The sequence below is a fragment of the Pseudomonas yangonensis genome (assembly GCF_009932725.1).
Classification (GTDB): domain Bacteria; phylum Pseudomonadota; class Gammaproteobacteria; order Pseudomonadales; family Pseudomonadaceae; genus Aquipseudomonas; species Aquipseudomonas yangonensis.
Genome location: NZ_BLJU01000016.1, coordinates 115,343 through 157,072, shown reverse-complemented (window position 1 = coordinate 157,072; position 41,730 = coordinate 115,343). Strand labels below are relative to the sequence as shown.

The following is a 41,730-nucleotide window of genomic DNA, read 5'->3' as shown; positions in this document are numbered from 1 at the left end:
TCTCCTGGGCACCAAATTTCAAAAAACCGAGTCAGATGACTCGGTTTTTTATTGCCCGCAAAAAAACGTTGGAGCGAGCTCTGCTCGCGAACTCTTGCCAGACCGTAGGGCGGACCCAGGAGCGCCAGCGAACAGTCCGCCAGCGCTCCGCCAGGCAACTAAAATCTCAGAATCGGCGTACTGCCTTCGGCGAGTACGCCCTACGATCCTCTTGCAAAAGCTACGCGAGCAGAGCTCGCTCCTACACAGCCCTCTCAGACCTTGAACTGCCCCAGACTGGCCTTGAGCTGCGCCGCCAGCTCATCCAGCGCCCGCGCATTGCCGGCAATCGCCGCCACGGCCTCGGCTGCATGCTGCGCCTCGGCGTGAATGATCTCCACACGCCCGCGCACCGCTCCAGCACCCTCGGCCTGATGGGCTGCGGCCTGAGTCGCCGCATTGATGGCGCCATGCACCTCATCCACTGACTGCTGCACCGACTGCTGCAGGCGCGCACTGTCACGCAGAACCTGCAGACCCTCGCTTCCTTGCGCTCCAGCCTGAGCGATTGCCGCCACAGCCTCCTGCGCGCCACGCTGCAGGGCCGCGATATGGGTCTGGATATCGCCAGTGGACTGCTGCGTTTTGCTTGCCAACGCCCGCACCTCGTCGGCCACCACGGCGAAGCCCCGCCCGCTCTCGCCAGCGCGCGCCGCCTCGATGGCGGCATTGAGCGCCAGCAGGTTGGTCTGCTCGGCAATCGACTGGATCACCGTCAGCACCACCTCGATCTGTTCACTCTGCTTGGCCAACCGCTCGATCACCGCCGAACCGTCCGCGACACGCGCGACCAGCCCCTCGATGAGGGCGGACAGGCGCTGCGCGATAGCGGCATTCTCGTGCGCCGCCTGACGAATGGTATCGACGCGCTGCAGCGCGTCCTGCATGGACTGACTTTCCGCCTGCGCCTCGTCAGCCATCTGCTCCAGCGCCTGCAGGCTTCCAGCCACCTCGTCGCGCTGACGTCCGGCCGCCGCTTCGGCCGCCACCCCGCGCTGAGTCAGGCTGCGGATCTGCTCACCGGTACGCAGCGCCACTTCGCCCGACTCGCGCACGATGGGTTGCAGCTTGGCGATGAAGCGGTTGACTGCATCGGCCATCTCGCCCACTTCATCCTGACTGTCGATACTCACGCGCCGCGTCAGATCCCCCTCGCCGGCTGCCAGATCATTGAGCGCCGCGCTGAGCAGACGCACCCGGCTCAATACCCGCCAGCCCAGCACCAGCGCCACCACCAGCATCGCCAGCGCACCGACCAGCAGCAACCCAAGGGCAATGTTCCAGCGCAGCGAGTCTGCCGCCGCGCGCACCGACTCGCCGCCGTTGCGCGCCATCTCCTGGGTATAGCGCTCGGCCGACTGCAAACGCGCACGCAACGCCGCGGTCGCCTCCTCGGAAGCACCCGCCAGGCTGCTGTCGACCAACTCGCCGGCGCCATTGACCAACGCCGCGAAACGCCCGTCCAGGGCAGCAACCTCGCGCTCGACCACATCCAGCGAAAGCCCCATCTGTACCTTGCCGATCGGCGCGCCCATCGGGCTGATGTCTGCCTCGACCACATACACACGCGGGTCACGGGAAGCGGCATCCACCAGCTTGTCCAGCGGCGAATCGCCCTGCCCCGCCGCAACCAGGTCGCGCACCTGTGCGTTGCTGCGATTGAAATTGCGCGTCAGGCGCTTGCCTTCGGCGTCATAGATGATGGCGAAAAGCACCGCCGGATCCTGCTGGGCAATGCGCGTCAGCGCGGTGAGCGCCGGAATGTCCAGATCCCAGATGGACTTGGGCGCCACGCCGGCGAGCAACTGTGCTAGGGCCTGGCCGGACTGCTTGAGATTGCCCTCCAGCACCACGCGCAGTTGCGCCTGCTCATCCTTCAGTTGGCCGGAAAGGCCTTCACCCAGGCGCGTACGCGTACTGCTCGCGAGCGCCGCAAGCCCCTGGCTCATCTCGCGCTCGGCCATGCCCAACTCTTCGCCCAGGCGGCGACTTTCACCGCCCAGGCGCTGAGCCAGGTCCTCGACCATGCCATCGACCGATGCACGCATCAGCCACACCGCCAGCCCCACCTGCACCAACATGGCCAGGCCAAGCGCGACGAACACCGGGCGCAGCAAGCGGCTGCGCAACATGGAAACGATGGCAAACACTGGGAACACTCCTCAACGACCGTAACAGCTATAACGGCGACTTCCGGGATTTATTGAGTGCAAGCAAGGCGCATGCCCAAGCTCGAACCAAAACAGCGATCAACCAACGAACGATCCGGCATTATGGCTGCAATTGCAGTCAATAGCGCCTGGCGTGAGCAAGAAAGCCAAGCCACAAAAAAGCCGCCCGAAGGCGGCTCATCTGCGGCTCGAGAGCATCTCGATCAGGCAAACGGATGACGCAGCACGATGGTCTCGTTGCGGTCCGGGCCGGTGGAGATGATGTCGATCGGCGCACCGACCAGCTCTTCCACGCGCTTGATGTAGGCGCGAGCGGCGGCTGGCAGATCTTCCAGGGTCTTGGCACCCAGGGTGGATTCGCTCCAGCCCGGCATCTCCTCGTAAACCGGCTGCAGGCCGATGTAACTGTCGGCATCGGTCGGCGCATCGACCAGTACCTGGCCGTTGGCGTCCTTGTAACCGGTGCAGATGCGAATGGTTTCCAGGCCGTCGAGCACGTCCAGCTTGGTCAGGCACAGGCCGGAGATGCTGTTGATCTCGATGGCGCGACGCAGGATCACGGCATCGAACCAGCCGCAACGACGGGCACGACCGGTGGTGGCACCGAACTCGTGACCACGCTTGGCCAGGAAGGCACCGACATCATCGAACAGCTCGGTCGGGAACGGGCCGGAACCGACGCGAGTGGTGTAGGCCTTGGTGATGCCGAGGATGTAGTCCAGATACAGCGGACCGAAGCCGGAGCCGGTGGCAATGCCGCCAGCGGTGGTGTTGGAGCTGGTGACGTAGGGGTAGGTACCGTGGTCGATGTCCAGCAGCGAACCTTGGGCGCCTTCGAACATGATGTCCTTGCCCGCCTTGCGCAGGTCGTGCAGTACGGCAGTGACGTCAGCCATCATCGGCTTGAGCAGCTCGGCGTACTCCATGCACTCGTCCAGAGTCTTCTGGAAGTCGATGGCCGGCTCTTTATAGAAGTTGACCAGCTGGAAGTTGTGGTAATCCAGCAGCTCACCCAGCTTGGCGGCGAAACGCTCGCGGTGGAACAGGTCACCGACGCGCAGGCCGCGACGCGCGACCTTGTCTTCGTAGGCCGGGCCGATACCACGACCGGTGGTTCCGATCTTGGCGTCGCCGCGGGCCTTCTCGCGCGCCTGGTCCAGCGCCACGTGGTAGGACAGGATCAACGGGCAGGCCGGGCTGATGCGCAGGCGTTCGCGCACCGGCACACCCTTCTCTTCCAGCTTGGTGATTTCGCGCATCAGGGCATCGGGCGCGACGACCACGCCGTTGCCGATCAGGCAGTCGACGCCTTCACGCAGGATGCCGGACGGAATCAGGTGCAGGACGGTTTTTTCACCGTCGATCACCAGAGTATGGCCGGCGTTGTGGCCACCCTGATAACGCACGACTGCAGCGGCCTGCTCGGTGAGCAGGTCGACGATCTTGCCCTTGCCCTCATCACCCCACTGGGTGCCCAGGACGACGACATTCTTACCCATGATACTTGTCCTCTTCGCGCAAGCTTGGATGCCGGCCGCGGGCCGGCGAAAGTGAATTCAGGGCGCCAGGGGCGCCACCTGCCAACGTCCATCGCGCAGCGTCAGCAGGCGGTCACAGCCTGCTTCGCGCGCATCCGCCTCGCTCTGCCCGGGCAGCGCCTGCACCACGCGCTCACCCTCACCACGCAGACGACGAACGGCCTGCCACAGATAGAGGTCATGATTATCCGGCGCCCAAACGCCGCTGACGGACTCATCCAGACGCATATCCCCCAGGGTCACCAGGGTCTTCAGGTCAGTGGAGAAGCCGGTCGCCGGACGAGCCCGACCGAACACCGCGCCGGTATCGTCGTAACGGCCGCCCTGAGCGATGGCACCGCCTTCGCCCGGCACGAACGCCGCGAACACCACGCCGGTGTGATAGTTGTAGCCGCGCAGCTCGCCCAGGTCGAAATACAGCGGCAACTCGGGATAACGCAGCTCCAGCGCATCGGCGATGGCCACCAGCTCATCGAGCGCAGCATGCACCGCATCCGGCGCCTCGACCAAGGCCGCCTGGGCCAGGTCCAGCACTTCACGCCCGCCGCACAGCTCGGCCAGCGAACGCAGCATGTTGCCCAGACCTGCCGGCAAGGCCGCGGTCAGGGTCTCGATTTCGTCCATGGCCTTGCGCTGCAGCGCATCGAACAGCTGCTGCTCGGCCTCGCCGGACAGCCCGGCGGCACGCGCCAGGCCGCGATAGATACCGACGTGACCGAGATCCATGTGCACATCCGGCACCGCAGCGAGTTCGAGGGTCTCGACCAGCAGGCTGATCACCTCGATATCGCTGGCCGGGCTGGCATCACCATAGAGTTCGGCGCCCAGCTGGATGGGGCTGCGCGAGGTGGTCAGCGCGCGCGGCTTGGCGTGCAGCACGCTGCCGGCGTAGCACAGACGGCTCGGACCTTCACGGCGCAGGGTGTGGGCATCGATACGCGCCACCTGCGGGGTGATGTCGGCACGAAAGCCCATCTGCCGACCGGACAGCGGATCGGTGACCTTGAAGGTGCGCAGGTCGAGATCCTGGCCGGCGCCAGTCAACAGGGATTCCAGGTACTCGATATGCGGGGTGACGACGAATTCGTAACCCCAACGCTGGAACAGATCCAGCACCTGGCGGCGTGCCGCCTCGATGCGCGCCGCTTCCGGCGGCAGTACTTCTTCGATGCCATCTGGCAGCAGCCAGCGGTCTACCGTTGCCATTTCGCCATTCCCCTCTCGATCCGGGCGGCACAAGCCTTCAGTGAAGCAGATATAGAAGAGCAGTCCCCAGCAGCATGCTGGCCAGCCCCATAAGACGCAGTCGACGGTCGGGCAGACGCGCAGCCTGCAATACCGCCCCGCGCCAATGGCGCGGATAGAGGAAGGGCAGGATGCCTTCCAGCACCAATACCAGACACAATGCGATGCCGAGTTCCTGCCACATGATTCCCACAGACGCAAAAAAGCCGGGATTTTCCCGGCTGCCGCATCATACCACGTTTTCCCCTGAGGTCACCCTGGCGACGCATCGCGCCGCCAGGGTTGCCGATCAAGGCTTGGCTTTTTCCAGGTAGCGGAAGAAATCGCTACTCGGGTCCAGCACCAGCACATCACGCTTGTCAGCGAAGCTTTCACGATACGCCTGCAGGCTGCGGTAGAAGGAGTAGAACTCCTGATCCTGGCCGTAGGCACGGGCGTAGATGGCGGCTGCCTGGGCGTCACCGTCACCGCGCAGCTCTTCCGCTTCACGGTAGGCTTCGGCCAGCAGCACACGGCGCTGACGGTCGGCATCGGCGCGAATACCCTCGGCCAGCTCCCGACCCTTGGCGCGGTGCTCACGGGCCTCACGCTCACGCTCGGTGCTCATCCGCTCGAACACGCTGCGGTTCACTTCACGCGGCAGATCGATAGCCTTGACCCGCACATCGACCACTTCGATGCCCAGCTCACGCTCGGCAGCGCGATTGAGCGTCGCGGTCACGTCGGCCATCAGCGCATCACGCTCACCGGATACGGATTCATGCAGGGTGCGCTTACCGAACTGGTCACGCAGCGACGCCTCCAGACGACGCGCCAGACGCTCGTCGGCAACCTGCTTCATGCCGGAGGTAGCCTGATAGAAACGCTCGGCATCCTTCACCCGCCATTTGGCGTAGGCGTCGACCATCAGCGCCTTCTTCTCCAGGGTCAGGAAGCGCGAGGAGGTCGAATCCAGGGTCAGCAGGCGACCATCGAAGATGCGCACCTGGTTGACGTAGGGAATCTTCACATGCAGGCCGGGCTGCACATCAGGCTCAACCACTCGCCCGAACTGCAACAGCACCGCACGCTCGGTTTGCGCCACGATATAGAAGCTATTCCATGCCACCAGGGCCAGAACCACGGCCACGATCAGGCCGATCAGGGACTTGTTGCTCATCAACGGCCCTCCCGGGTACGCAGGTTACGCTGCGACAGATCGCTGCTCAGCGGCACGGCCGGATCACGCGTCGTCGAATTGCTGCTATTGGCCGAACTTGAGGAAGAGGAACCACCACGGCTGTCGATCATCTTGTCCAGCGGCAGATAGAGCAGGTTGTTCTGCCCCTTGTCGCCAGTGACCAGAACCTTGCTGGTGTTGCTCATCATTTCCTGCATGGTGTCCAGATACAGACGTTCGCGAGTGACTTCCGGTGCCTTGCGGTACTCGGCAACCAGCTTGGTGAAGCGGTCGGCCTCACCCTGAGCGCGGGCGATGACTTCGTCACGGTAACCGTTGGCCTCTTCCAGCAGACGCTGGGCCTGACCACGGGCCTCCGGAATCACGCCGTTGGCGTAGGACTCGGCCTGGTTCTTCTCGCGCTGCTCGTCTTCACGGGCACGGATCACGTCATCGAAGGCTTCCTGAACTTCACGCGGCGCCGCAGCGCTCTGGATGTTCACCTGAGTGATGGTGATACCGGTGCGGTAGTTGTCGAGGAAACGCTGCAGACGCTCACGCACTTCGCTGGCCATCAGCTCACGACCTTCGGTCAGCACCTGATCCATCTCGGTGGAGCCCACGACATGGCGCACGGCACTGTCGGTGGCGTGCTGCAGGCTGACTTCCGGCTGGTCGACGTTGAGCACGAAGTCCTGCAGATTGCTCACGCGGTACTGCACGGTCAACGGCACTTCGATGATGTTCTCGTCTTCGGTCAGCATGGCGCCCTGCTTGCTGTAGGCGCGCTCACGGGTGACGTTTTCCTGGAACTTGCGATCGATCGGCGGGAAGTAGATGTTCAGACCCGGCCCGACGGTCTCGTGGTATTTACCGAAGCGCAGCACCACGGCCTGCTCCTGTTCATCGACCACGTAGATCGCGCTGTAGAGCCAGATCACCGCCAGCAGGCCGAGGCCTACGAACAGCAGACCGAAGCCACCGCCGCCACCGCTGCGCCCGGAATCGTCGTCACCACGTTTCTTGCCGCCACCGAAAAGCCCGTTCAGGCTTTCTTGCAACTTGCGGAACGCTTCGTCGAGATCCGGCGGGCCCTGCCGGCCACCGCCTTTGCGGCCGCCCCAAGGGTCTTGATTGTTCGAGTTGCCACCCGGCTCATTCCAAGCCATAGCGTTCTCCGTACTGATAAAGCGAAGGCGCGCCCGCGGCGCGCCGGCCAATGCTACCCAAAGCCCCAGGGTGACGGCAAAGCCGCCACTGCAGGCTTTATTGCAAAGTATGTTGCTCGATGAAAGCTTGAGGCTCCAACCCCTCTCGACTCACCAGGCGATTGAGCTCGACTCTTGGCAAACGCACCGAAAGCAAACTGTGCCCCTGCTCGTCATGCTCTTCGCTCTGCACTGCCCCCAAGGCGAAAAACTGCGCACGCAGCCTGCCCAGTCGTTGCGGCAACTGCAGCGTGGCGACGAACAAGTCCTCGCCCAACAGCTCTGCCACGGCCTGCCGCAACAGCTCCAGACCACGCCCCTCGCGCGCCGACAACCAGACACGAACCGGTTTGCCATCACCGTCGCGCTGGATCTGCGGCTCGACACCATCCAACAAATCCAGCTTGTTGTATACCTCGAGCATCGGCAACTCGTTCGCGCCGATCTCCTTGAGCACTTCCTGAACCTGCTCGATCTGCGCCATGCGCTCGGGCTCATGGGCATCGATCACGTGCAGCAGCAAGTCGGAGTTGCTCGACTCTTCCAGCGTAGCGCGGAAGGCCTCGACCAGCTTGTGCGGCAAGTGGCGAATGAACCCCACGGTATCGGCCAGAACGATCGGACCGAGGTCATCGAGCTCGAGGCGGCGCAAGGTCGGGTCGAGCGTGGCGAACAGTTGATCGGCCGCGTAAACCTCGGAGGTGGTCAGGGCGTTGAACAGGGTGGACTTGCCGGCGTTGGTGTAGCCCACCAGGGAGACCGACGGAATGTCCGCACGCTTGCGCCCGCGACGCGCCTGCTCACGCTGGCTGCGCACCTTCTCCAGCTTCTGCTTGATCTGTCGGATACGCACGCGCAACAGACGGCGGTCGGTTTCCAGCTGGGTTTCACCCGGCCCGCGCAGGCCGATACCGCCCTTCTGCCGCTCGAGGTGGGTCCAGCCTCGCACCAGACGCGTACTCATGTGATCGAGCTGAGCCAGCTCGACCTGTAGCTTGCCTTCATGGGTACGCGCGCGCTGGGCGAAGATATCGAGAATCAGCCCGGTGCGATCGAGCACGCGGCACTCGAAGGCGCGCTCGAGGTTGCGCTCCTGACTGGGTGTCAGGGTGTGATTGAAGATAACCAGATCGGCCTCGACGGCCTTGACCTGATCGCGCAACTCCTCGACCTTGCCGCTGCCGATCAGAAACTTGGCAGTCAGGCGGCTGCTGGGCACGCTAAAGAAAGCGGCCATGTCGGCACCCGCCGACATGGCCAGTTCCTGGAACTCCTGGGGATCTTCGCTCGCCTCGGAGTCTTGGCCTTCCAGATGAACCAGGATGGCCCGCTCACCGCCCTCATGACGCTCGAAGAACAATGAAACCCCCTATCAGGCGTTACCCGGCTCGCTATCACCCTGCTCGGAGTCGCCAGCGCTCGGCAGGCGCACCGGACGGCTGGGTACGACGGTGGAAATGGCGTGTTTGTAGACCATCTGGCTGACAGTGTTCTTCAGCAGGATGACGAACTGGTCGAAGGATTCGATCTGGCCCTGCAGTTTGATGCCGTTGACCAGATAGATGGAAACAGGGACGCGTTCCTTACGCAGGGTATTCAGGTAAGGGTCTTGTAGCGAATGCCCTTTTGACATGTGCCGCACTCCTTTCGAGGATCAATTTTCAATAATTTTAGTAAGTAAACAATGGCTTCAGACCGCCCCACCCCAAGGATAGACGGCCAGCGGCAAGGTCTCATTTCAATATGGAGACGCTTTCCAGGTATTTCAAGGCGCGAGACAGATTGTCGCAGGCCAGACTATCCAGCCAGTGTAAACCGTCCCAGCCACGTAGCCAGGTAAATTGCCGCTTGGCCAACTGCCGAGTAGCGACGATGCCACGCTCGACCATCTCGTCTCGCGACAGCTCGCCTTCGAGGTATTCCCAGACCTGGCGATAACCTACCGCTCGTATAGACGGCAATCCCGCGTGCAAGTCACTTCGGCAACGCAGGGCTTCGACCTCTTCCACGAACCCCTGTTCCAGCATCGCCCGAAATCGTTGAGCGATGCGGTCATGCAAAACCTGACGCTGCGCTGGTGCGATAGCAAGCTGAGCGACAGTATAGGGTAATTGCCCACCGCCCGATGTGCCCGCCTCGGGATTTCCTGCAGCCTGGCGCCGCCGATGCTCGGTCATGCTCAGGCCACTCACGCGATAGACCTCCAGCGCCCGGGTCAGACGCTGCGGGTCGTTGGGATGAATGCGCGCTGCGGATTCCGGATCGACCGCTGCCAGTTCGCGGTGCAGCACCTCCCAACCTTCGGCCAGCGCGCGCGCCTCCAGTTCGGCGCGTATCGCGGGATCGGCGCTGGGCATATCGGCCAACCCTTCCAGCAGCGCCTTGTAATAGAGCATGGTGCCGCCCACCAGCAGCGGAATACGGCCACGTGCCGCGCTCTCGGCCATGGCCGCCAGCGCATCGGCGCGAAACTCCGCCGCCGAATAGCTCTCGGCCGGGTCATGGATGTCGATCAGGGCGTGGGGAAACTCATCGAGAATGGCCCGCCCGGGCTTGGCCGTGCCGATATCCATGCCGCGATAGATCAACGCCGAATCCACGCTGATCAGGTCGCACGGCAGCAGGCGCGCCAGCTCCAGGGCCAGATCGGTCTTGCCGGCGGCGGTCGGGCCCATCAGGAAGATTGCAGGAGGAAGCGAAGACATCGATATGGCTCGAACACGGAAACGGGGAGCCCCAGCCTCGGGGCCTCACTCAATTACTGGCCGCGCATGAACAGCTTGTCGAGCTGATCCATGCTCAGTTGCGTCCAGGTGGGCCGACCATGGTTGCACTGACCGCTGCGTTCGGTCTGCTCCATGTCACGCAGCAGGCCGTTCATCTCGGGAATGGTCAGACGCCGGTTGGCTCGCACTGCACCGTGACAGGCCATGGTCGCCAGCAGCTCGTTGAGGTGCGCCTGGATGCGGTCACTGGTGCCGTACTCGAGCAGATCGGCCAGCACGTCACGCACCAGCTGGGTGGCTTCGGCCTGTTTCAGCAAAGCCGGAATCTGACGGATTGCCACGATTTCCTCGCCCAGGCGCTGCAACTCGAAGCCCAGGCGCTGAAACCATTCGCCATGTTCCTCGGCGCAATCCGCCTCGCGCTGGCTCAGAGCGATGGACTCCGGCACCAGCAATGGCTGACCGCGCAGCCCCTCGCTGGCCATGGCCTGCTTGAGACGCTCATAGGTGATGCGCTCATGGGCCGCGTGCATGTCCACCACCACCATACCCTGAGCATTCTCTGCGAGGATGTAGACCCCCTTGAGCTGCGCCACGGCGTAACCAAGCGGCGGAATGTCGCCCTGCCCCTGCGGCATGGGTTGAATCTGAGCAGCCGGCAGCGGCGAGAAATACTCGCGATATGCGGCCTGCGCTTCGGCGGCCGGCACGCCGGGATTGCTGACCGGTTGCTGATAGCCAGCCCCGGCGCCACGCCAGGCTGGCTGCGGGTTGGCCACGGGGGTTTCGAGCACGCTGGCGGCCAGGCCCATTTCCGCCTGCGGGCCGAACTCGCCGGCGGCCAGGCCCGTCGGGCGGATCACGGGCGAAACGGAAGCCGGCGCGGCGACCTGATCTTCCGGGCGCACATCAGCCAGCGCTCGATGCAGCGTGCCATAGAGGAAGTCATGGACCATACGCCCATCACGGAAGCGGACTTCGTGCTTGGTCGGATGGACATTGACGTCCACCGTTGCCGGATCGATCTCCAGAAACAGCACGAAGGTCGGATGGCGACCATTGAACAGCACGTCGCGATAGGCCTGACGCACCGCGTGGGCGACCAGCTTGTCGCGCACCATGCGGCCGTTGACATAGAAGTACTGCAGGTCCGCCTGACTGCGCGAGAAGGTAGGCAAGCCGACCCAGCCCCACAACCGCAGGCCGCCGCGCTCGATCTCGATCGGCAGCGCCTGCTCCAGAAACGCCGGGCCGCAAACCGAGGCGACGCGGCGTGCGCGACTGATGTCGTCACCTGCCTCGTGCAGGCTGAGCACAGTCTTGCCGTTGTGACGCAAGTGGAAGCCGACATCGAAACGCGCCAGCGCCAGGCGCTTGATCACCTCCTGCAGGTGATCGAACTCGGTTTTCTCGGCCCGCAGAAACTTGCGCCGCGCCGGAGTATTGAAAAACAGGTCACGCACTTCCACCGAGGTGCCCACCGGATGCGCGGCAGGTTGCACGCGCGGCTCCATGTCCCGCCCTTCGGTTTCCACCTGCCAGGCCTGGTCGGCATCGGCCGTGCGTGAGGTGAGCGTCAGGCGCGATACCGAGCTGATCGACGCCAGCGCCTCGCCACGAAAGCCCATGCTGAGCACGGCTTCCAGATCTTCCAGTTCACGAATCTTGCTGGTGGCATGACGCGCCAGAGCCAGCGGCAGGTCATCGGCGGCAATGCCACCGCCATCATCACGCACCTTGAGGAGTTTGATGCCGCCCTGCTCGACTTCGACATCGATGCGCCGGGCACCGGAGTCCAGGCTGTTTTCCAGCAGCTCCTTGGCTACCGAAGCCGGGCGCTCGACCACCTCGCCCGCAGCGATCTGGTTGGCCAGGCGCGGGCTGAGCAAATGAATACGGGACATGACACTCACTACTGGGCAGCCAGGGACGTGGCGGGTATCTGCAATGTCTGGCCGACCTTGATCACGTCGCCATTGAGCTTGTTGGCGCTGCGCAGGGCAGCCAGGCTGATCTGATAGCGCTGCGCGATCAGCGCCAGGCTTTCGCCACGGGCAACCACGTGTTCACGCGGGCCGGCGGCGATCTTGCCTTCGTCACGCAGCCAGGCGACGTAGGTGCCGGGCGGCGGGTTTTCGTGGAAAAACTGCTTGACCCCCGAAGTGATCGAGCGCGCCAGCGCCTGCTGATGGCTGGCTGTGTGCAGCTTCTTCGCCTCGTTGGGATTGGAGATGAAGCCGGTTTCCACCAGGATCGACGGGATATCCGGAGACTTGAGCACCATAAAGCCTGCCTGCTCAACGCGGCGCTTGTGCAGCGGAGTGATGCTGCCCATGTTCGACAGTACCTTCTGTCCCACATTGAGGCTGGAGGACAGCGAGGCGGTCATCGACAGGTCCAGCAACACGCCGGCGAGCATCTTGTCCTTGTCGTCGAGGCTGACGTTGCCGGCACCACCAATCAGGTCCGACTGGTTCTCGGCATCGGCCAACCAGCGGGCGGTCTCGGAAGTCGCACCGCGTTCGGACAAGGCATAGACCGAGGCACCGAACGCCGAGGAGCGCGGTGCAGCGTCGGCATGAATGGACACGAACAGATCGGCGCCCTTCTTGCGCGCGATCTCGGTCCGCTTGCGCAACGGAATGAAGTAATCGCCGGTACGCACCAGCTCGCCACGAAAGCCTTTCTCGGCGTTGATCTGCCGCTGCAGTTCCTTGGCGATGGCCAGGGTCACGTGTTTTTCGTATTGCCCCTTGACCGGCGAAAGCGCCCCCGGATCCTCACCACCATGACCGGCATCGATGGCCACGACGATGTCACGCTTGCCATTAGGCACGGGCGTCAGCTTGGGCGGAGCCTGGGTTGGCGTGACCGGGACGGGCGGCGCGCTGGCGGCAACGCTCGGCGCCTGGGTGGCAGGCGGCGCACTGCCCTGATCGAACAGATCGACCACCAGACGATGGCCATACTGCTGGTTCGGCGCCAGGGTGAAGCTCTTCGGCGAAACCGGTGCCGACAGATCGATGACCACGCGCAGCTCTTCTGCGCTGCGCTGCGCCGAGCGCACGCCGGTAATCGGCGTATTGGCGAGTGAAAGCTGATCGAGACTGGTGGCCAGTTTGGCCCCCGTGACGTCGATGACGATGCGATCAGGTGCAGCCAGGGTGAACACACTGTGCTGCACCGGGCCGGACAGGTCGAAGACCAGGCGGGTATTATCCGGGGCACGCCACAGGCGCACGCTGCGCACATCGGAAGCGGCCAGCGCCTCGGCAGCCAGGGACGCCAACAATACCCCCACAGCGGTAACCAGCGCGCCTATGCGCATAACCAACCCCATCACGTCTTATTCATTGCTTGCCGCTCAGAGCCTTGCACCAGGCCTCCCCTCGAGCCCCATGCCCCTGCAGCAACAGCGAGCGGCCGCTCGCTTGGGGGGTAATGGTAATGTCAAGGTCGGGCTTTGGCAAAATGCCTGCGCCGCGCTGCGGCCATTCGATCAGGCACAGAGCGTTCCCCTCGAAGTAGTCGCGGATGCCGAGAAACTCCAGCTCCTCCGGGTCGACCAGGCGGTAGAGGTCGAAATGGAAGGCGCGTACCTCGCCTATTTCATAGGGTTCGACCAGAGTAAAGGTCGGACTCTTGACCGCCCCGGCATGGCCCAGGCCGCGCAGAATGCCGCGTGACAGGGTGGTTTTGCCGGCGCCAAGATCGCCGTGCAGATAGATGGTGCCCAGACCGCCACTGACCTCGGCGATTGATGCACCCAATGTCAGCATCGCAGCTTCGTCGGCTGCTTCGAGCTTCACTTCACACACGGACACAACTCCTCCAGTAACTGACGAATGGTACCGGGCAGATCACCGGCAGCCAGTCCGCGCCCCTGCGCGGCCAGCACCTCACCGGCCCGCGCATGCAGCCAGACCGCCAGGCAGGCGGCATCATAAGCGGTCATGCCCTGCGCCAGCAGCGCACCGATCAATCCAGCCAGAACATCACCCAAACCCGCTCCGGCCATTGCCGGGTGCCCGCGATTGCACAACGCCAGGCGTCCGTCCGGCGCAGCGATCAGACTGCCAGCGCCCTTGAGCACGACCACCAGACCAAAACGCTGCGCCAGAGCCCGCGCCGCCGCGGGCCGGTCCGCCTGCAGCGCCGCCGTATCGATACCCAGCAAGCGCGCCGCTTCGCCGGGATGCGGCGTCAACACACCCTGGCGTGGCGCTGCGACCTGACCGGCAGCAAGGAGATTCAGCGCGTCGGCATCCCACACCTGCGGCTGCCCGATGCCCGACACGCCAGACAGCAGGCTGCGCCCCCAGGCGGCCTGGCCCAGCCCCGGTCCCACTACGCAAACGTCGGAGCGCTCGACCAGCGCCAGCAACTGATTGGCCGAAGCCACAGCCGCGCACATGATTTCCGGGCGCCGCACCAGCGCGGCCGCCACGTGCTCGGCACGTGTCGCCACTGATACCAGGCCGGCACCGGCACGCAGGGCGCTGTCGGCGCTGAGCAAGGCGGCGCCGCCCATGCCCAGATCGCCGCCGATTACCAACAGGTGGCCGAACTGCCCCTTGTGCGCCACTGGCGAGCGCACGGCCAGACGCGGCAGATTGGCGGGATCGAGCCGTTGCGCGACACAGGGAGCCGCTGCCAGCAGCTGCGCATCGCCCTGCAGGTCATCGAACTGCAGCTCGCCGCATAACTCTGGGCCCAGGCCCGTGAAAAGACCCAGCTTGAGTGCGATGAAGGTCACGGTCAGATCAGCCTGCACCGCGGCGCCGAGACGCGCGCCATTGTCGGCATGCAAACCGGAGGGTACATCCACAGCCAGCACCGGCAGACCGCTCTGGTTGAGCATGCGAATCGCCTGCGCATAAGGCTCGCGCACCGCACCGGTGAGGCCCGTGCCGAGCAATGCATCGACCACGACGCCTGCCATCGGCGCGCATTCGCTCCAGGGCAGAATGTTCACAGCTGTCGCCCTGGCCTCGGCGCAGGCCAGAGCGGCATCGCCAACCAACGCAGCGGGATCGCCAACAGCCAGCACGCGTACACGCCAACCGGCACGCTGCGCCAGGGCAGCGACCAGATAGCCGTCACCGGCATTATTGCCGCGCCCGGCCAGAACGGTGATTTCGCCCGCCTCCGGCCAGCGACGACGCAAGGCACGCCAAACGGCATGGGCGGCACGCTGCATCAGCTCGAAACCCGGCGTGCCGGCGGCGATCAGTTGCGCGTCGAGTGCGCGCACCTGCTCGGTGTTATGCAGACTCAGAGGCAAAGGGACGGAAAGTGAATGCATGGCTCGCTCGCGACGGATGTCTGGCAGAATTATACCCACCTCCATTGCCCGCGCCCGCCCCATGTCCAACCTAACCCTCGATCTCGATGCCCTGGCCCTGTCCATCAAGGACTGGGGGCGCGAGCTGGGTTTCCAGCAGGTCGGCATCACCGATGTCGAACTGGGCGAGCACGAGGCGCATCTCAAGCGCTGGCTCGCAGCGGGCTATCAGGGCGAAATGGACTACATGGCCGCTCATGGCGACAAGCGCTCGCGTCCGCAGGAGCTGGTACCCGGCACACTGCGTGTGGTGTCGCTGCGCATGGACTATCTGCCTGGCGATACGCAGATGGCCCAACGCCTGAGCGAGCCGGAACAGGCCTATGTGTCGCGCTACGCGCTGGGCCGTGATTACCACAAGCTGATCCGCAAACGCCTGCAACAACTGGCCGAGCGCATCCAGCAGCAGATCGGCCCGTTCGGCTACCGCGCCTTCGTCGACAGCGCGCCGGTGCTGGAAAAGGCCATCGCCGAAAAGGCCGGCCTGGGTTGGATCGGCAAGAACACCCTGGTGCTCAATCGCAAGGCCGGCAGCTATTTCTTTCTCGGCGAGCTGTTCGTCGACTTGCCGCTGCCGGTCGATGCGCCGCATGGCAGCGAACACTGTGGGCGCTGCAGCGCCTGCATGGACATCTGCCCCACCGCCGCTTTCGCCGGCCCTTACGAGCTGGATGCGCGGCGCTGCATCTCCTACCTGACCATCGAACTGAAGGGCTCGATCCCGGTGGAACTGCGCGCGCCTATCGGCAACCGGGTTTTCGGCTGCGACGACTGCCAGATCGTCTGCCCCTGGAATCGCTTCGCCCGCCCCACCGAGCAGGACGACTTCCAGCCACGCCACGGCCTGGACAACAGTGCCCTGGCCGAATTGTTCATGTGGACGGAAGAAGAGTTTCTCAGTCGCACCGAGGGCTCGCCGCTACGCCGCGCCGGCTACGAGCGCTGGCTGCGTAACCTGGCAGTCGGCCTGGGCAATGCACCCTCGACCATTCCGGTGCTGCAGGCTCTGCAGGCGCGCCGCGAACACCCATCAATGCTGGTGCGCGAGCATGTGGCGTGGGCTCTGGAGCGACACGGCGCTCTGTAGCCCGGATTGCATCCGGGCTACGACACGCTCGATGCGCCGAAGCGGCTCATTTACACCTTGAGGAAATGCTCGCGGTAGTGGCGCAGCTCGGCGATGGACTCACGGATGTCGTCCAGCGCCTGGTGCGTGGCGGTTTTCTGGAAGCTGTCCTTGACCTCCGGCGCCCACATGCCGGCGAGGATCTTCAGCGTCGAGACGTCCAGGTAGCGGTAGTGGAAGTAGGCTTCCAGCGCCGGCATGTACTTGTAAAGAAAGCGCCGATCCTGACCGATGCTGTTGCCGCAGATCGGCGACTTGCCCTTCGGTACCCACTGTTCGAGAAAGGCGATGGTCTGCGCCTCGGCTGCCGCCGTGTCGATCTCGCTCTCGCGCACGCGCTGGGTCAGGCCGCTCTGGCCATGGGTGCGGGTATTCCACTCATCCATGCCGGCCAGGGCCTCGTCGCTCTGGTGAATGGCGATCACCGGACCTTCCGCGAGCACGTTCAGCTCGCTGTCGGTGACGATGGTGGCCATCTCGATGATCACGTCGCGTTCCGGCTCCAGGCCGGTCATTTCCAGATCGATCCAGATCAGGTTGTTGGGGTTTTGCATGCTCAGGACTCCTTGGCTCAGGCGCCAATTCTAGCGGATAACCGCGCCCTTCATCTGCCAGAGAAACAGCGAGGTTTGCCGCCCTTCGTTGATCTCGAACAGCCGATCGGCCGGCACGCCGGGAATCTCGAAGGTGTTGCTGATCAGCCAGCTGCCGGCGCGCATCTCGGCTTGCGCCTTGGACCAAAGCCGCGGCATCGGCACCGGCGAGAGAAAGCAGTAGACGACGTCGAACTCACTCAACTCGGCGCGCCACAGACTGCGATAGCGGATACTGCAGTTCTCCTGAAACAGGCAACGCAGCCAGGCAAGCACGAAAAGCAGCGGCGCTGTTTCGACACCAACGAACTGCCCGCGCGGAAACTGCCGGGCCAACTGCAGCAGCGTCCCTGCCGTACCACAACCCAGATCGACGAAACGCAGCGTCGGCTCCCGCTCACTCAGGCACTGCTGCAGGCGTTGCTGCGCCTTGCGCCCACTCAGGTACAGCGGTACCTGTTCGCGCAGGCTGTTCCAGTTGACCAGCAATAGCAGCACGAAGCCCAACAGGAACAGCCAGGCCGGCAAATCGGCACGCTGCGCCAGCAACAGCGCGGGCAGAAACGCCAGATTGATCCACAGCCACCAGCGTGACAGCCCCAGACGCCAGCCTATGGCAGCGGCCAGCACTCCCTGCAGCAGGGCGACGGAAAACAGCGACATGCGCCAGGGCAACAACGCCAGCAGATAAACCAGCACCACCACCAGCGCCACCGCCAGCCCCTGCGCCAGGAGCGCGCGCAGCACAGGCAGCCGCAGCACCGTTCTTTCACCGCCTGTCGTCATTGACGTCCCCCGTTGCTGGCAGCCGAATGACCGCCCCGCGCTCATGCTAAACTCGCCGCGATCAACACTCCACCACCCCCGGATGCTTCATGGCCAAACGCCAACTCAACCGCCGCCAGAGCTGGCGCATCGAAAAGATTCAGGGCGAACGTGCCGCCCGCGCCGCCAAGCGCGAATCGCGAGCCGTGGAAGCACTGGAAGGCGGCGACCTGGGCCCGGAGCAGACCGGCCTGGTGATCGCGCACTTTGGCGTACAGGTGGAAATCGAGGGGTTGCAGGGCGAGCTGGCCGGCCAGGTGTTTCGCTGTCACCTACGCGCCAACCTGCCGGCCCTGGTGACCGGCGACCAGGTGGTCTGGCGCCCCGGTAATCAGGGCGACGGCGTGATCGTCGCGCAGTTGCCGAGAAACAGTGAACTGTGCCGCCCGGACATGCGCGGTCAGCTCAAACCGGTGGCGGCCAACGTCGACCAGATCGTCATCGTCTTCGCCCCCCTGCCCGAACCGCACGCCAACCTGATCGACCGCTATCTGGTGGCAGCCGAGCATGCCGGCATTCGCCCGCTGCTGTTGCTGAACAAGGCCGACCTGATCGACGAGCAGAACCAGGTGGCATTGGACGCCCTGCTCAAGGTCTATCGTCAGCTGGAATATCCGCTTCTGGAAGTCTCGGCCCATCACGGCGATGGCATGGAGCAGTTGAAGAGGCGCCTGGACGGCCACGTCAGCGTATTCGTCGGCCAGTCCGGAGTGGGCAAGTCATCCCTGGTAAACAGCCTGCTGCCCGGCGTCGACACCCGCGTCGGCGCGCTGTCGGAGCTGACCGGCAAGGGCACGCATACCACCACCACAGCGCGGCTGTTTCACTTCCCCGGTGGCGGCCAGTTGATCGACTCCCCCGGCATTCGCGAGTTCGGTCTCGGTCATGTCAGCCGTGACGATGTGGAGGCAGGCTTCATTGAGTTCCACGACCTGCTCGGCCGCTGCCGTTTCCGCGACTGCAAGCACGACCGCGAGCCGGGCTGCGCGTTGCTGCAGGCCCTGGAAGACGGTCGCGTACAGCCACAGCGAATGGCCAGCTACCGACACATCCTCGCCAGCCTGCCGCAGGACGACTACTGATTGTTCAGTTGATCGAGCGGGCTATTGCCACTTTCGAAGATATTCAGGCGTTCACGCAGCTGATCGGCCGGCAACGCCTCGGCAGGCGCCCCTGACGGGGCAGCCGCAGGAGCCTGCCCCTGCGCGGCCGGCTCCACGCCCGCGCCCTGCTCACCCTCGATCGCACGCTGCGCCTTCTTGGTCAGCACGACGATATCGATGCGCCGGTTGACCGGATTGAACGGATCCTCTCGATCGAACAACGCAGAAGACGCGTAACCGACCACCCGCGCCACCTGCTCGTCCGGATACCCGCCGGCCACCAGCGCCCTCCGTGCCGCGTTGGCGCGATTGGATGACAACTCCCAGTTGCCGAAATCGCCGCGCCCGGCGAAAGGCTTGGCATCGGTATGGCCGCTGATGCTGATCTTGTTCGGCACCGCGCGAATGGTGTCGGCCATCGCCAGCAGGATGTCCTCGAAGTAGGGCTGCAGGTTGGCACTGCCGAGGGCGAACATCGGCCGGTTTTCGGCATCCATGATCTGGATGCGCAGGCCATCCTGGGTGATCTCGAACAGAATCTGATCCTTGAAGCGCTGCAGCTCGGGATTTTCCTCGACCTTGTTCTGCAGTTCCTGCAACAGCAGCTCCAGGCGCTCCTGCTCCATCTTCTCGGCCAGGGTTTCGATCTGATCGGTGCTGACGCCCGTCTCGTCCGGCTGGCTCTCCGGCGTTTCGGATATATCCGGGTTGAGCGTGCGCTCAGGCGCCGGCGTCGGCGTGCCACCCAGATCGATGGCGTAGGGACTGGCGCTTTCGGTGAAGCCAATGGGGTCCTGGAAATAACCGGAGATGGCCTTCTTCTGCTCTGGCGTGGCCGATGTCATCAGCCACATCACCAGAAAGAAAGCCATCATCGCGGTAGCGAAGTCGGCGAAGGCGATCTTCCAGGCACCGCCATGGTGCCCGCCTGCGACCTTCTTGACTCGCTTGACGATGATGGGTTGGTTGTTTTCCATGACTTAGCTGCCGCGCATGGCCTGTTCGAGCTCGCTGAAGCTCGGACGATGCGCCGGGTACAGCACCTTGCGCCCGAACTCTACAGCCAGGGTCGGCGGCATGCCCGAGGCGGAAGCGACCAGGGTCGCCTTGATCGCTTCGTAGAGGTTCAGCTCTTCCTTGGCGTCGTGCTCCAGGGCATTGGAAAGCGGGCCGAAGAATCCGTACGACGCGAGAATGCCGAGGAAGGTACCGACCAGCGCGGTCCCTACCTTCTCACCGATCTGGGCGTTGTCCGCCTCGGCCAGAATCGACATGGTGATCACGATACCCAACACCGCCGCAACGATACCCATGGCCGGCATGCCATCGGCGACCTTGGCGACGGCGTGCGCCGGGTGTTCAACTTCTTCCTTGAGGCTGGTCAGCTCCATGTCGAACAGGCCTTCGAGTTCGTGCGGGGCCATGTTGCCGGAGGACATGATACGCAGGTAATCGCAGATGAAGGCGGTCATGCGCGCGTCTTTCAGTACCGCCGGGTACTTGCTGAAGATCGGGCTGGCATTGGGGTCCTCGACATCCGCCTCGATGGCCATCATGCCTTCGCGGCGACTCTTGTTGAGGATCTCGTACAGGAGCTTGAGCACTTCCAGGTAGTACGTGTGGGTGAAGCGGCTGCCGAACATGCTCAGCGACTTCTTGAACACGGTCATGAACATGCTGCCCGGGTTGGCCTGGAGGAATGCCCCCAGCGCCGCACCGCCGATAATCAGAACCTCGAAGGGGTGAACCAATGCCATGAACTTGCCGCCCGAGAGTATGAACCCACCGAGCACGCAGCCGAAAACAACAATGATGCCTATGATTCTTACCATGAAATAAACGCTTACAGAGCCAAGAGGATGGGCTATTAAAAACAGCCCTTCTAATTATCGGAACTTATACGCCAGACTATAGCCAGTTATGGTCAAAAGCCAGTTCGACTCGAGCCAATATGTCGACGCCAAAGTCCCCGCCACGCACACTGGACGCCTGGGTACAGCACCTGGGCAAGTTGCCGCTGCCAATCGAGCAGCAGCAGCACGCGCGCATACGTCGCATCCTCGCTGACAGCCGCCGCACCTGGCGTGAAATCGCCGAGGCGATCGAGTCGAGCCCGTCCTTCGCCCTGCAGGTACTGCGCGAAGCCAACCAGTCCAGCAACAGCCTCAGCGATCCGGCTGAAAGCGTCGAAACCGCACTTTCACGCCTGGGCCTGAGCCGCTGCGAAGCCCTGCTCAGCCAGGCACCTGCATTGCCCGAGAACGAAATCCCTCAGGCGTTTCGCCAGATCCTGCTGATCAGCCAACACGCCAGTCAGCAGGCGCGCGGCCTGTTCGGCGCCCGCCTGGCGCGCCTGTGGAATGAGCTGCATGGCTGCAGCCTGCTGTTTCTCGCGCCGATCTGGCCGTTGCTGTGCGCCCATCCACAACTGCTGGAAGCCTGGGAACAACGCGTGCTGCTCAAGGGCGAACGACCGGCGGCGGTGGAAAAGGACCTGCTGGGGGTCAGCCTGATTCAACTGTGCCTCAGGCTGGCCGAACGCTGGCGCCTGCCGGAATGGATCGTCCGTGGTTATCGCCTGCTGGAGCGAGACCGCCGGCAGTTGGTCAAGGCGCTGCACATTGCCCGCGACAACGAACATCCGCTGCATCAACAACAGATGCTCGACGAGGACACGCCCCTGCGTCACTGGCTCACCCAGCCAAGCAACTGCGTGCTGCTGGCCAACGGCCTGGCGGTATCGGCCCACCACGCCTGGGACACGCCACACAGCCTGCGCTGGCAGCGTCTAACCGGGCTGTATCTGCAGATTCCCTTGGGCGAGCTGCAGCAGGAGGTGCACCAGCACGCTGTCAGCAGCGCCCGCCTGATTGACGACGCAGCGCTCTGGCATCCCGCCCAGGCCTTGATCTGGCCGTGGGACGCCCATCGCCTGAAACCTGCCGTCAGCGCCCCGCCACCGCCAAAACGTGACGACCTCGCGCTCTGGCGCCAGCATTGCGCGCGCCTGCTGGCCGAACCCAGCAGCTTCACCAACGTCCCGCAACTGACCGCGTGCGCTCGCGATGCACTGCAAGCCTGTGGCCTGAAGCGCGTCCTGCTGATGCTCGCCGACCGCCAGCACACCCGCCTGCAGACCCAGCAACAGGCCGGTCTTGATGCCGGCGCGGCGAACCTCAGCCTCGACCCGGCGCAGAGCCAGGTGTTGAAACGCCTGCTCGCCGAGCCAGGCCAGCTGCGTATCACGCCGAGTAACATGGCGCAGTTTTCTGCCCTGCTGCCGGGCAACCTCAAGGCCCTGTTCCCCAGCGAGCACCTGTTACTACGCTCTGTGGCCAACAGTGGCCGAGTGGTGATGCTGGTTGTAGCCGATCAAGGCGGCCAACCACTGAATGACGTCAGCCTGCAGGCCTTCGCCAAGACCGCCCAGTGCATCGAGCGCGCGCTGAGCAGCTTTTCCAGACGCGGGCGCTGAACAGTTCCGTTTCCGCTACAATCGACCTCTTTTTACACGAGGAGGCCGCGATGTCCGCCTTCGACAATCTGCCGCTGGTGATCGAGCCGGCCGAGCTGGCCGGGCGCCTGGACGCAGCCGACCTGATCCTGCTCGACCTGAGCAGCGCAGCGCGCTACACCGCAGGCCACATTCCAGGCGCACGCTGGGTGGATGCCAAGCGCACGCAACTGGGCCAGCCGCCTGCCCCCGGCCTGCTGCCCGAGCGAGCGCAGCTCGAAGCCCTGTTCGCCGATATCGGCCACCATCCGCACGCCACCTATGTGGTCTACGACGATGAAGGCGGTCCCTGGGCGGGCCGTTTCATCTGGCTGCTCGACGTGATAGGCCATCAGCGCTACCACTTCCTCAATGGTGGCCTGCACGCCTGGATCGCTGACGGACTGGCACTGAGCCAGGACGTACCCGCAGTGGCCCGCAGCGCAGTGTCGCTGAACCTGAGCGACGCACCGACCGCTACCCGCGACTACCTGCAATCGCGCCTGGGTGCTGACGATCTGGCCATCTGGGACGTACGCGGCGCGGACGAATTCCGTGGTGAGAAGCTGAGTTCGGCGCGCGGCGGGCATATCCCCGGCGCCACCCATTTCGAATGGACCTCGGGCATGGACCCGCAACGCGGCATGCGCATCCGCACGGATATCGCCGAAGTTCTGCAAAACCTGGGCATCACACCGGACAAGGAAGTGATCACTCACTGCCAAACCCATCGCCGCTCCGGCTTCAGCTACGTGGTGGCCAAGGCGCTCGGTTATCCGCGCGTGAAAGCCTATGCCGGCTCCTGGTCGGAATGGGGCAACCTGCCCGATACGCCCATCGAACGCTGAGCCCGCCGTCAAATGCACCCTGCGCGGTCAAGCAGCAGGCCAAGAACTCTCAAGGACATACGATGAAACAACGCCTCTTCATTCTCAGTCAGTACCTGCTGCCCCATCACCTGCTGTCGCGACTGATCGGTTGCGTCGCCGAATGCCGTATCGGCTGGCTAAAGAATCCGCTGATCTCCTGGTTCGCCAAGCAGTACCAAGTCAACATGGGCGAAGCGCAGAACGAAGACCTGCGCTCCTTCGAACACTTCAATGCCTTCTTCACCCGCGCGCTGAAAGCAGGTGCGCGGCCGCTGGACGAAACCCCGGGTGCCATTCTCAGCCCGGCCGATGGCGCGATCAGCCAGCTCGGCGCCATCGAGCACGGCCGCATCTTTCAGGCCAAGGGCCACAGCTTCAGCGCCGTCGAACTGCTCGGCGGTGATGCCGAGCGCGCAGCGCCCTTCATGGGCGGCCAGTTCGCCACCGTGTACCTCTCGCCGAAGGACTACCACCGCGTCCACATGCCGCTGGGCGGCACGCTGAAAGAGATGGTCTACGTGCCCGGCCGCCTGTTCTCGGTCAACCAGACCACGGCGGAAAACGTGCCGGAACTGTTCGCCCGCAACGAGCGCGTGGTCTGCCTGTTCGACACCGAGCGCGGGCCGATGGCCGTGGTGCTGGTGGGCGCGATGATCGTCGCCAGTATCGAGACGGTATGGGCCGGCCTGGTCACCCCGCCCAAGCGCGAGCTCAAGAGCACCCGTTACGACGCACCAGCGCGCGGCCCGATCGAGCTGGCCAAGGGCGCGGAAATGGGCCGCTTCAAACTGGGCTCCACGGCCATCGTCCTGTTCGGTCCGAACCAGGTGCAATGGGCCGAAGAACTCTGCGCGGGCAGCGCCGTGCGCATGGGCCAGCTGCTGGGCAACGCTCGGGGCTGAGCCAGTGAGCACGGGAACCCGCGCCTCGACCATTCGGTCATACATTCGTACTCTGCCAGGCCGCCCCGTCCGAGCGGACGGGCTGCCAGCGCAGTCAGATGCTGCTAGAGTTCGAAAGATTATTACTAGAGCCGCTTGTCATCGTGTGGCCGGAGTATCCGAGTTCGATGGATAGACAGAGTACCCACCTACAGCTGTTACGCGTCCCCACACCGAGCAAGCAGAGCCTCAGCTTTTGCGACGGCAGCCCCCGTGATCTCAAACGCTGGATTGCGGGTCTGCCCAAGGCGAACATCGGCGAAACCGCGCGGCAGCTGTATCAGAGCCTGGTGGAACTCAACCAATTCCTCACTCCTTCGGAAAACCGCCTGCAACTGCTGGAGCTGCTACGTCCCGAAGTCAGCTTCGTCTGCCAGCACCTGGAACGTCACTTCCTCAACCAGGCCATCGTGCTCGACGAGCGTCCACGCAAGGTCGCCAACCTGTGCCAGGCGCTGCAGAACCACCTGGCGGTTGGTTACAAGCTGATCATTTCCCGTGTCATCGCACGCAGCGGCAAGGACCGCGACCAGCTCCTCGCCGTTGCCCTGCAGCGCGCCAGCCACAGCCTGTGCAGCCCGTTGATCCGCGCCAGCCAACTGTACTGCCCTGTGCCCGAAGGGCTATGGCTGGAACTGCACCAGCTTTACCAGATTGCCTGCGAGCAGCGCCTGCAGCGCCAGGTCATCCGTGACCCACTGGCTCGTCACACGCAGGGCCTGAGTACCGAGCAAACCTATATCACCGCACTGCTGTTGGGCTGCGCGCGTACCAACCAGATGCGTCAGAACGGCATCGCACGTCTGGCCGAAGCGCTGGAGCCCTGGAGCGCACTGATCAAGCTTCAGGCCGGTGACGATGCCCACAGCCTGTTCGTGCTGGCCCCGCAGATCGACGGCCCGCCGCGTTACAAGTCGCTGTATCAGAGTAGCGAATTGCACAACCTGCTCGGTATCGACACTCAGCCGCTGGTCGATGCCATTAAGGAATACCTGGAGCTGCCCGACAGCGAGCGCAGCAAATCGCGCCTGCTGATTCCCGAAGGCATCAGCCTCGACCTACTGCAGCACGTCGCCGCAGCCTGGGGTGACATCGCCGAGCGCACCTTCCAGCGCACACCTGGCCATGGCAACCTGACCCTGTGTATCGGCATGACCGCGCTGCACTTCTTCCTCTCCGGTCGCCGCTCGTTCGGTGAAGTGCTCAAACGCCCTGTGGAAATCGGCGCAGCCGTGTTCAAGCCGGCCACCGGCGAGCCTGACGTCTGGTCGAACGCCTTCGACGCCCAGCGCAGCGCCGCTGACGAGATCCATTTCGAAGAAATTCAGTACACCAAGGTCAACCCCGGCGAACAGGCGCCGCCTGAGAGCAATGGCGAGAATTACCCGACCTTTGCCCTGGCGATCGTCAATCACAGCCCCGGTGGCTATTGCCTGTCCTGGCCCAAGGACGTTCCCAGTCAATTGCAGGCCGGCGAGTTGCTGGGCGTGCAGGACAGCCCCAGCCAGGGCTGGAGCGTCGCCATCGTACGCTGGATTCGTCAGGTCCGCGGCGGCGGTACGCAGATGGGCATCGAGTTGATCGCACCGCATGCCCGCCCCTGTGGTCTGCAACTGCTGCGCAAGGGCGATCAGAACAGCCAGTTCCTACGCGCCTTCCTGCTGCCGGAAATCAGTGCCATCTCCCGGCCTGCCAGTCTGATCACGCCGCGCCTGCCGTTCCAGGAGGGCAGCAAGGTGCTGATCAACGACCACGGCGAAGAGCACCGCGCAGTGCTCACTCGCAAGCAGGTCAGCACCGGCAGCTTCAGCCAGTTCGAGTACCACCGCGTGGGTGTGGAAGAAGACGCGGCCGGGACACCGGTCACAGCCTCGCAAAGCCAGAAGCCTGCGGGGGAGGAAGATTTTGACTCGCTCTGGAAGTCGCTGTAGGCTCCGGCGAACTCACCATTTGTCGCCTTTTCGCGCCCGCTCGGCGCGGTAATGACCCCTCTATGGCAATCGAAAAAAAAACCATCCGCCTGCTGATTCTCGAAGACTCGCAGAACGAAGCAGAGCGCCTGGTCAGTCTGTTCCGCAACGCCGGGCACGCCACTCGCGTGCATCGCCTGACGTCCAGCGACGACCTGGCTGAAACCCTGCAACAGACCTGGGATCTGCTGATCTGTGCGCCGAGCAGCGAGCATCTCGACCCCAGCGAGGCGATCACCGCCATCCGCCGCCAGGCCAAGGACATCCCCGTCATCCAGCTGGTCGAAGACAACGACTCCGAAATCATCACCGAAGCCCTGCTGTTCGGTGCTCAGGACGCCCTGCCGCAAGGCGAGGATGAACGCCTGGTGCTGGTCGCCAAGCGCGAGCTGGCCAACCTCGAAGAACGTCGCGCCCGCCGCGCCGCCGAGGTAGCCCTGCGCGAGGCGGAGAAACGCTGCCAGCTGCTGCTGGAAAGCTCGGTGGACGCCATTACCTACGTCCACGATGGCATGCATATCTACGCCAACCGCGCCTACCTGGAGCTGTTCCGCTACGAAGACGGCGAAGAACTCGAAGGCATGCCCATGATCGACCTGATCGACTGTGCCGATCACGGGGCGTTCAAGGATTTCCTGAAAAACTACCAGAGCGCCGAAGGCCATGCCGAGCTCAATTGCCAGGGCGTACGTGCCGACGGCAGCAGCTTCGCCGCGCAGATGAGTTTCTCCCCCGCCACCTATGATGGCGAGCCGTGCATTCAGGTGGTGATCCGCGCAGAAACCTCCAACGCCGAGCTGGAAGAAAAATTACGCGAAATCAGCAGCCAGGACCTGGTCACCGGCCTGTTCAACCGCAACCATTTCCTCGAACTGATGGACGGCGCCGCCGAGCGCGCCGTCAGCACCGGCCAGCCCTCGACTCTGGCGTACATCCGCGTTGATCGCTACGCCAGCATGCAGGGCGAGATCGGCCTGGCTGGCATCGACCTGCTGCTGACCGACCTGGCAGGCCTGCTGCGTGCGCACTTCCCGGCGGAGACCGAGTTGGCCCGCTTCGGTGACGACGTGTTCGCCGCCCTGCTACCGGGCCAGACGCCCGAGCAGTGCCAGCCCAGCCTGGCCCTGCTGCTGAAGAAGGTCGAAGCTCACCTGTTCGATGTCAGCGGCCGCACCGCGCAGACCACCCTGTCGATCGGCGTGGCAGGTCTCAGCGAGAAGACCGCCAAGGCGCAGGAAGTCATCGACCGCGCGCACCGCTGCGCCGACGAACTCAGCGACGGCAACGCCATCAGGCTGTTCAACCCGGCCGACGAACTGGCCGCCGCCGCCAACCGCGGCAACCTGTTGGCGATGGTGCAGCAGGCGCTGGAGAACAACAGTTTCCGCCTGCTGTTCCAGCCGATCATCAGCCTGCGCGGTGATGCTCACGAGCACTATGAAGTGCTGCTGCGCCTGCTCAGCCCGCAGGGTGAAGAAGTGCCGCCTGCACAGTTCCTTGCCGCGGCCAAGGATGCCGGACTGGGCGAGAAGATCGACCGCTGGGTGATCCTCAACTCGATCAAGCTGTTGGCCGACCACCGCTCCAAGGGTCACAACACCCGCCTGTTCGTGCACCTGTCCAGCGCGAGCCTGCAGGATCAGACCTTGCTACCCTGGCTCAGCGTGGCGCTCAAGGCCGCCCGCCTGCCATCGGATTCCCTGGTATTGCAGTTCAGCGAGCCCGATGCCGTTACTTACCTGAAACAGGCCAAGGTGCTGACCCAGGGCCTGGCGGAACTGCATTGCAAGGTTGCCCTGAGCCAGTTTGGCTGCGCGCTGAACCCCTTCAACACGCTCAAGCACCTGCAGGTGGACTTCGTCAAAGTCGACGGCTCGTTCACCCAGGACCTGAGCAATGTCGACAATCAGGAAGCCCTGAAAACCCTGCTCAGCAGCCTGCATGCCCAGGCCAAGCTGACCATCGTGCCCTTCGTCGAAAGCGCCAGCGTGCTGGCCACGCTGTGGCAGGCCGGGGTCAACTTCATCCAGGGTTACTACCTGCAGGGCCCGAGCCAGTCGATGGACTACGACTTTTCGGCCGGCGACGAATAAGGTCGCAGCAACGAAAAAGCCGCCTGAACAGGCGGCTTTTTCATTTGCGAGAGGACGCGACGCTTACTCCTGTCCCTCGCGATCACGGAAGCCCAACAGATAAAGAATGCCGTCCAGCCCCAGGGTGGAGATCGCCTGCTTGGCCGATTGCTTGACCAGCGGCTTGGCACGGAACGCCACACCGAGGCCGGCCAGGCCAAGCATCGGCAGGTCATTGGCGCCATCGCCAACCGCGATGGTCTGCTCCAGCTGCAAGCCTTCCTTGTGCGCCAGTTCGCGCAGCAGATCGGCCTTGCGCTGCGCATCGACGATGGGCTCGACCGCCACTCCGGTGACCTTGCCGTTCTCGATCTGCAGTTCGTTGGCGAACACGTAGTCGATACCCAGCCTGGCCTGCAGCTGCTTGGCGAAATAGGTGAAGCCGCCTGAGAGAATCGCGGTCTTGTAACCCAGGCGCTTGAGTTCGGCGAACAGCACCTCGGCCCCCTCGGTCAGGCGCAGCGAGGCGCCTATCTCCTCGAGCACGTCCTCCGACAAACCCTGCAGCAGGCCCAGGCGTTCCTTGAAGCTGGCGCGAAAATCCAGCTCGCCGCGCATGGCCCGTTCGGTGATCTCGGCCACCTGTTCGCCCACGCCTGCTGCCTTGGCCAGTTCGTCGATCACTTCGGCCTCGATCAGCGTCGAGTCCATGTCGAATACCGCCAGGCGACGATTGCGTCGGAACACCGAGTCGCGCTGGAAGGCGATGTCGACGTTGAGCTCCTGCGCCACGCTGAGAAACTCGGCACGCAGCGCCACCGGGTCGGCCGGTTCGCCACGCACGGAGAATTCGATGCAGCCCTTGCCTTGCTCGGCGGGCATGTCCAGCGGCATGCGCCCGGAAAGACGGTCGATATGATCGATATTCAGGCCGTACTTGGCGGTGATGGCGCTGACCCGCTGCAACTGTTCGGCACTGACCTTGCGCGTCAGCAGGGTGACGATATGGCGGGCCTTGCCCTGGCCGCTCACCCACTGGCGGTAGTCGTCTTCGGAAACCGGGGTGAAGCGCACCTGCTGATCCAGCTCGTAGGCGGTGAACAGCAGATCCTTGAGCACGGCCTGGGAGCGACCGTTGTCCGGAATCTCGATGAGGATGCCGAACGACAGGGTGTCGTGGATCACCGCCTGACCGATATCGAGGATGTTCACCCCGCCCTGAGCCAGCACACCGGTGATGGCTGCGGTGAGTCCGGGGCGGTCTTCGCCGGTGATATTGATCAGGACGATTTCGCGCAAGACGCACCCTCCAAGGCAAACGATTGAGGCAGGCAGGCGACGATTTGGCCGCCGGCCGACGAAAAGGCGCACATTCTACCCAGTTTCCCTTCGATCCGGGCAGCCATGCGCTTTGCCCGCTCCAGACCGCTCGCTATACTGCGCGGCAACTTCAGTCGACAAGAGCCGTGCTCTGTGAACCGGCCCGCGCCCGTCAAACCCGACAATTTCTTCATCATGATCTTCCACGCGCTGCGTCAGCGGCGGGTGCCCCTGGTGCTGCGCATCGCCAGCCACAGCCTGTTGCTGGTGGCGTTGGCGATGGTCATCTACGCCTGGGTCATGGGTATGCAGTTCAAGCAGGCCATGCAGCAACAGGCCGATGCGCTGGGTCAGGCGCTGATCACCCAGACGGCGGCCTCGGCCACCGAACTGCTGGTGTCCAACGACATCCTCAGCCTCAACGTATTGCTCAGTAACCTGGCAAAGAACCCGCTGGTGGCCCATGCCGCCATCTACAGCGTGGACAGCCGCATCCTCGCCGAAGCGGGCCCACGCCCGACTCGCAGCGTGCTGGGCGAAACCGAAGGCCTGTATTCCACCTCCATCACCTTCCAGGAAGTGATGGCCGGGCAGCTGCGCATCAGTCTGGACATGAGTCAGTTCCAGCAGCCGATGACCATCAGCCTGCAGAGCATGGGCATTCTCAGCCTGATCCTGCTGGCCCTGACCCTGTCGCTGAGCATGCGCCTGGGCCGGCATATCTCCACGCCTTTGCTGCAGATGCGCCTGTGGCTGCGTGATCCGGACGATCCCGCCCCCGGCGCGGGGCGCAACGACGAGATCGGCGACCTGGCGCGCCAGCTGCAGGCACGCCTGGTGCCGGAAAAGCCGGAACCCGAGCCGGAGCTGGATGACGAGCCGCTGCTCGATGAGGTTGACGACTATCTCACGGAAGAAGACGACGGGCGTTTCGACGAGGAGCCAGAACAGCCTCGCGCCGGACATGCTTTCGATGAACTGGACAGCGACGACGAAGCGCTCAAGCCCTGGCCCGACTCGATAGAACCGGACGATCCCTTCGCCGATCTGCGCGACGAGCCCGAAGTTTCTGTGCCCGCTGCCCAGGTGCCAGGCCCGTCGCGGGCCAGCGCCGTACTGGCCATTCAGCTCGGCGCCCAGGAGCAACTGCGCCGCCTGCCGCGTACACGCCTGCTGGACCTGCTGGATCGTTACCGGGGCTGCCTGGAACAGGCCGCTGCGCTGTATCAGGGGCAACTGCATACCCTCAAGGACGGCAGCAGCCTGATGCTGTTCCACGAGCGCGAGTGCGGCGAGGACTACCTGACCCACGCCATCTGCTGCGGCGAGCTGATGCGCGCGCTGGGCCATGCCCTGCAGATCGAGGTCGCCGACAGCGGTATCACCCTGCAACTGCAGCTGGGTCTGACTCTGGGCAGCGATCTGGAGGACCTGGGCCAGGCCGAACTGCTGCTCAGCGACAGCGCCCTGGACGCGCTGGCCTTGTCGCAGCACAGCCGCAACCTGCTGCTGGTGGAACAGCGCGTCGCGCAGGATGCCCTGGCGCGTCAGCGCGCCCGCATCCGTCCGATCGCCAGCCCTGAAGGGGCCAGCTGCGTCGAGCGCCTGCTCGATCCTTATCCGGCGCTGCTGGAGCGACAGCTGACGCGCATGCACGACAGCCGGGCGCACTGACGCCCGGCTTCACCCATTAGGCGCTGGCCATTGCGCGCCGCTGCGGCGTCTTCACACCATAACGCAGCAGCCAGTCTTTCCAGCGAACCCGCTCGTCACGCACCAGCCAGCCATCCTGCTCGGCGAAGCTCTCCGATAGCCACACCCCGCGTGTGCTGGCGGCCTGCAGCTCACCCTTGCGCAAGGTGAACAAACCGCCACTGGGCACACCCCGGTGCAGCGCCAGCAGATAGATATCCGGCCGCCGACGCTCCAGACGCGCCACCAGGCGGCCATCCTCCAGGCACTCATCGACATGGAACAGGCTCAGTTGACGGGCATCGCGCGGCAGCTCCAGGCTCAGGTCGTAAACCAGTTGCAGTGACGCGGTCGGCAGATGCACGTAGGCGCGCGGTCTTTCCAGCAGGGTCAGGTTGCCGCACTGCACCGGACGCGCGGCGCCGGACAGGGGACTGAGGCGAAAATGGCTGGCTTCGCGATAACGCAGCGTGCCCTGATAGGGCGTAGGCAACCAGGTATCGGCGAAACGCCCGCTCAGCCAGCCATCGGCGCTTTCCAGCAGGCATTCCTCGGCTACTTCCTGAATGGCGGTGAGCAGCGGCAGATTGAGCTCATGCGCCGGCACGTAGCCGGAAATCAGCTTGAGCACGGTGTCGCCACGATCAGGGCGGCGCTGACGCACCAGCAACCAGTAGTCGCGCCCCTGCAGGCGCAGGGTCAGGCGCACCGAGACGCCAAGGTTGGCCAGCTCCACGGAAAAACGCGAGCTGTCCGCCACTTCGACCGGGCGGCGGCGTTCGAGCATCTGCTGGAAGTTCAGCGGCTGCCCCAGGCTCTGGTAGCTCAGCCCATCCGGGCTGGCTTCGACGAACAGCGGTAGGGTCTTGAAGTTACTCGGGTCCTTGCGGATCAGCGTACGCGCCATCTCGACTCCTTGTTCCGTCTGGGTGTGAGCCGGCTCGGCGGCCAGCGCTCACGCGAGGTCAGATTGAAGCGAAAACCGCTCAAGGCTGCCCCAAGCCGGCCAACCAATACAACCCAAGGCTGTAAGAGGACGTGACCGAAACCTCAGCCAAGGCCTTGCAGCACGGAGGCCACGGTTGCCACATTGGCCGCCAGGTGCGCAGGCGTGATGGTGCCGACGATGGCGCTGCTGACGCCCGGATGGGCGAAGATCAGCTCGAAACTGGCGCGCACCGGGTCGACACCCTCGGCCAGGCAGGCGTGGCCGCTGGCCAGCGCCTTCTTGATCAGAATGCCTTTGGCATGACTGGCAGCGTAGTCCAATACCGGTTTCTCGCCCTGCTCGCCGAGGTTATAGGTGACCATGGCGCAGTCGCCCTGCTCCAGGGCCAGCAACCCGCCCTCGACGGTCTTGCCGGAAATGCCGTAGGCGAGAATCTTGCCTTCGCGCTTGAGCTCGGCCAGCGTCTGATAGACGCCGGTGTCTTGCAGCACGCGCAGGTCGTTGCCGTCGGAATGCACCAGCAGCAGGTCGATACGGTCGGTTTCCAGGCGTTTGAGGCTGCGCTCGACCGATAGACGGGTATGCGCCGGCGAGAAGTCGAAATGCGACTGGCCCTGCTCGAACTCTTCGCCGGTCTTGCTGACGATGACCCACTCATCACGCTGGCCACGCAGCAGCGGGCCGAGACGCTGCTCGCTGATACCATAGGCAGGCGCGGTATCGATCAGATTGATGCCCAATTCGCGCGCCTGATTCAGCAGGGCACGAGCCTGGGCGTCGTCGGGAATGGTGAAGCCGTTGGGGTACTTCACACCTTGGTCGCGGCCGAGCTTGACCGTACCGAGGCCCAGCGGCGAAACCCGCAAACCGGTGGAGCCCAGCGGGCGATGCAGACCGTGCAACGTAGTCATGGCAGCAGCGCCTCCCAGACTGGCTGGCCCAGCGGTGGGCGTGGCAGCTCGGGCAGCGGTGCATGAGCCGCCGGCTGCACATGTTCACGCTGCAGCGTGGCCAGCACCCGATCGGCGAAGTCCGGCGCCAGCGCCAGCTTGGTTGGCCAACCCACCAGCAGGCGCTGCTGTTCTGCGAGAAAGGCGTTGTCCGGGCGCACCAGGCCCGACTGCGCGGGTTCGGCGCGATCCACACGCAGCGTGGCCCAGCGCGTCTGGCTCTGATCGACCCAGGGCAGCAACGCTGCCATTTCCTTCTGCGCGGCCTGGATCTGCGCCGCCTCGTCGCGGGCGACGCCATCGGCTTCAGCCAGATCGCCGCCCAGATACCAGACCCATTGGCCATCGGCCGCCGGATGGGTGGTGACGGTCACCCGCGGCTTGGGCCCACCGCCGAGGCAGTGAGCGTACAGCGGCTTCAGCGCCGGCCCCTTGGCCAGCACCATATGCAAGGGACGCAACTGCTGCGCCGGCTGCTCGATGCCCAACGCCGCGAGCAGCTCGGCGTTGCCGGCGCCAGCACTAAGCACCACGCGCTGTGCACGAATCTCGCGGCCGTCGACGATCAGCCCGCACAGCTCGCCATGTTCCTGCAGTGGTTCGATACGCTCGGCAGCCAGCAGTCCGCCGCCGGCCAGTTCGGCCAGGCGAGCGATCAGGCTCGGCACGTCGAGCACCAGCTCGGCCAGACGATAGACCTTGCCCTTGAACTTCGGATGCTGCAGCGCCGGCGGCAGTTGCTCGCCCTTGACCTGATCGACTCGGCCGCGCACCGCCTTGCTGGCGAAGAAACTGGTGAGGTTGCCGGCCAGAGTACCGGGCGACCACAGGTAATGGGCATCGGAGAGAACACGCACGCCGGACAAATCCAGTTCGCCCGTACCGGCCAGCGCCTCGCGCCAGCGGCGCGGCATATCGGCGATGGCTTCGGAGGCGCCGGTCAGCGCGCCATGCAGGGCATACTTGGCGCCGCCATGGATGATGCCCTGCGATTTCAGGCTCTGCCCGCCGCCCAGGCTGCCGCGCTCCACCAAAATGCTGGCAAAGCCCTGCTGACGCAGGCGGGCGTTGAGCCAGAGGCCGGCGATACCGCCACCAACGATCAGGACATCGGTGCTGAGAGACTGGGACATGAACGGGCCTCGGCGAAAAACAGGCGCGCAGTATAACGCGTCAGTCTCCTCGCCCGCGGCCATCAATGCCCGGTCGATTGCGAGAACAGCTGGATCACCACCACACCACTGACGATCAGCCCCATGCCCAGTACGGCCGGCAGGTCGAGCTTTTGCTGGTAGATGAACATCGCGGCGACGCTGACCAGCACGATGCCCAACCCGGCCCAGATCGCGTAGGCAACGCCTACCGGGATGGTGCGCACCACCAGCGTCAGCATCCAGAAGGCAATGCCGTAACCGCCCACCACCAGCAGCAGCGGCAAGGGTTTGCTGAAGCCGTCGATCGCCTTCATCGAGGTGGTGGCGATCACTTCGGCCGCGATGGCAATGGCGAGATAGAGGTATCCGGGCATGATGGCGACTCCTGAGAGATGCTCGCCATTCTAGGCTGCCCGATGATGGGATAAAGTCATTACCTATCTATTCTAGAGATAGGTCGCCATGAACTGGAATCTCGACCAGCTTCACCTGTTCGTTCGCACCGCCGAGAGCCGATCCTTCTCCGCTGCGGCGCGACAAACCGGGCGTGCGCAATCGGCCGTCAGCAACGCAATCGCCCTGCTCGAAAGCGATCTCGGCGTCACCCTGTTCGAACGTAGCAGCGGGCGCCAGCCGCAACTGACCGAAGCGGGAACGGCGCTGCTCGAGGAAGCGCGCAGCGTGTTACAGCAATGCCAGCGCCTCGATGGCCGTGCGCTGGGGCTGGCCCGCGGCGAGGAAGCAAGGCTGCGCCTGGCGCAGGACGAGGCCATGCCTTACCAGCCAGTACTGGCCAGCCTCGAGGCGCTCGCCGACGCCTTCCCCCTGCTAGAAGTGCAGCTTTCCAGCGGCGCACAGGGTGACGTGGCGCGCAAGCTGTTGCAGCGCCAGGCGGACCTGGGCCTTCTGTTTCACCACGAACAGATGCCGCGGGAGCTGGAGAGCCAGCGCCTGGGCACCATCGAGATGGTCACGGTATGCAGCCCGAACCATCCGCTGGCCGGACTCGCCAGTGTCGAACGTCGCGACCTGGCCGAACATCGCCAGTTGCTGATGACGCCGCAGGACAGCCACTACCCCGGCGGCGAGCAGATCAGCCCGCTGGTGTGGCGCGCCGACAGCTTCTACGTGATGGCCGAGCTGGTGATTCGCGGCGTTGGCTGGGCCTGGCTGCCGCGCCATGTGGCGCAATACCCAACCTACCAGGGCCACCTGCAGGAGCTGCGTAGCGACTGGGCGCCGCTGCCGCTGGTGGTGGAACTGGTCACCCGCCGCGACGGCGCGCTCGGCCCCGCTGCCAGCTGGCTGGCCGACTACCTGGCGCGCGAACTGTTGCGGCCGCAGGCATGACTGCCCTTCCAGCGCATCGCCGGCGACGCTAAGCTGCGCGCCCATGAACAGATTCCTCTACACCCTGCTGCTGCACCTGGCCCTGCCCTTGATCGCCCTGCGCCTGGCGCTGCGCGCACGCAAGGCGCCGGCCTACGCTCGGCGTATCAGCGAACGCTTCTCCCTCGGCCTGCCGGCAATGAAACCCGATGGCATCTGGGTACATGCGGTATCGGTGGGCGAAAGCATCGCCGCCGCGCCAATGATTCGCGCACTGCAGGCAGGTTATCCCGAGCTGCCAGTCACCGTGACCTGCATGACGCCGACCGGCTCCGAGCGCATCCAGGCGCTGTTCGGCGACAGCGTGCAGCACTGCTACCTGCCCTACGACCTGCCGTGGGCCGCCGCACGCTTTCTCGACCGCGTACAACCACGTCTGGCGGTGGTGATGGAAACCGAGCTGTGGCCGAACCATATTCACCAGTGCGCCAAACGCGGTATCCCGGTGACCCTGGCCAATGCGCGCCTGTCCGAGCGTTCGGCACGTGGCTATGCACGCTTTGGCAAACTCACCGCGCCGATGCTCGCCGAACTGTCGCTGATCGCGGTGCAGACCGAGGCTGAGGCGCAGCGCTTCCTGACGCTGGGGGCACGGCCCGACTGCGTGGAAGTGACCGGTTCGATCAAGTTCGACCTGAAGATCGATGCCCAGCTGCCGCAACGGGCTGCCGAACTGCGTCGTCAGTGGCAGGCCGGACAGCGCCCGGTGTGGATCGCCGCCAGCACCCATGCGGGTGAAGACGAGATCATCCTCAGCGCTCATCACCAGTTGCTGAAGACTCGTGACAACGCCATGCTGATTCTGGTGCCGCGCCACCCCGAGCGTTTCCACGCGGTCCATGATCTATGCCTGAGCCAGGGGATGACGACTCGCCGTCGCTCCACCGGCGAAGCTGTCCAGCCTGGCGACCAGGTGCTGCTGGGCGACACCATGGGTGAATTGCTGTTTCTCTATGCAGTGGCGGACATCGCCTTCGTCGGCGGCAGCCTGGTGGCCAACGGCGGGCACAACCTGCTGGAGCCGGCGGCCCTGGGCAAACCCGTGCTGAGCGGCCCGCATCTGTTCAACTTTCTGGAAATCGCTGCGCAGTTGCGCGAAGCCGGTGCCCTGAGCGAGGTGGAAAACGCCGAGCAACTGGCAGGCAGGGTCACCGCACTGCTGGGCGAACCCGACGAGATGCAGCGTATGAGCCAGGCCGGCCTTTCCGTACTCAAGGCCAATCAAGGCGCGCTGGAGCGCCTGCTGGAAAGCTTGCGCACTCTCATCTAACCAGGATGCAATCCAGACTACGGTGTCACTCGGTAGGGTGGGCTTCAGCCCACCACATCAGGAGTGGCCGCTGTTAGTGGGCCGAAGCGGTTCGCTGCCCGGTCCACCCACGCTCTGCCAGATACGCTACCGCACTTAAAAGCAAAAGCCCGACTTGCGTCGCAATGCTGTTCACATAAGAAATGGTCGGACGCGATTAGTCCCCTCGCCCCTTTGGGTAGAGGGTTAGGGAGAGGGGGAAACTGGCAGGTTTGCGGTGTTTTCAGCCCTCTCCCCCAGCCCCTCTCCCATAAATGGGAGAGGGGAGCCAAACGTGTGCAACCTTAAGTGAACAGCATTACGACTCGTGTCGGGCTTTTTCGTCTCTGCGCCTGACTCAGAAATCCTGAGCGTTCTGCAGGCGTGCTTCGGCGGCAGACGCCAAGTCCGGCGGCAGGAAATCCTTGTCCGGGTTGTAGTCCGGCTTGAGGAAACTGCCCAGCGCTTCCAGGTCGGCCGGGCTGAGGGTGCCGGCGGCCTGCTTCAGGCGCAGGTTGTTGAGGATGTAGTCGTAGCGCGCATCGTTGTAGTTGCGCACGGCGCTGTACAGCTGACGCTGGGCGTCGAGCACGTCGACGATGTTGCGGGTACCGACCTGATAGCCGATCTCGGTGGCCTCCAGGGCACTCTGGTTGGAAATGATCGACTGACGCCGCGCCTGCACGGTTTCCACATCGGTGTTCACCGCGCGGAACAGGTTGCGGGTGTTCTGCACCACCTGGCGACGCAGGCTTTCGCGCAGCTGCTCGGTCTGCCCGAGACGCTGGTAGGCCTCGCGCACCTGCGAGCTGGTCAGGCCGCCGCTGTAGATCGGGATGTTCAGCTGCAGGCCGATGGAACGCTGCGAGACATCGCCACTGTAGCGCGGCGCGCCAAAGGCGCCGGAGTTGGTGAAGCCCAGGCTGTCGTTATCGCCCTTCTGGTAGCTGGCCACGGCGTCGAGGGTCGGCGCATGGCCAGCCTTGCGCTGACGCAAGCTCTCTTCGGCGGCCGTCACGGCGTACAGGCTGGCCTGCAGGTTGAGATTCTGCGCAGCGGCTGTATCGACCCAGGACTTGGCATCGTTCGGCGTCGGCGCCAGCACCGGCAGGGTGTGGACGATGCCTTCGACCGCCACATAATCGCGGTTGGTCAGGGTCACCAGGGCTTCGAAGGCGTCATCCACCGCACGCTCGGCGAGCAGGCGATTGGCCCGAGCCGTATCGAAACCGGCCTGCGCTTCGAGCACATCGGTCTTGTCGGAAAGGCCGACATCGAAACGCTCGTTGGCCTGGTCCAGCTGACGCTTGAAGGCCGCCTCTTCGGCCCTGGTGGACGCCAGGTTGTCCTGAGCACGCAACACGGCGAAGTAGGTTTCGGCACTCTGCAGAATCAGGTTCTGCTCGGTAGCCGACAGCTCCAGCGCAGCTTGCTCGCTGGTAGCCTCGGCCGCCTGCAGCTGGAACCAGCGGTCGGCGCGAAACAGCGGCTGGCTGAGGTTGGCCTGATAGACCAGGCCGCTGCGCGAGACAGTGGCACTGGGCGAATCGACTTCGGTGCGCGTGTCACCGTAGTTGGCGCCGGCAGACAAATTGGGCAGCAGGCCGGCACGGGCCTGCGGCACCACTTCGAGGCGAGCCTGATAATCGGCACGCGCGGCGGCGATGTCGGCATTGTTTCTTGCCGCCTCCTGATACACGGTGACCAGGTCGGTTTTGCTCGACAGCGGGGCCTCTTCGGCCTGAACCAGGCCCACCGAAGCGGCGGCCACGGCAATTGCCAGGGAAAGTCTGCGCAACATGATGGATGTCGATCCTTGAATAGGCGGTAATCGGCAAGGCTACGGGGCGCCACTGACGGGGGTCAAGCGCGCCGCAAGCGGCATAAGTCTAGCTGGCGGCAAGCTATGTTGCTCCCGCGCAACAATTCGTCCCTTCGCAGCATTCAGCAAACCACCAGCCATGCTATTGAATGCGCATTATTGAAGTTGCGATACCTTTACTGGAAACTGCGCGCCCGTTGGTTATTTGCCTGGCCGTTCGATGCGCGTTCTACATTTTTTCAAAACCTACCTTCCAGACACCACTGGCGGAATCGAACAGGTGATTTTTCAGCTGTGCGAGCAGGCTCACGCCAACGGAGTGCAAGCGCAAGTTCTGACACTGAGTCCCGAGCCAACGCCGGAAACAATCAGCGTGGAACATCATCAGGTTACCCGGGCCCGACAAGATCTCCAGATCGCATCCACCGGGCTCTCACTGGACGTATTTAAGCGTTTCCAGGCCATGGCACGCGACGCAGATGTCATTCATTTTCACTTTCCTTGGCCCATGATGGATCTAGTGCACTTCTGTACACGGCATGGCCGCCCCAGCGTCGTTAGCTATCACTCAGATATCGTGCGCCAGCAATACTTACTCAAGCTGTATCGCCCCCTGATGAACCGCTTTTTGAACAGCGTACAGCGCATCATGGTCGCATCTCCTAACTATCAGCAAAGCAGCGAGGTCTTGCGCCCCTTCTCAGACAAGACGGTTGTGGTCCCCTATGGCTTGAATGTTTCCGCTTACCCGCAGGCTTCAGCCGAGCGCCTGGATTACTGGCGAAAGCGCGTTGGTCAGAATTTTTTCCTGTTTGTCGGCGTACTGCGTTACTACAAAGGACTTTCCAGCCTGCTGGACGCGTTGCGCGGGACAGCCTATCCGTTAGTCGTGGTAGGCAGTGGCCCTGAAGAAGGCGCGCTGAAAGAGCAGGCTGCTCGCCTCCAGCTGCAAAACGTTGTTTTTTTAGGCCGCGTTGATGACCAAGACAAGGTTTGCCTGCTGCAACTATCCCTAGCTCTGGTATTCCCCTCGCATCTCAGGTCAGAAGCCTTTGGTATCTCACTGCTAGAAGCCTCCATGCTGAGCAAACCCATGATCAGCTGTGAGATTGGCAGCGGAACGACTTACGTCAATCAGCACGAACTCACCGGACTGGTCGTGCCCCCTGCCTCACCGCTGGCGTTGCGTGCAGCGATGCAGCGTCTTTGGAGCGACGAGGTAGCACGTATGCGGTTCGGTTCGCAGGCTAGGCTGCGCTTCGAGCAATTGTTCACTGCTGACCGGATGTGGCAAAACACTCTTGCCGTTTACAATGATGCGATTGACGAGGCTCAATCGAGGGCCTGACAGATGGCGGGCTGGAGTTTCCCGACGCTGACGCATTAATGCTAGACTTCGCCGCTTTTACATCTCGGCAGTACTCATACGATGCAACAGGTTAAAGAAAACAGCCTCAAGGTTGCTCTCAAGACATGCAAGGGCAGCTTTATCTCTGTCGGCGTTTTCAGTTTCTTCGTCAATGCCCTGATGCTTGTGCCCTCGTTCTACATGCTCCAGGTTTATGGCCGAGTAGTCACCAGCGGAAGCATCTCTACGCTGGTTATGCTCACCATCATCATGGCTGTACTGATGATCACGATGGGCTCGCTCGAGTGGGCGCGATCAAGAGTCATGGTGCGTGTCAGCACAAAACTGGATGTCATGCTCAGCCGTCAGGTCTATCGCGCAAGCTTCAAGCGAGCGCTGGACAGTGGAGGCATGGACGCCTCCGCTCAGCCACTCAACGACCTCACCGGACTGCGACAGTTTCTCACCAGCAATGGCCTGTTCGCGTTCTTCGACGCCCCATGGCTGCCGATATACGTCGGCGTGATGTTCCTCTTTCACCCCTGGTTCGGCTGGCTGGCAATCGCCAGTGCGATCATTTTGCTTCTACTAGCCTTCGCGAATGAAAAGCTCACCGGCAAGGCGTTGGCCGAGGCCAATAAGCAGAATATCGCGGCCAATCTGTATACCACGAAGAACCTGCGTAACGCCGAAGTCATCGAGTCCATGGGGATGCTTGAAACGCTCATGGCCAGGTGGGCGCAGCGTCAGAAAAAGGTTCTCCTGCTACAGTCGCTGGCCAGCGACAGTGGCGGCACGGTCAGCTCCATTTCCAAGACCTTCCGCACATTCGTTCAGTCTCTGGTGTTGGGGCTTGGCGCGTACCTTGCGGTCAAACATGAATTGAATCCTGGGCTGATGATTGCCGGCTCGATCCTGCTCGGGCGCGCCCTGGCCCCCATCGACATGATCATCGGCAGCTGGAAAGGCTTTACTAGCGCGCGATCGCAATACACTCGCCTCAACGAAATTCTGGACGAGCAACTGGCCGAACCTGAACGGATGAGCTTACCTGCACCAAAAGGCGAAGTACGCGTAGAAAACCTCATCATCAGTGCGCCTGGAAGTAAGGCTCCAATCATACGCAACGTCAGCTTTGCCGCCGCAGCAGGCTCCGTCGTGGGAGTGATAGGCCCCAGCGCCTCCGGCAAGTCCACCCTGGCTCGCGCACTTCTCGGTGTGTGGGCGCCTCAACACGGTGTCGTGCGCCTCGACGGCGCCGACGTCAATGCCTGGGACAAACGTGAACTAGGCCCACACGTCGGCTATCTCCCACAAGATATCGAACTCTTCGAAGGCACCATCGGCGACAACATCGCCAGATTCGGAGACCTCGATGCAGGCAAGGTCGTAGAGG

Annotated in this window: 36 protein-coding genes and 1 pseudogene (1 of these 37 running past the window's edge); 13 read left to right on the top strand and 24 right to left on the bottom strand. The window is 63.7% G+C overall.

The window, feature by feature from the left end:
* Positions 1-254: 254 nt before the first annotated feature.
* A complete protein-coding gene (locus tag GYB81_RS25270; RefSeq protein ID WP_438810717.1) occupies positions 255-1,139 on the bottom strand; it encodes a methyl-accepting chemotaxis protein in 885 nt (294 codons plus the stop codon).
* Positions 1,113-1,280, bottom strand: a pseudogene (locus tag GYB81_RS25265) (HAMP domain-containing protein); the annotation flags it as partial. The pseudogene GYB81_RS25265 and the gene GYB81_RS25270, both read right to left, overlap by 27 nt.
* Positions 1,281-2,261: 981 nt before the next feature.
* On the opposite strand from GYB81_RS25265, the gene GYB81_RS17320 reads away from it, so the two are divergent.
* Positions 2,262-2,429, top strand: coding sequence for a hypothetical protein (locus GYB81_RS17320; RefSeq protein WP_161864735.1), 168 nt, complete (start codon positions 2,262-2,264; stop codon positions 2,427-2,429).
* On the opposite strand, the gene GYB81_RS17315 is transcribed toward GYB81_RS17320, so the two are convergent.
* From GYB81_RS17315 to GYB81_RS17260, 12 genes are all read right to left on the bottom strand, one after another.
* Positions 2,414-3,709 (bottom strand): adenylosuccinate synthase, encoded by a 1,296-nt coding sequence (locus tag GYB81_RS17315; RefSeq protein WP_161864734.1) that lies wholly within the window; start codon positions 3,707-3,709, stop codon positions 2,414-2,416. The two genes, GYB81_RS17320 and GYB81_RS17315, sit on opposite strands and share 16 nt — an antisense overlap.
* A 57-nt stretch (positions 3,710-3,766) precedes the next feature.
* Positions 3,767-4,954: an ATP phosphoribosyltransferase regulatory subunit gene (locus GYB81_RS17310; protein ID WP_161864733.1), complete on the bottom strand. Its 1,188-nt coding sequence runs from the start codon at positions 4,952-4,954 to the stop codon at positions 3,767-3,769.
* Positions 4,955-4,991: 37 nt separating this feature from the next.
* Positions 4,992-5,177, bottom strand: coding sequence for a DUF2065 domain-containing protein (locus GYB81_RS17305; RefSeq protein WP_013713860.1), 186 nt, complete (start codon positions 5,175-5,177; stop codon positions 4,992-4,994).
* Between the two features lie 105 nt (positions 5,178-5,282).
* Entirely contained in the window at positions 5,283-6,152 is an 870-nt protein-coding gene (gene hflC / locus GYB81_RS17300) for a protease modulator HflC (protein WP_161864732.1), read from the bottom strand.
* A complete protein-coding gene (hflK, locus tag GYB81_RS17295) occupies positions 6,152-7,321 on the bottom strand; it encodes an FtsH protease activity modulator HflK (RefSeq protein ID WP_161864731.1) in 1,170 nt (389 codons plus the stop codon). The genes hflC and hflK overlap by 1 nt, the downstream gene beginning before the upstream one ends.
* 97 nt (positions 7,322-7,418) lie before the next feature.
* Positions 7,419-8,720 carry a ribosome rescue GTPase HflX gene (hflX, locus tag GYB81_RS17290; protein ID WP_161864730.1) on the bottom strand — a complete coding sequence of 434 codons (1,302 nt, stop codon included), beginning with the start codon at positions 8,718-8,720 and terminating at the stop codon, positions 7,419-7,421.
* A gap of 12 nt (positions 8,721-8,732) precedes the next feature.
* Positions 8,733-8,993, bottom strand: a complete 261-nt coding sequence (gene hfq, locus GYB81_RS17285; RefSeq protein ID WP_024306757.1) for an RNA chaperone Hfq — start codon at positions 8,991-8,993, stop codon at positions 8,733-8,735.
* Positions 8,994-9,093: 100 nt separating this feature from the next.
* Positions 9,094-10,065, bottom strand: coding sequence for a tRNA (adenosine(37)-N6)-dimethylallyltransferase MiaA (miaA, locus tag GYB81_RS17280; protein WP_161864729.1), 972 nt, complete (start codon positions 10,063-10,065; stop codon positions 9,094-9,096).
* 53 nt (positions 10,066-10,118) lie between these two features.
* Positions 10,119-11,999 (bottom strand): DNA mismatch repair endonuclease MutL, encoded by a 1,881-nt coding sequence (gene mutL, locus GYB81_RS17275; protein WP_161864728.1) that lies wholly within the window; start codon positions 11,997-11,999, stop codon positions 10,119-10,121.
* Positions 11,999-13,426, bottom strand: a complete 1,428-nt coding sequence (locus GYB81_RS17270; RefSeq protein ID WP_218573846.1) for an N-acetylmuramoyl-L-alanine amidase — start codon at positions 13,424-13,426, stop codon at positions 11,999-12,001. Before GYB81_RS17270 ends, mutL begins: the two co-directional genes overlap by 1 nt.
* 10 nt (positions 13,427-13,436) lie before the next feature.
* Positions 13,437-13,904 (bottom strand): tRNA (adenosine(37)-N6)-threonylcarbamoyltransferase complex ATPase subunit type 1 TsaE, encoded by a 468-nt coding sequence (gene tsaE, locus GYB81_RS17265; protein WP_161864727.1) that lies wholly within the window; start codon positions 13,902-13,904, stop codon positions 13,437-13,439.
* Entirely contained in the window at positions 13,892-15,391 is a 1,500-nt protein-coding gene (locus tag GYB81_RS17260; protein ID WP_178101768.1) for an NAD(P)H-hydrate dehydratase, read from the bottom strand. The genes tsaE and GYB81_RS17260 overlap by 13 nt, the downstream gene beginning before the upstream one ends.
* Before the next feature lie 61 nt (positions 15,392-15,452).
* On the opposite strand from GYB81_RS17260, the gene queG reads away from it, so the two are divergent.
* On the top strand, positions 15,453-16,517 hold the full coding sequence (gene queG / locus GYB81_RS17255; protein ID WP_438810716.1) for a tRNA epoxyqueuosine(34) reductase QueG: 1,065 nt from the start codon (positions 15,453-15,455) through the stop codon (positions 16,515-16,517).
* A 50-nt stretch (positions 16,518-16,567) separates the two neighbouring features.
* On the opposite strand, the gene orn is transcribed toward queG, so the two are convergent.
* Both orn and GYB81_RS17245 read right to left on the bottom strand, forming a co-directional pair.
* Entirely contained in the window at positions 16,568-17,110 is a 543-nt protein-coding gene (gene orn / locus GYB81_RS17250) for an oligoribonuclease (RefSeq protein ID WP_161864724.1), read from the bottom strand.
* Between the two features lie 30 nt (positions 17,111-17,140).
* Positions 17,141-17,935, bottom strand: a complete 795-nt coding sequence (locus GYB81_RS17245) for a class I SAM-dependent methyltransferase (protein WP_161864723.1) — start codon at positions 17,933-17,935, stop codon at positions 17,141-17,143.
* Positions 17,936-18,024: 89 nt separating this feature from the next.
* Between GYB81_RS17245 and rsgA the strand changes: the two genes are divergently transcribed.
* Positions 18,025-19,056: a small ribosomal subunit biogenesis GTPase RsgA gene (rsgA, locus tag GYB81_RS17240; RefSeq protein ID WP_161864722.1), complete on the top strand. Its 1,032-nt coding sequence runs from the start codon at positions 18,025-18,027 to the stop codon at positions 19,054-19,056.
* Here the strand turns inward: rsgA and motB are convergent.
* Together motB and motA are read right to left on the bottom strand one after the other, a co-directional pair.
* On the bottom strand, positions 19,050-20,054 hold the full coding sequence (gene motB / locus GYB81_RS17235) for a flagellar motor protein MotB (RefSeq protein ID WP_161864721.1): 1,005 nt from the start codon (positions 20,052-20,054) through the stop codon (positions 19,050-19,052). The two genes, rsgA and motB, sit on opposite strands and share 7 nt — an antisense overlap.
* 3 nt (positions 20,055-20,057) lie before the next feature.
* Positions 20,058-20,909 carry a flagellar motor stator protein MotA gene (gene motA / locus GYB81_RS17230; protein ID WP_024306747.1) on the bottom strand — a complete coding sequence of 284 codons (852 nt, stop codon included), beginning with the start codon at positions 20,907-20,909 and terminating at the stop codon, positions 20,058-20,060.
* A 119-nt stretch (positions 20,910-21,028) separates the two neighbouring features.
* On the opposite strand from motA, the gene GYB81_RS17225 reads away from it, so the two are divergent.
* The 5 genes from GYB81_RS17225 to GYB81_RS17205 all read left to right on the top strand — a co-directional run bounded on the left by GYB81_RS17225 (position 21,029) and on the right by GYB81_RS17205 (position 28,443).
* Entirely contained in the window at positions 21,029-22,552 is a 1,524-nt protein-coding gene (locus GYB81_RS17225; protein WP_161864720.1) for an HDOD domain-containing protein, read from the top strand.
* A gap of 50 nt (positions 22,553-22,602) precedes the next feature.
* Positions 22,603-23,418, top strand: a complete 816-nt coding sequence (locus GYB81_RS17220; RefSeq protein WP_161864719.1) for a rhodanese-like domain-containing protein — start codon at positions 22,603-22,605, stop codon at positions 23,416-23,418.
* 62 nt (positions 23,419-23,480) lie between these two features.
* Positions 23,481-24,341 (top strand): archaetidylserine decarboxylase, encoded by an 861-nt coding sequence (gene asd, locus GYB81_RS17215; protein WP_161864718.1) that lies wholly within the window; start codon positions 23,481-23,483, stop codon positions 24,339-24,341.
* A 167-nt stretch (positions 24,342-24,508) separates the two neighbouring features.
* The gene (locus GYB81_RS17210; protein WP_161897908.1) at positions 24,509-26,311 is read left to right on the top strand and encodes a cyclic-di-GMP receptor FimW-related protein; all 1,803 of its coding nucleotides are present in this window, start codon (positions 24,509-24,511) and stop codon (positions 26,309-26,311) included.
* A 62-nt stretch (positions 26,312-26,373) separates the two neighbouring features.
* A complete protein-coding gene (locus GYB81_RS17205; protein WP_161864716.1) occupies positions 26,374-28,443 on the top strand; it encodes an EAL domain-containing response regulator in 2,070 nt (689 codons plus the stop codon).
* A 63-nt stretch (positions 28,444-28,506) separates the two neighbouring features.
* Here the strand turns inward: GYB81_RS17205 and serB are convergent, their stop codons facing one another.
* On the bottom strand, positions 28,507-29,721 hold the full coding sequence (serB, locus tag GYB81_RS17200; protein WP_161864715.1) for a phosphoserine phosphatase SerB: 1,215 nt from the start codon (positions 29,719-29,721) through the stop codon (positions 28,507-28,509).
* 174 nt (positions 29,722-29,895) lie between these two features.
* Here serB and GYB81_RS17195 point away from each other — a divergent pair, with 174 nt between their 5' ends.
* On the top strand, positions 29,896-31,416 hold the full coding sequence (locus GYB81_RS17195) for an AhpA/YtjB family protein (RefSeq protein WP_161864714.1): 1,521 nt from the start codon (positions 29,896-29,898) through the stop codon (positions 31,414-31,416).
* A gap of 16 nt (positions 31,417-31,432) precedes the next feature.
* Here the strand turns inward: GYB81_RS17195 and GYB81_RS17190 are convergent, their stop codons facing one another.
* From GYB81_RS17190 to GYB81_RS17175, 4 genes are all read right to left on the bottom strand, one after another.
* Positions 31,433-32,341 carry a metal ABC transporter ATPase gene (locus tag GYB81_RS17190; protein WP_161864713.1) on the bottom strand — a complete coding sequence of 303 codons (909 nt, stop codon included), beginning with the start codon at positions 32,339-32,341 and terminating at the stop codon, positions 31,433-31,435.
* Between the two features lie 143 nt (positions 32,342-32,484).
* Positions 32,485-33,294, bottom strand: coding sequence for an aldo/keto reductase (locus GYB81_RS17185; protein WP_161864712.1), 810 nt, complete (start codon positions 33,292-33,294; stop codon positions 32,485-32,487).
* Positions 33,291-34,466: an NAD(P)/FAD-dependent oxidoreductase gene (locus GYB81_RS17180; protein ID WP_161864711.1), complete on the bottom strand. Its 1,176-nt coding sequence runs from the start codon at positions 34,464-34,466 to the stop codon at positions 33,291-33,293. The genes GYB81_RS17185 and GYB81_RS17180 overlap by 4 nt, the downstream gene beginning before the upstream one ends.
* A gap of 62 nt (positions 34,467-34,528) precedes the next feature.
* Positions 34,529-34,861, bottom strand: a complete 333-nt coding sequence (locus GYB81_RS17175) for a DMT family transporter (protein ID WP_024306736.1) — start codon at positions 34,859-34,861, stop codon at positions 34,529-34,531.
* An 88-nt stretch (positions 34,862-34,949) separates the two neighbouring features.
* Here GYB81_RS17175 and GYB81_RS17170 point away from each other — a divergent pair, with 88 nt between their 5' ends.
* On the top strand, positions 34,950-35,837 hold the full coding sequence (locus GYB81_RS17170) for a LysR family transcriptional regulator (RefSeq protein ID WP_161864710.1): 888 nt from the start codon (positions 34,950-34,952) through the stop codon (positions 35,835-35,837).
* Between the two features lie 43 nt (positions 35,838-35,880).
* Entirely contained in the window at positions 35,881-37,146 is a 1,266-nt protein-coding gene (gene waaA / locus GYB81_RS17165; RefSeq protein WP_161897907.1) for a lipid IV(A) 3-deoxy-D-manno-octulosonic acid transferase, read from the top strand.
* Between the two features lie 376 nt (positions 37,147-37,522).
* Here waaA and GYB81_RS17160 read toward each other — a convergent pair whose 3' ends face one another.
* Positions 37,523-38,965, bottom strand: a complete 1,443-nt coding sequence (locus GYB81_RS17160; RefSeq protein ID WP_161897906.1) for a TolC family outer membrane protein — start codon at positions 38,963-38,965, stop codon at positions 37,523-37,525.
* A gap of 241 nt (positions 38,966-39,206) precedes the next feature.
* Between GYB81_RS17160 and GYB81_RS17155 the strand changes: the two genes are divergently transcribed.
* Together GYB81_RS17155 and GYB81_RS17150 are read left to right on the top strand one after the other, a co-directional pair.
* Positions 39,207-40,334 (top strand): glycosyltransferase family 4 protein, encoded by a 1,128-nt coding sequence (locus GYB81_RS17155; RefSeq protein WP_161864707.1) that lies wholly within the window; start codon positions 39,207-39,209, stop codon positions 40,332-40,334.
* An 81-nt stretch (positions 40,335-40,415) separates the two neighbouring features.
* Positions 40,416-41,730, top strand: partial view of a type I secretion system permease/ATPase gene (locus GYB81_RS17150; protein ID WP_161864706.1) — the 5' portion only. 404 nt of this gene lie beyond the right edge of the window; only the first 1,315 of its 1,719 coding nucleotides appear in the window; the start codon lies at positions 40,416-40,418; its stop codon lies off the right edge, out of view.

Bases quoted from the DNA above. Each gene is read 5' to 3' on its own strand.
- GYB81_RS25270 (WP_438810717.1), bottom strand. From the start codon at position 1,139: ATGGCCGATGCAGTCAACCGCTTCATCGCCAAGCTGCAACCCATCGTG.
- GYB81_RS17320 (WP_161864735.1), top strand. From the start codon at position 2,262: ATGCCCAAGCTCGAACCAAAACAGCGATCAACCAACGAACGATCCGGC.
- GYB81_RS17315 (WP_161864734.1), bottom strand. From the start codon at position 3,709: ATGGGTAAGAATGTCGTCGTCCTGGGCACCCAGTGGGGTGATGAGGGC.
- GYB81_RS17310 (WP_161864733.1), bottom strand. From the start codon at position 4,954: ATGGCAACGGTAGACCGCTGGCTGCTGCCAGATGGCATCGAAGAAGTA.
- GYB81_RS17305 (WP_013713860.1), bottom strand. From the start codon at position 5,177: ATGTGGCAGGAACTCGGCATCGCATTGTGTCTGGTATTGGTGCTGGAA.
- hflC (WP_161864732.1), bottom strand. From the start codon at position 6,152: ATGAGCAACAAGTCCCTGATCGGCCTGATCGTGGCCGTGGTTCTGGCC.
- hflK (WP_161864731.1), bottom strand. From the start codon at position 7,321: ATGGCTTGGAATGAGCCGGGTGGCAACTCGAACAATCAAGACCCTTGG.
- hfq (WP_024306757.1), bottom strand. From the start codon at position 8,993: ATGTCAAAAGGGCATTCGCTACAAGACCCTTACCTGAATACCCTGCGT.
- miaA (WP_161864729.1), bottom strand. From the start codon at position 10,065: ATGTCTTCGCTTCCTCCTGCAATCTTCCTGATGGGCCCGACCGCCGCC.
- GYB81_RS17270 (WP_218573846.1), bottom strand. From the start codon at position 13,426: ATGGGGTTGGTTATGCGCATAGGCGCGCTGGTTACCGCTGTGGGGGTA.
- GYB81_RS17260 (WP_178101768.1), bottom strand. From the start codon at position 15,391: ATGCATTCACTTTCCGTCCCTTTGCCTCTGAGTCTGCATAACACCGAG.
- queG (WP_438810716.1), top strand. From the start codon at position 15,453: ATGTCCAACCTAACCCTCGATCTCGATGCCCTGGCCCTGTCCATCAAG.
- orn (WP_161864724.1), bottom strand. From the start codon at position 17,110: ATGCAAAACCCCAACAACCTGATCTGGATCGATCTGGAAATGACCGGC.
- GYB81_RS17245 (WP_161864723.1), bottom strand. From the start codon at position 17,935: ATGACGACAGGCGGTGAAAGAACGGTGCTGCGGCTGCCTGTGCTGCGC.
- rsgA (WP_161864722.1), top strand. From the start codon at position 18,025: ATGGCCAAACGCCAACTCAACCGCCGCCAGAGCTGGCGCATCGAAAAG.
- motB (WP_161864721.1), bottom strand. From the start codon at position 20,054: ATGGAAAACAACCAACCCATCATCGTCAAGCGAGTCAAGAAGGTCGCA.
- motA (WP_024306747.1), bottom strand. From the start codon at position 20,909: ATGGTAAGAATCATAGGCATCATTGTTGTTTTCGGCTGCGTGCTCGGT.
- GYB81_RS17225 (WP_161864720.1), top strand. From the start codon at position 21,029: ATGTCGACGCCAAAGTCCCCGCCACGCACACTGGACGCCTGGGTACAG.
- GYB81_RS17220 (WP_161864719.1), top strand. From the start codon at position 22,603: ATGTCCGCCTTCGACAATCTGCCGCTGGTGATCGAGCCGGCCGAGCTG.
- asd (WP_161864718.1), top strand. From the start codon at position 23,481: ATGAAACAACGCCTCTTCATTCTCAGTCAGTACCTGCTGCCCCATCAC.
- GYB81_RS17210 (WP_161897908.1), top strand. From the start codon at position 24,509: ATGGATAGACAGAGTACCCACCTACAGCTGTTACGCGTCCCCACACCG.
- GYB81_RS17205 (WP_161864716.1), top strand. From the start codon at position 26,374: ATGGCAATCGAAAAAAAAACCATCCGCCTGCTGATTCTCGAAGACTCG.
- GYB81_RS17190 (WP_161864713.1), bottom strand. From the start codon at position 32,341: ATGGCGCGTACGCTGATCCGCAAGGACCCGAGTAACTTCAAGACCCTA.
- GYB81_RS17185 (WP_161864712.1), bottom strand. From the start codon at position 33,294: ATGACTACGTTGCACGGTCTGCATCGCCCGCTGGGCTCCACCGGTTTG.
- GYB81_RS17180 (WP_161864711.1), bottom strand. From the start codon at position 34,466: ATGTCCCAGTCTCTCAGCACCGATGTCCTGATCGTTGGTGGCGGTATC.
- GYB81_RS17175 (WP_024306736.1), bottom strand. From the start codon at position 34,861: ATGCCCGGATACCTCTATCTCGCCATTGCCATCGCGGCCGAAGTGATC.
- GYB81_RS17170 (WP_161864710.1), top strand. From the start codon at position 34,950: ATGAACTGGAATCTCGACCAGCTTCACCTGTTCGTTCGCACCGCCGAG.
- waaA (WP_161897907.1), top strand. From the start codon at position 35,881: ATGAACAGATTCCTCTACACCCTGCTGCTGCACCTGGCCCTGCCCTTG.
- GYB81_RS17160 (WP_161897906.1), bottom strand. From the start codon at position 38,965: ATGTTGCGCAGACTTTCCCTGGCAATTGCCGTGGCCGCCGCTTCGGTG.
- GYB81_RS17155 (WP_161864707.1), top strand. From the start codon at position 39,207: ATGCGCGTTCTACATTTTTTCAAAACCTACCTTCCAGACACCACTGGC.